This window comes from Raineyella fluvialis, assembly GCF_009646095.1.
GTDB classification, from domain to species: Bacteria; Actinomycetota; Actinomycetes; order Propionibacteriales; family Propionibacteriaceae; genus Raineyella; species Raineyella fluvialis.
In genome coordinates, this window is sequence record NZ_CP045725.1 from 1,252,148 (window position 1) to 1,308,232 (window position 56,085).

Sequence of the window (56,085 nt, forward strand, 5' to 3'; positions counted from 1 at the left end):
GTCCCAGCCCAGGAGCGGGGCGACGAGGGCCGCCACCTCGTCGACCGCCGAGGCGCCGCGGTCGCGGTGCTCGGAGTTGAGCCGGACTCGGGTCGTGAGGACGTCCTCCAGGTGCAGGGCGCCCTCATGGGTGCAGGCGAAGGCGACCTCGGCGCGTGTGTAGCGCGGCTCCGCGCTCAGCGGGCACCGCAGCGTCGGATCGGCATCCACCAGCGCCAGGACGGCGGGAAGGTCCGAGCCGTACCGGTCGAGCAGCGCCTGGACCCGGTCCTCGGTCCAGCCGTAGCGCTTCGCCAGGTGCGGCACCCGGGAGCGTACGGCGTCGAGGCCGGCGGCACCCAACAGCGGCGTACGGTCAGTGATCGAGGGACGTTCCTTCGCCTGCTGCCTCCCGAGGGCGAAGTCCACGGCATCCGCCGCCATCACGCGGTAGGTGGTCAGCTTGCCGCCGGCGATGACGACCATCCCGGGCGCGGCCTGCGTGACCGTGTGCTCCCGGGACACCTTCGCGGACGTGCTGTCGTCCAGGGTGCCCGGCTGGAGCAGGGGCCGTAGGCCCGCCCACGTGCCGATGATGTCGTCACGGGTGAGCTTGTCGGCCAGGACGTTGTTGGCCTGCTCGAGGACGTAATCGATGTCCGCGCTCGTCGGCACCGGGTGTCGCAGTTGCTCGTGCCAGGCCGTGTCGGTCGTGCCGATCATCCAGCCGTTGGGCCAGGGGATGATGAACAGGACCGACTTCTCCGTCCGCAGGAACATGCCTGCGTCGGCCTGGATGCGATCGCGCGGGACGACGATGTGGATGCCCTTCGAGGCGAGGACCTTCAGCCCGCCGTCGGCGCCGGCCAACTGCTGGGTCTTCTCCGTCCAGACGCCGGTGGCGTTGATGACGGTCGTCGCCCGTACGTCCCGCTCCACGCCGGTCTCGAGGTCGCGCAGCGTCGCCCCGACCACCCGGCCCGCGTCGTCCTTGGCGAAACCCACGACCGCGGTCCGGTTGGCGGCCAGGGCGCCGTAGCGTACGGCCGTCCGGACGAGGGTGACCACCAGGCGGGCGTCGTCGACCTTGGCGTCGTAGTACTCCATCGCACCGACCAGCGACCGCGGGTCGAGCGCGGGGGCGCGACGCAGGGTCTCCTTCTTCGACAGGTGCCTCTGGATCGGCACGGTCTGGTGGAAGCCGGCCCCCACGACGGCCATCGCGTCGTACATCCCGACGCCCAGCGTCGAGTAGGCGCGCTCGATGACCGGGATCTTGAACGGCCAGATGAGCGGTTGGGGCTTGACCAGGTGCGGCGCAAGCGTCGTCAGCAGGAGTCCCCGCTCGTGGAGGGCCTCGGCCACCAGCTTGACGTCCAGCTGGTAGAGGTAGCGCAGCCCTCCGTGGACGAGCCGGCTGCTGCGCGAGGAGGTGCCGGCGGCCCAGTCCTGGGCCTCGACGATCGCGGTGCGCAGACCGCGGGTGGCCGCGTCCAGCGCGATCCCCGCGCCGGTCACGCCGCCGCCGACGACGAGGACGTCGATCCCCTCGTCGTCCGCCATCTGCTCGAGGGCGGTCGCGCGCTGGGCGGCATTGAGTGCGGTGTCCATCTTCTTCCTTCCAGATCCCTGTGTGACTCCTTCAGGCTCGACCACGAGGGGCAATCGTGCAATCATGATGCACGAACGTGCAGGCAGGGAAGAGGTCGATGGACGATCGTGAGGTGCTCCAGTACCGGGTGGCGACCATGCACTACCGCGACGGCATCACGATGGAGGCCGTCGCGCGCCAGTTGGGCATGTCGCGGTCGACGGTCTCCCGGCTGCTGAAAGATGCCCGCGCGTCGGGTCTGGTGCGGGTGACGGTGGCCGAACCGGTCGCCCGTGACGAGGACGTCCAGGATCTGGAGGAACGGTTCGGCGTCCGCGTGCTCTCGGTGCCGGTGTGGCCCGACGTACCCGACGCCACCCGGCTGGAAGCGGTCGCGCGCACGTCCGCCCGCCTGCTCGAGGAGTGGCTGCGCGAGGCGGACCGACCCAGAGTGGGCCTCGCCTGGGGCGTGACGGTCGGCGCCGTCGTGGCCGCCCTCGAACCGCTGAACTGTCAGGCGCAGGTGATCCAGCTCAACGGCGCGGTGAACCCCTCGACGACCGGACAGCCGTACGCCGGGGCCATCCTCGCGTCCGCCGCGCGCGCCTGGCGTGGGACCGTCGTCCAGTTCCCGGTGCCCGCCTTCTTCGACCACGCCACGACGAAGGTCGCGATGTGGCGCGAGAGCACCGTCCGGGCCGTACTCGAGGCCCAGGACACCGCCGACACGGCGGTCTTCGGGGTCGGCAGCCTCGGGCCGGGCACGCGGTCCCACGTCTACCTGGGCGGCTACCTGGGCACGACGGAGCTGGCCACCTTGCTGGAGGCCGAGGTCGTCGGGGACGTCTGCACGGTGATGTTGCGGGCCGATGGGACGTACGACGGCATCCCGCTCAACGATCGCACGTCCGGCATCACGCCGGACCGGCTGCGGACGATCCCCCGTCGGCTCTGCGTCGCGTCAGGGTCGGAGAAGGCGCGGGCCGTCGTGGCCGCGCTGCGCGCGGGGCTGGTGACCGTTCTCGTGGCCGACGCCGCCCTCGTCCGGAGCATCGCCCGACTCGTCGCCGCGCAGGCACCGGCGGGCTGATCGCCCTCACACCAGGTGCAGCGCCGGATCCCCCAGTGCGTACGTCCGCACCGGTCCCGGGCCGGTCTCCGCGGTCTCGAAGCGTACGGTCACCCGGCCCAGCCCGGTCCCCCAGATCCACCCCGGGCCCATCTCGTCGTGGAGCACGTCCGCCCCGGGCAGCCAGCGAGGCACTCGCCGGTCCAGCGTCTCGGCCGACGTTCCCGCGGGAACGTCGACGCCACCGGGGACGACCTCCTCGTGGTCCTCCCGCGCCTCGAACAGCCGGTCCTGCGCCACGGTCGTCAGCCCGGACACGCCGACACCCAGCAGGCGTACGCCCTGGTCGAGCTGGAGGCCGGCGAGCAGGTCGGTCGCCTCGGCGGCGACCACCTCGGCACTGTCGGTGGCCCCTTCCAGGGTCCGCGACCGCGTCCAGGTGGTGAAGTCGTGCAGGCGCACCTTGAGCGTGACCGTTCGGGCGAAGACACCCATCGCCTTCATCCGCTGGGCCACCAGCCGGGCGTCCCGGTCGATCCGGGTGACCATCTCGGGCCGTCCCCTCAGGTCGGTCTCGAAGGTGTCCTCCACCGAGATGGACTTGCGGTCCCGGTCCGGGGAGACCTCCCGGTCGTCGCGGGCGAAAGCCAGCGCATGCAAAGCGGTGCCGTGCGCCCGGCCGATCTCGCGGATCAGCTCGTGTTCGGAGAGGGCCTGCAGGTCGGAGACGGTCGCCACGCCGAGCCGGGCCAGTCGGTCGAACGTCGCCGGCCCGACGCCGGGGATCACCCGTACCGACAGCGGCGCGATCGTCGCCACCTCGGTGCCCGGGACGACCAGGTGGATGCCGTCGGGCTTGTCCATCTCGGAGGCGAGCTTGGCGATGAACTTCGACGAGCCGAGCCCGATCGAGCAGGTCAGTCCGCCGGTCCGCTCGGCGACCTCAGCCTTCACCCGCTCGGCGACGGCCACCACACCCTGGTCGGTGAGCTCGAGCGGTTCCCGGGCGGTGGCGAGGTCGACGAACGCCTCGTCGAGCGACAGTGGCTCGACCAGCGGGGAGAGGTCCTCCAGGATGCCCATCACGATCCGGCTCGCCGCACGGTAGGCCCCTAAGCGGCCGGCGAGGAAGGCGGCATGGGGGCAGAGCCGCCGCGCCTCATGCATCGGCATCGCCGAGTGCACTCCATAGGTCCGAGCTTCGTACGATGCCGTGGCGACGACGCCGCGCTGGCCGACCCCGCCGACGACGACGGGCTTACCGCGCAAGGACGGCTTGTCCCGCTGCTCAACCGAGGCGAAGAAGGCGTCGAGATCGAGGTGCATGATCGAGGCCTGCCGCCGCACCACGCACCTCCCTCCGTCCGAGTACGCGGGATCGGCCGGGCCTCCCGCTCGTCCCTATCATGACCGTCACGGCCCCTGCACAGTGCGTGGGCGACTGTCAGTGACCGCGAATACCGTAGGGGTCATGGCCATCGAGGCCGTGGACACCGATGCGAGGGGATGCCATGTCACGACGTAGAGCCGGCAAGGGTACGGGCCGGCGCAAGCCCGGATCCGGTCACCATGGCACTCCCGAGGCCCGGTCTGGCGAGCGGGACGCAGTTGACGAGGCCATCGCCACTGAACAGACCACGGAACGGAGCAGCGCCGTGCTTGCTGGCCATCCGATCCTGTCGACGATGCCGCACTGCGGCGCCTGTGGCGGCTCGATCCGGTGGATGCTCCCCAAGGAGTTGAAGGACGTCGACCGGGAGGCCTACCGCAAGGTGACGGCCGGAATCGCCCCGGACGTGGTCGAGCGCTCCGACGTCTGGTGGTGCCCGAGCTGCGGGGCCGTCGGGATAGAGGACTACTGGGACGACCCGTTCATGGACGAGGAGGACCTCGACGCGGTCGATCTCGACGACCGCTGCACCGCTTGCGGCACCGAGGTCGAGTGGTACGACCCGGCCCACGTAGCGACGATTGACAAGGGCATGTACATGCAGGCCAAGCGCCTCTTCGGCGCGGCCGACCTGCTCGGCGGCGAAGCAGCGATCTGCCCCGAGTGCGGCCGGATCACCTTCTTCCCTCAGGAGGCCGCCACCTGAGCACCATCGCCTCCCCAGCGGCACCCGCGCGAGGAGATCAGCAGTCGGGGACGTTCACGGCCAAGCCGCCCAAAGCCGTCTCCTTGTACTTGCTGCTCATGTCCCTGCCGGTCTCGCGCATGGTCACGATCACCTCGTCGAGCGAGACGTGATGGGAACCGTCTCCCCAGGCCGCCAGCTTCGCGGCGTTGATCGCCTCGGCGGCAGCGATGGCGTTGCGCTCGATGCACGGGATCTGGACCAGGCCGCCGACCGGGTCGCAGGTCAGGCCGAGATGATGCTCCATCGCGATCTCGGCGGCGTTCTCGACCTGCGCGGGGGTCGCCCCCATCACCTCGGCCAGTCCGGCGGCGGCCATCGAGGACGCGGATCCCACCTCACCCTGGCAGCCCACCTCGGCCCCGGAGATCGACGCCTGCTCCTTGTAGAGGACGCCGATGGCGCCGGCGGTCAGCAGGAAGCGCACCACGACGTCGTCCGCGTCCGCCTCGCTCCCCGCCGGCATGCCCGGTCCGTAGTGCAAGGCGTAGTAGAGGACGGCGGGGATGATCCCCGCCGCTCCGTTGGTCGGGGCCGTGACGACCCTGCCCCCGGAGGCGTTCTCCTCGTTGACGGCCAGGGCGACGAGGTCCACCCATTCCTGCCAGTATTTCGCGTCGCGGTCCGGATCCTCGGCGAGGAGGCGCGCGTACCAGCCCGGGGCGCGGCGTCGGACCTTGAGCGGACCGGGCAGCGGACCGGTCCTTGACAGGCTCGACGCGACGCTGGCCTCCATGACGTGCCACCGGTGCAGGAGTCCCGCACGGATCTCCTCCTCGGTCCGGGAGGCCTCCTCGTTGCGGAGCATGACCTGCCCCATCGACAGGCCGTGCTCGGCACACTGGGCGAGGAGCTCCGCGGCCGTACGGAACGGGAACGGGACCTCCTGCTCCGGATGGTCGGGCTCCCCCGACGTCTCCTCACCGTCACGGACGACGAACCCGCCGCCTATCGAGTAGAACGTCGCCTCGTGCAGGATCCTGCCCGCCCCATCGGCGACGCTGAAGCGCATCCCGTTGGGGTGGCGCGGGAGCACCTCGCGAGGGTGCAGAACGATGTCCTCGACGCGATACGCCACCTCGCATTCCCCAGCGAGGCGTAGCAGGCCGCTCGCGTCGAGCGATCGGACCCGCTCCTCGACCTGCTCGGGCAGCACCTCCTCGGGGTCGTAACCCTCGAGCCCGAGCAGCACCGCGGTGAAGGTCCCGTGTCCACGCCCGGTCGCCGCCAGCGATCCGTACAGGTCGATGCGCAGGGAGCACACCGCGTCGAGCAGGCCCCGTTCTCGCAGCTCATCGGCGAAGGCGGCCCCGGCCCGCATCGGCCCCACGGTGTGGGAGCTCGACGGGCCGATACCGACGGAGAAGAGGTCGAAGACGCCGACGGCCATGTCGGTCACCTCGTCGCTGGAGGCGCGGACGCGGTCGGTTACGTGAGCTCGCCGCCGTTCTTCTCTGCGTATTCCTCCGCCGTGAGCAGGGAGCCCTCCGTGCTGACCTCGACCGAGAACAGCCACCCGGCACCGTACGGATCCTCGTTGACGACAGCCGGGTCGTCGAGGACGGCGTCGTTGATCTCGACCACCGTCCCGCTCACCGGGGCGTAGATGTCGGCGACGCTCTTGGTCGACTCGACCTCGCCGCACGGTTCGCCGGCGGTCACTTCGGCGCCGACCTCGGGCAGCTCGAGGTGGACGACGTCACCCAGTTCCTCGGCGGCGACGGCGGAGATGCCCACCCTGGCGGGTGAGGCGCTGGTGTCGAGCCACTCGTGGTCCTCGGAGTAGCGGTAGCCGGACCGGATGGTGCTCATGGTGGTGCTCCTGTCGGGGATCGGTGGTTACTTCTGGCGCTGGTAGAACGGTAGGGCGACGACCTCGAACGGTTCGGGGCGGCCGCGCAGATCGACGTCGAGTCGGGTGCCGGGCTCGGCCAGTCCGACCGGGACGTACGCCAGGGCGATCGGGTGACCGAGGGTCGGGCTCGGCTGGCCGGAGGTCACCTCGCCCACCGGCTCACCGTCGTGGAGCACCGGGTAGCCCGCCCGGGCCGACCGGCGGCCGAGGCCGCGCAGACCGACGAGCCGCCTGCCGCTGGTGGTGCCCATCCCGGCGTCCCTCGCCCGCTGCAGCGCCTCGCGCCCGACGAAGTCGCCCGGCTTCGCCAGCGCGACGACCCCGCCGAGACCGGCTTCGTACGGCGTGAGGTCGCGGGACAGTTCGTGGCCATAGAGCGGCATCCCCGCCTCGAGGCGCAGCGAGTCACGCGCGGCAAGGCCGCAAGGAATCAGGCCGGACTCCTGCCCGGCCGTCTCGAGGGCGGACCAGAGCGGCGCCGCGTCCAGGTTGGCAACGAACAGCTCGAAGCCGTCCTCGCCGGTGTAGCCCGTCCGCGCCACCAAGGCCTGGCGGCCCGCCACCACAGCGGCCGTCGCGGAGTAGTACTTCAGACTCGCGACGCGGGCGCGGTCCACGCCCACCAGCAGCTGCTCCAGGATGGCGGCGGCCCGGGGCCCCTGGATCGCAAGCAGCGAAGTCTCGGCCGAGGCGTCGCGCACGGTCACCTCGAAGCCGACGGCCCGCTCGCGGAGGGCGTCGACCACGGTCGGCGTGTTGCCGGCGTTGGGCACCACGAGGTAGTCGTCCTCGGCGAGCCGGTAGACGATCAGGTCGTCGAGGATCCCGCCGTCCTCGGCGCAGATCATCGAGTACTTGGCCTTGCCGAGCGCGATGGCCGACAGCTTCCCGACCAGGGCGAAGTCGAGGAAGGCGCCGGCGCCCGGGCCACTGACCCGGACCTCACCCATGTGGGAGAGGTCGAAGAGACCGGCGGCCTCGCGGACGGCGCGATGCTCGGCCAGCTCGGAGCCGTACCGCAGCGGCATCTGCCAGCCGCCGAAGTCGGTGAAGTGGGCCCCGGCGCTTTCGTGCACGGCGTGCAGGGCGGTGAACCGCGGTGTCATGGTGGTCCTCTCCTCGAACGGTGGGCCGTCAGTCCTGGAAGGCTTCGACGGGCGGGCAGGTGCAGACCAGGTGCCGGTCCCCCGCGGCCTGGTCGATGCGGCCCACCGGCGGGAAGTACTTGTCCTGGCGTGACGTACGGCCGGGGAAGGCGCCCTGCTCGCGGCTGTAGGGGCGGTCCCAGTCCGAGCTGACCACGGCGTCGGCGGTGTGCGGGGCGCGGCGCAGCGGCGAGTCGGCGACGGTGACGTCGCCGGCGGCGACCTGGTCGATCTCGGCGCGGATCGCGATCATCGCGTCGACGAACCGGTCCAGTTCGCCGAGGTCCTCCGACTCGGTCGGCTCGACCATCAGCGTCCCCGCGACAGGGAACGCCAGCGTCGGCGCGTGGAAGCCGAAGTCGACCAGCCGCTTGGCGACGTCCTCGGCGGTCACCTTGGTCCGGGCGGTCAGCTCGCGCAGGTCGAGGATGCACTCGTGCGCGACCAGCCCGGCCTCGCCGGTGTAAAGGACCGGGAAGTACGGGTCGAGGCGCTTGGCGAGGTAGTTCGCGGTGAGCAGGGCCGATGTCGTCGCCTGCGTCAGTCCCTCCCCGCCCATCAGCTTCACGTACGCCCAGGAGATCGGCAGCACCCCCGCGGACCCGAAGCGTGACGCGGACACCGGCAGGCCCTGCTCGACGTCGCCGGACCAGTGCGCGGCGTCGGCGGGCAGGAACGGGGCGAGGTGGGAGCGGACGGCGATCGGGCCCACGCCCGGGCCACCGCCGCCGTGCGGGATGCAGAAGGTCTTGTGCAGGTTCAGGTGGGAGACGTCGCCGCCGAACCGGCCGGGCTGGGCCAGGCCGACGAGCGCGTTGAGGTTCGCCCCGTCGAGGTAGACCTGTCCGCCGGCGGCGTGCACCGCCGCGCACACCTCCCGCACGTTCGCGTCGTAGACGCCGTACGTCGAGGGGTAGGTGATCATGATCGCCGCGAGCCGGTCGCGGTGCTGCTCGATCCTCGCCGCGAGGTCGTTCTCGTCGATCGTGCCGTCGGCGGCGTTGGCGACCACGACGACCTTCATCCCGGCGAGGACCGCCGAGGCGGCGTTGGTGCCGTGCGCGGAGGCGGGGATGAGGCAGACGTTCCGCTCCCCCTCCCCGCGGGACGCGTGGTAGCCGCGGATCGCGAGCAGCCCGGCCAGCTCCCCCTGGGAGCCTGCGTTCGGTTGCAGGGAGACCTCGTCATAGCCGGTGATCCTGGCGAGGTCCCGCTCGAGGTCGGCGATCAGCGCGCGCCACCCCTCGGTCTGGTCGTCCGGAGCGTACGGGTGGATCCCGGCGAACTCGGGCCAGCTGATGGCCTCCATCTCGACGGCCGCGTTGAGCTTCATCGTGCACGAGCCCAGCGGGATCATCGTCCGGTCCAGCGCCAGGTCCCGGTCCTTGAGGCGGCGCAGGTAACGCATCAGCTGGGTCTCGGACCGGTGCTGGTGGAAGACCGGGTGCTCGAGGTAGGTGCTGGTCCGGCGCATCGCCGCGTCCAACCCGAAGCCCACGCCGGCCGGGTCGTCCTCCTCGCCCGCCCCTTCCATCGCCTCGCCTTCCATCGCCTCGCCTTCCATAGACTCGGCCTCGTCCGGCACCGGGACCCCGAAGGCCTCGGCGACGGTGGCGATGATGGCCGGCGTCGTCGTCTCGTCGCAGGAGATACCGACGGTGTCCGCGTCGACGAGCCGCAGGTTGATGCCCTGCGCCTCGGCCGCGGCGACGATCGTGGCGGCGCGACCCGGCACCCGTACGGTCAGGGTGTCGAAGAAGCTGCGGTGCACGACCTGCAGACCGCCACCGTCCAGCGCCCCGGCCAGGGCCCGCGCCTGAGCGTGCACCCGCTCGGCGATCGCCCGCAGGCCCTCCGGCCCGTGGTGCACCGCGTACATCGCGGCGACGATGGCCAGCAGGGCCTGAGCGGTGCAGATGTTGGAGGTCGCCTTCTCCCGGCGGATGTGCTGCTCGCGCGTCTGCAGCGCCAGGCGATAGGCGGGACGTCCCGCATCGTCGGTGGACACGCCCACGATCCGGCCCGGCAACTGCCGTTCCAGCCCCTTGCGGACTGCGATGAACGCGGCATGCGGGCCGCCGTAGAAGAGCGGCACGCCGAAGCGCTGGGCACTGCCGACGGCGACGTCGGCGCCCTGCTCGCCGGGAGACTTCAGCAGCGTGAGGGCCAGCAGGTCGGCGGCGACCGTCACCATGGCCCCGCGCTCCTTCGCGGCGGCGATCAGGTCCGTGGCGTCGGCGACCCGCCCGGACGCCCCGGGCTGCTGGATGACCAGGCCGTTGAGGGGCCCGTCGGGGAGCCCCTGGGTCAGGTCCGCGACCTCCACCTCGATCCCCAACGCGTGGGCGCGACCCAGGACGATCGCGATCGACTGGGGGAACAGGTCGGCATCGAGCAGCGTCTTGCCGCCGACCGCCCGCTTGTCCTTGTTGGCGCGGCGCATCAGCAGCACCGCCTCCATCACAGCGGTCGCCTCGTCCAGCAGTGACGCGTTGGCGATCTCGAGTCCGGTGAGGTCCTCGACGGCAGTCTGGAAGTTGAGCAGCGCCTCGAGCCGGCCTTGGGAGATCTCGGGCTGGTAGGGGGTGTACGCGGTGTACCAGCCCGGATCCTCGAGGACGTTGCGCCGGATCACCGCCGGGGTCACCGTGTCGTAGTAGCCCTGGCCGATCATCTGCACCCGGGGAGTGTTCCGGGCGGCGAGGCCACGCAGCGCGGTGAGGACCTCGGCCTCGCTCAGGGCCGGGTCGAGGATCAGCGGCGCGTCCTGCTTGATGTCGTCGGGGACGGCGGCCGCGGCGAGCGCCTCCGCACTGTCGTAACCGACCACGTCCAGCATCCGCCGGACCTCGTCGGCACGGCGGGTGCCGACGTGGCGTTCGAGGAAGGCTGCTGACTGGGCATGCATCATGAGGAACTCCGGAGACACGCCGGCGATGCCGGCAACGGCTGGGTTCCTCCCCGCTCTGTCTGGGACCTGAGAGTTTCCGCCGGCCGGAGCCGGCTTGCACCGTCGGTGAGCCTGGTGGGGCTGCTTTCCAGAGTTGCCTCGTCGGGGCGGTACGGGTGCCTGAGAGATTCCCGGGGAGGTGTTGCTCCTACGGCGCCTGTTCGCTCACGCTTGCAGGACTCTCCCGCCACGACTCGAGCGGCGTCGCCACCTGCGGCAGCGACTGCGACACAAGCTACTCCCCGCCCCGGGCACCGGCAAGACCACCCCCGGCAAGACCACCCCCGGCAAGGCCACCCCGGCAATCCCGCTGACCCGGCTGGGCACCGACCCTTGCTCGGTCCCGGCCTCGGGCGGCGTCCCTATCATGGCGGCATGATCCGGCTCGAACACGTCTGCGTCGTCCACCAGGTCATCCCCGACGCCGGCCGGGTCGGACGCACCGCGATCGACAAGCGTCCCGTCGATGGTCCGGTCGAGGTCGGCCCCTTGCATCTGGCCGGCGACGCCATCTGCGACACGAAGAACCACGGTGGCCGGTTCCGTGCGGTCTACGTCGTGTCGGACGAGGACGCCGCGGTGGTGGAGCGGATGCTCGGGCGTACGCCACCGGTCGGCTGGCTGGGCGAGAACTTCCGCGTCTCCGGGGTCTCGATGAGCGATGTCCTGCTCGGTGAGCGCTGGCGGATCGGGGACTGCGTGATCGCCTTCACCGAGCCGCGGGTACCGTGTTCGACCTTCGCCCGGTGGGTTCGGGAGGAATCGTGGGTGCGCCGGTTCGCCGATCTCGGGCACCCGGGCGGTCTGGCCGAGGTGATCACGCCCGGCGTCGTCCGTGGCGGCCTGCCGATCGAGGTGGTCCACCGTCCTGACCACGGACTGACGATCGGCGAAGCCTTCCGCCCCTCCATGCCGCCCGACAAGGCGGCGGCGCTCCTGGCGACGTACGCTCCCGAGGACATCCAGCCCGACATGCTGAGGAAGGCCCGGGCGGCCGCTGGCCGGGTGGCCGACCCCGGCTGATTCGACAACGGGAACAGAGGGACTCTGTCTACGAAATTCTTGCCATAGGGCTGCCCTATGACGTTGTTCTCGATCACTGACTCCCGCCCGACTACCGCGTCGGCATGGGCTCAGCTCGACCACTGGCCGGTGGCGAACATCCACGCCCACCAGGCCATCACGACGACCGACGCGCCCATCGCACCGCCGACCAGGACGCGCCCCGCGATGACCCGGCCGGCAGGTCGTGGCACGCCGCCGGGAGCGCGGCACACCGCGCGAGCCGCGACCTCGCCCACGATGGTCCAGGTCGGGAACCACAGCAGTACCGCCCGGTTCACCGACATCAACCAGGGCGAGAACGAGAACGCGAGGAGTTGGATGCCGACCCAGGCCGCTTCGGCCCAGCGGCGCCGGCGCAGCATCCAGCCGACGGTGATCAGGCCCACGGAGGTCGAGACGAGTTCGAAGCGGAACATCCAGCCCCAGCCGTTGGCGTCGGCGTAACCTCCCGGTCGCACCGCCACCAGGGTTGCGCGGACGGCGTCCCACGGCAGTGTGAACGTCCGCAGCCACCCCGCCTGCTGGGCGGCGAACCACGCCGTCCACGAACCGGTGAGCGTCCAGAGATAGACGACGTACGCCACGAGCACCGCAAGTGGGAGCAGGAGCCAGACCGCGCGCCTGGCGGCGGCGCGAAGCCGCTCGGCCAGCGGAAGCCCGCGGGCGGGCGGCCAGGTCAGCGCCAGGACAGCGAGGGTGCCGATGAGGAAGAGGCCCGAGACCCGCAAGGTGGTGGCGGCCGCGGCGAGCACGGCGGCCAGCGCCCAGCGGTCGGCCCGGGCCCGTTCCCAGGCCCAGAACGCGGCGGCGCAGAAGAGCGCTTCGGTGTAGCCGACAACGGTGAACACCGCCGTGGGGGCGACCAGCCAAGCCACCGTCGCCCAGGTGCCCCGTGCCCGGTGTTCCGCCGACGAACCCGAGTCGCCCGGATCATCCGAAGCCACCGACGCGCCGGACGCGATCCGGTGCAACGCCAGCGCAGCCAGCGCCGAGCCCGGAAGGGACAGCAACACCCCGGTGATCTGTGGCGGCAGCCCGACGGCCAGGCCGAGCCGCATCAGCAGCGGCAGGCCCGGGAAGAAGGCCATCTCCAGGTGGTTCGGCGCGTAGCCCTGCCGGGCGATCCGCGCGAAGTGCTCGACGTCCCAATGACCGAGGAGGCCGACGAACCCCCACCCGTTGATGACAGCGGTCAGCGCCACCGTCGCGAGCAGGAGCGTACGGCTCCCCAGCCAGGCGGCCGTGACCGTACGCAGCGCGCGGTCACGGCCGAGGAGGGACCGGTCAGCCACCGGTGGTCGTCTGGCCCTTGCCGTTCCCGGTGCCTGACGTGCCCGTGCCGGTGGAGCCGCCGGTGCCGGTCGAGGTGCTCGCTGAGGGCTGCGGCTGCTTCGAGGACTGGTTCGAAGGAGCCGACGACGGAGGCTGGGTGCTGGCTGCCTGGCTCGGGGCCCGGCTGGGAGCCTGCGTGGTCGGAGCCTGGGTCGCGGGGGCCTGGGACTGGGTGACCTGCGGCGCAGGGGTGGCCGTCCGCTTGGGGGCGGTGTTGGTCGGCGTGTCGAAGTTCTGCACGTCCTGACCCTGGGTGGCGACCTGCATGTACTGCAGCCAGGTCAGGGCCGGGAAGCCGGCGCCGAAGAAGGTCTGGGTGCCGGGCTGCCGGTAGGGGTCCAGGTCGCCACTGCCGTCATCACCGGCGACGTACATCACGGCGGTGGAGATCTGCTTGGTGTAGGCGACGAACCATGCGGCGGCGATCTGGTTGCCGACACCGGCGGTACCGGTCTTGCCGGCGACGGGGCGGCCGAGGTTCGCGGCGGTCGCGCCGGTGCCCTCGTTCACCACGGACTGCAGCGCACTGGTCGTCAGGGCGGCGACGTTCTGGTCGATGGTCTGCTTGTTGGCGGAGGCCGCCTTGTAGAGGACGTTGCCGTCCTTGTCCTTGACCTCACGGATGACGTGCACCTGGTTCTGCTTGCCGCTGTTGGCGAAGGTGGCGTACGAGTTGGCCATGTTCACCGGGTTGACCTCGGCGAAGCCCAGGACGATGCGGTTGTACGCGTCCCAGGCGCCGGCCTTGGGTGCACCGGCGTCATTGGCCGCCTGGATGACCTTCTGCGGACCGTGGTCCATCTGGGAGACCATGTCCACGAAGGCCGTGTTGATCGACTGCGCGGTGGCCGTCCGCAGGCTGACCGGGCCGTACTGCTGGTTGAACTCGTTGCGGACGGTCTCGTTCTCGCCCTTCGGGGTGAAGGTGTTGCCCTGGAAGGTCGAGTCGAGGGTGAAGCCGTCACGCAGACCGGCGACCAGGCCGAAGGCCTTGAAGGTCGACCCGGTCATCCGGGCGGTCGAGGCCCAGTTGCGCGAGTTCTTGACGAAGTCGTCACCGCCGTACAGGGCGATCAGTTCACCGTTGCTCGTGTCGACCGATGCGATGGCGGCGTGCGCCGCGCCGGCGCTGGTCCCTCGGGACTTGGCGGCCGCATTGGCCTGCCCCTCATTCGCCTGGGCCGCCTTCTCGGCAGCGGCCTGGGCCTTCTGGTCGAAGGTGGTCGTCACCCGCAGGCCGCCACCGTTGATCTGGGCGTCGGTGAAGCCGAGGGAGGCGAGCTCCTGCTCGGCCGTGTTCACCAGGAAGCCCTTCGGGCCCTGGTAGCGCGGGTTGGCCTTGACCGTGGGCAGGTCCGGCATCTTCGCGCTGAACTGGTCGTACTGGGCCTGGGTGATCGACTGGGCGTCGAGCATGCCCGAGAGCACGTACTTGTAGCGGGCCTGGAGACGGCCCATGTTGTCCGGGTCGACCTTCGGGTCCAGGATGCTCGGGTTCTGCACGACCGACGCGAGGATGGCGGCCTGGCCGACGCTCAGGTCCTTCGCATCGATGCCGAACCATGCCTGCGAAGCGGCCTGGACACCGTACGCACCGCGACCGAAGTAGACGGTGTTCAGGTAGTTCCGGAGGATGTCCTCCTTGCTCAGCCGATTGCTCAGCTTGAGCGCGAGGATGACCTCCTTGAGCTTGCGGGAGATCGTCTTCTGGGGCGTCAGGTACATCAGCTTGATGTACTGCTGGGTGATCGTCGAGCCACCCTGCACGTCCTTGCCCGAGGCGATGGCGACCATGGCGCGCACCATGCCCAGCGGCGAGATGCCCGGGTTGGTCCAGAACGACCTGTCCTCGGCCGCCACCTGGGCATCCTTCATCGCCTTCGGGATCTGGTCGTACGGCAGGCTCGTGCGGTTCTGCACGGCGAGGTCGGACATCTGGGTCGAGCCGTCGTCGTAGTAGAGGTAGGTGGTGTTGGTCTGGAAGTCCGCGTTCGGGTCGGGGACCTTCGTCGTCGTGTAGAGACCGGCGAACGCGACGCCGCCGACGAGCACGACGGCGAGGACGCCGGCGACCAGGATCGTGAGGATCTTCTGCCAGAGGGCCATCCTCCGCCACCTCGACGTCTTCGCCGGTCCCTGTCCCCTCCGGGGCCACGGGCCGGGGGCCGCGAGTGCGGGGTCATGTGCGCCATGGATGTCCTCGACGATCAGCTGCCGGCATGGTGGCGATGCGCACCTCCAGACCAGGCAGGACGGATTACTTCTCGTGGACACAGTGCCACTTGGGGTACAGAATAGGTCGGCACCGTACCCGGAACCGAACCGGATGACGTGAGATGTCACCGGATCGGCACGTCGATGCCGCAGTTCTCTGCGCAGGTTCAGGGACCGTTCGGGGATTCCCCGGGGCCGTAAGGTCCTGCTGGTGGGACCGTTGGCGGGTGCTGTGGGGCCGCGGTTTGAGCAACCGGGCGCGGGTCCCGTATCGTGGGGTGACGTGCGTACGTCGCACACGGGGCATTGGCGCAGCTGGTAGCGCACCTGCTTTGCAAGCAGGGGGTCAGGGGTTCGAATCCCCTATGCTCCACCATCTCTTCGGGCCTCGGTGCGGCCCACACGGCCTTCGCCGCGCCAGGCTTCCGGGCCTTCCGCCCTGCCAGAAAGTCCTCCTTGGCACCACGTGGAGCCTCTGACATCTGCTCCGGCGGCAAATGATGCGATCTCGCCAGTGGACCCCGCGTGGAGAACGCCTGGTCAAGCGTCTAGATTGTCCTCATGAGACCGTTAACATCGGGCCCGGGCAACGTCGCCCGCAACGTGTGGTACACCCCGTCTCCGCTCTGCCCGCCGGGACGCTGCGGCTACTGCGACGGGCTCAGACGCCTTGAAGCCGTGGCCGCCTGACGTCCCGGTCGTGACGGCCCGCCGGCTGCTGGATGCGTCAGCCGAAAGTCAGGGTGGCGACGCCGTCGGGCGTCCCGAGCAGACACAGCGAAGCGCGTTGACGGGCGAAGATGCCGACGGTCACCACGCCGGGCCAGTCGTTGACGGCGGATTCCATCGCGAGCGGGTCATCGATCCGCAGGCCGCGGACGTCCAGGATGTGTTGGCCGTTGTCGGTGACGTACGGCGTCCCGTCGTCGTTGCGCCGCAGCACCGCGGTCCCGGAGGTGCCGAGCACCCCGGCGGCGAACCGGCGGACCACGGAGGCCTCCGCCATCGGGACCACCTCCACGGGCAACGGGAAGGTGCCGAGGACGTCGACGCGCTTGGAGGCGTCCGCGATGCAGACGAAGCGCTCGGCGAGTGAGGAGACGATCTTCTCCCGCGTCAGCGCGCCGCCGCCGCCCTTGATCATGCAGCCGTTCGGGTCGATCTCGTCCGCGCCGTCCACGTAGAGGTCCAGGTGGTCGACCTCGTTGGCGTCCAGCACGGGGATCCCGAGCGCGCGCAGCGCAGCGGTCGACCGTTCCGAGCTCGACACGGCGCCGGCGACGGGCGACGGCATCTCGCCGAGCGCCTCGATGAAGTAGGCCACGGTGGACCCGGTGCCGACACCGATGATCGTTCCCGGGGTCACGTAGCGGATGGCTGCGCGCCCGACCTCTGCCTTCAACTGGTCCTGGGACAGCTGAGCCATGCGAGATCCTTCGTTCGTCGTGACACCTGCGGCGGCCGTGCCCCTCGCCGACGAGGGGCAACCCGACACACACTAGCGGAGCCCGTCGGTGACGTACGCCTCGATGGACCGGCCGCCGCCGAGACCCGGACGGCCCTTTCCCGCACCTCAGGCCGCCTCGATCGGTGGGATCCGTTCCCTCCCGGTGGTCCGCTCCCAACAACTCAGCCACGCCTCCCAGCGCACTGCCACCAGGTCGGCGCGATCGGCGCGCGGGCCGGTCTGGGTCGAGGTGGGCGTCGGCAGCCGGACGCCTGCCGTCGCCTCCGCGCAGATCCCCGCGGCACCCAGGCTCGGCAGATCCGTCTCCATGACCAGGTCGAAGCGCCGCCCCGTGCCGTCGGCCAGCAGCTGGGGGAACACCGGGTCGACCCCGAACGCACCCGTGAGGTAGATCGACTCGTCCCCGGCGGGGACGACGGCCTCCATCACCAGCCGGTCGGCGGAGACGACTCCTTCCACCAGCCCATAGGCGATCTGCGCGCGCGACGTCTCCCGGTTGAGCCCATGGAGCTGGCACACCGGCTCGTTGAACCAGAACGGCCCCCGCTCCGCCATGATGTGCGGAATGAAGTACGGCGCGTCCGCGGCCTCGGCGGGGGAGATCCTGGCCGCCAGGTCGACCACGTCGCGCACCGCGTCCTCGGCGCCGCCGAAACCGAAGAAGACCGCTGCGGCGCCGAGCGCGTCGCCCCCGTTCGTCACGCCGTTGATCAGCCATTCACCGTCCCGCAGGCCCCGGCGCTGGAGCGCGAGCGACCTCCCGTCCGGACCGGACAGACAGCTGTTGACGACATGGGTGGTGCCCAGGATGAGGAACGGCTTGGCCCCTGGCGCCGTGCCGAGAACGTACGACGCCGCGGGGGTGTCGGCCGAGCCGACCGCGACGGGAAGCCCCTCGGGGATCCCGAACCGGGCGGAGGCGGCGGACGTGACGGTCCCCAGGATGCTGATCGGATCGAGCACGGGAGGGAGGACGGCCGGGTCGATCCCCAACTCCTGGCAGGTGTCGACCAACCAGTGCGAGCCCGGCCCGCAGGTGTCGAACACCCCGGTGTAGGAGGCCTGGGTCGGGTCCAGCGCACAGACGCCGGTGAGGACCTGCCCCAACCAGGTGCCGGCCAGGCCCATGGTGTCCATCGCCCGGAAGGTGTCCGGTTCGAGTTCCCTGAGCAGGTGGTACGCGACCGCCGTGAGGGTCGCCGGTGACGCATGGTTCCCGGTCGCCGCGACCTCGCGGGCCGACCGTTTGCCGGAGTACTCCTCGAAGTACTTGCGCATCGCCGGACTGTCCCAGGTCACTCCCAGTCCCACCGCCCCGCCGTCGGTCCCGAGGGGGACGACGGTGGGGCAGTGCGTGTCGAGACCGACACCGGAGACGTGAGCCACAGCAGGTCCCAACTTCTGGATCACGTGCTGCAGCGACTGGGCCCAGGCCCGGGTGTCCGCCCGTCCCGCAAGCCCGCGCCGGGACTCGGGGTGGGTGGCCCGCGCACGGGCCAGCACCTCCCCGGAGTCGGTGATGATGACCCCCTTCGTGGCGGAGGTGCCCAGATCGATGCCCAGATACGTGCTCATCGTGGTGTCACGCCAGGAACTTCGCCGCGTCGGACACGCCGGCGCCGTCGTGGATGATCGCCTTGAGAGCACGCACCATCTTCGCCGGATCCTCCGCGCCCCAGATGTTGCGGCCGGTGGTCATCCCGGCGGCTCCGGCCTCCATCACGTTGGCGGCCTGCTCGAGAACGTCCATCGGCGTCTTGGTGGGGGCGCCGCCGGCGGCCACCACGAGCGTGGGGGTCGCCTCCACCACCTTGCGGAACTCCTCGGCGGAGCCGGTGTACCAGGTCTTGACGATGTCGGTGCCGCACTCCGCAGCCGCTCGCGCCGCGTACACGACGGAATCGGTCGAGCCCTTGCGGTCACCCCACAGCTCTCCGCTCGGGTACGCGTGGCACACCACCGGCAGGCCCCACTTGTGCGCCTCTTCGGTGACGGCGCTGAGCATCTCCAGCATCGCCACCTGGTGCTCCGAGCCCGCGGAGATGCCGACGGCGATCGCATCGGCGCCGAGCCGCAGGCAGTCGGCGACCTGGCCGACCGTCGCGTCGTACGTGGCGTGGAAGTCGATGCAGAACGTCGAGCCCTTCACGATCAGCGGGATCTGCTTGGTGCGGCCCGACAGCAGGTGGCCGGCGACTCCCTTGAAGACGGTGAACGCGTCGGGCTCGGCCTCCATGATCTTGTCGAACGTCGACTTGAGGTCGGCCAGGCGCGGGGCGACACCCCGCGGGACCGCCTGGTCCAGGGCGACGGTCATCATCCGGCCGTCCTCGCCCAGGATGCGGCGCAGCCGCAGCTCGCGGCCGAGGGCCGAGGTGGTGCCGATGGGGTTGAGAGTGAACATGTCCATGGGAATCTCCTTGAGTGTCAGGGTTTCGTGGGGTGATGTGTCAAGCCCAGGGATCCACGCCGACGCGCAGGTCCTTGCCGGAGGCGACACGATCCAGGGCGGCGTGTACGTCGTCCAGGGGGAACTGGGTGCCGATCAGGTCGGCCACGTCGAGACGCCCCGACGACACCAGCGGCGCGATGGCCTGGAAGTTCTCCAGGCGGCAGGACGAGGCGCCGACCACCTCGTACTCGTTGTAGTGGATGTCGTTGGCGAGGATCTTGAGCACATCGGCGGAGTTGAAGCCGGCGAAGGCGGAGATCCGGGCACCCGGAGCCAGAACGCCGAGGTACGGAGTCAGGGCGTCATTACGGCCGACCGCCATGATCGCCACGTCCAGGCCCCCGTCGGTGAGGTCCGCGATGTCGGCGGCCACGCTCTGGGAGGGAGCGAAGACGTGGTCGGCGCCCGAGTCCCGCGCGATCTGGTGGCGTCCGGTGTTCGGATCGACGGCGATGACGGTCTGCACGCCCTGCGCCTTCGCCAACCGGATGTGCATCAGGCCCAGGGGCCGCAGCCGGAGACGAGGACTGCTTCGGCCCGGCCCACCTTCGCCAGGTTCTGGCCGTTCAGGGCACAGGCCAAGGGCTCGACCACCGCGGCATGCGTCGCGGGGACCCCGCCGAGGGGGATGAGGCATTGGCGCGCACTGCGCGGGACGCGGATGTACTGCGAGAGCCCCCCGGTCAACTGGTAGCCGAAGGCCACCCGGTGGCGGCAGATGTTGGGGTGTCCCTTGCGGCAGGCCACGCACTCGCCGCAGGGGACCAGCGGGTAGAGCGCCACCTGGTCGCCCAACTCCACCCCTTCGGGCAACGGTCCGTTGGAGTCCACGACGACGCCTGCCGTCTCGTGGCCCAGGACGCAGGGAAGCGTCACGTTCTTGGTCTTGGCGCCGGTGTAGATGCGCACGTCGGTGCCGCAGAGCAGCGCGGAGGTCACCTTGACCAAGGCATCCCCCGGCTCCAGGGCGGGGATGTCGTGCTCCTCGAGGCGTAGGTCGTTCGGGCTGTGGAGGACCGCTTGCTTCATGCCGGTCACTTGTTCTCCTGAGATCTCTCGGATGGGACGACTTCGTACCCTCGAAATGTTCGTTCCAATCACGTAGCCCTGTCAAGTCGGCCATAAATGCGCGGTGTGCGAACACAATGGCCGTCTTGACAGCTTGAGCTGCGCACATCGATCATTGAGCCGTCGCGTCAGGCTGACGCGACGTCACAGGAGGAGGAGACGTGTCGCGTCGAGAGCCCTTGCCCCCGGGCGAGATCCAAGCGATGGCAGAAACACTGCGTGCCTCGGTCATGCACATGCTGGCGGAGGCACGCAGCGGGCACAGTGCCGGTCCGCTCGGGATGGCGGAGATCCTGGCCAGCTTGTACTTCGGGTGCATGAAGCACGATCCGGACGACCCGGCCTGGGAGGGCCGCGACGTCTTCATGCTGAGCAACGGCCACACCGCGCCGATCCTGTATGCGGCATTGGCCCACGCCGGGTACTTCCCGGTGGAGGAGCTCACCAGCCTGCGGCAGTTCGGCAGTCGCCTCCAGGGGCACCCGGAACGGGTCTCGCTCCCCGGGCTGGAGAGCACGTCCGGCCCGTTGGGCGAAGGCCTGTCACAGGCCGCCGGCTACGCGTACGTGCTGAAGAAGCTGCACCGCAACCCCCATCGGTTCGTGTACGTCGTCATGGGCGACGGGGAGCTCAATGAGGGCAACGTGTGGGAAGCGGCGATGTTCGCCGCCAAGAACGGGCTCGGGCAGCTCATCGGGATCGTCGATCGCAACTACATCCAGATCGACGGGGCGACCGAATCGGTCATGCCGCTCGGCGACCTGCGAGCCAAGTGGGAGGCGTTCGGCTGGCACGTGCTCGAGGTCAACGGCCACAGCGTGACCGCCCTGCTCGACGCGGTCCAGACGGCGCAGGCGGTCGTGGACCGCCCGACGATGATCCTCGCGCACACGATCCCGGGCAAGGGCGTGGATTTCATGGAGTACGACTTCCGGTGGCACGGGAAGCCGCCGTCGCCGGCGGAGCGGGACGCTTGGCGCTCGGCCCAGGGCCTGGAACCGGCCGGATTCGATCACGTGGCAGCGGAGAAGGAGCAGTGATGGCGGGATATCCCTTGGCGGAGGGCGTGCTGACCGACCAGGTCGCGGCGGAGCCCATCAGGGTCGGCTTCGGCCGGGGCCTGCTCGAGGCCGGCCGGCGCGACGAACGGGTGGTGGCGCTGTGTGCGGACCTCACCGACTCCACGCAGATGTCCCGGTTCCTCGACGCGTTCCCCGACCGGTTCGTCGAGGTCGGGATCGCCGAGCAGAACCTGGTGACGGTGGCCGCCGGGATGGCCCGGGCCGGCATGATCCCCTTCACCAGCTCGTACGCGGCGTTCTCGCCCGGCCGCAACTGGGAGCAGATCAAGACCTCGGCCTGCCTGAACGAGCTCCCGGTCAAGGTGGTCGGTTCACACGCCGGCCTGATCACGGGCAAAGACGGCGCGACGCACCAGATGCTCGAGGACATCGCCCTGATGCGCGTCCTGCCCGGCATGGTCGTCGTCTGCCCCGGTGACAGCATCGAAGCGGAGAAGGCCACCGTGGCCATCGCCGCGAACGATGCGCCCAGCTACCTGCGACTGGCACGCGACGCCACTCCGGTCTTCACCACCCCGGACTCACCCTTCGAGCTCGGCCGGGCCTACGTCCTCCGCGAGGGAAGCGACGTCACCCTGGCCGGCACCGGAGCGCTGAGCTACGAACTCCTGGTCTGCGCCGACTTGCTCGCCAGGGAGGGGATCGAGGCCGAAGTGATCCACATGCCGACTGTCAAGCCCCTCGATGAGGAGACGCTGTTGGCGAGCGCCACCAGGACCGGGGCGGTCGTCACCGCCGAGGAGGCCCAGGTCGCCGGCGGTTTCGGCGGGGCGGTGGCTGAGCTCCTGAGCGCCTGCCAGCCCTCCCGACTGCTGCGCCTGGGCGTGGAGGACCGGTACGGGGAGTCGGGCGACCCGCGCGAACTCCTGGAGGCGTTCGGACTGACGGGGGCCGGGATGGCGCAGAGGGTCCGTCAGTTCCTGTCACGATGAGCAGGCCCTCGACACCACCCGGGAGACGCATGAGCACGCCCCACGCGGCTGACGACCAGCCTGCACGCACCGCCCGACGCGACGTCAGGGGCGACAAGCGGCGTGCCCGGATCGTGGAGCTCGTCTCCACCGGGGCCAACGTCGCCGTCGCCGACCTGGCCGAGCAGTTCGGTGTGTCACTGGCGACCATCCGGCGTGACCTCAGCGACCTCGAGGAGCGCAAGATCCTGACCCGTACGTACGGGGGCGCGGCGCTCGCCCGCCCCCGCGCCGAGCTGGACATGCTGCAACGAGGTCAGGCGCACGCCGGCACCAAGCGCGCGATCGGTGCGCGGGCGGCGGGGATGGTCGAGGACGACGACCTGATCATCCTCGACGCCGGGTCGACGACGGAGCAGGTGGCCCTGGCCCTCGATAACCGCCCCGTCACCGTCGTCACCAACGGGCTGCGCATCATCGTGCGCCTGGTGGCTTCGGACAACGTCAAGGTGCTGGTGCTGGGCGGGAGCCTGCGAGGATTCAACGAGACCATCCACGGCGCCGACGCCGAGGCCATGCTGCGGCGTGTCTACGCCAGGTACGCCTTCGTCGGTGCCGACGCCATCCACCCCCGGCGGGGGGTGGCCTCGCGCACGTACGAACAGGCTCGCCTCAAGTCCCTGATGATGGAGAGCGCCGCTGAGGTCGTGGTCGTCTCGGACTCCTCCAAGCTCGGCGACAGCAGCTTCAACCACTGGTCCCCCATGCCGCCCCGGTGGACGCTGATCACGGATCAGGAGGCGGATCCGGCGGTGCTGGAGTCCCTGCGGGGCACCGGTGCCGACGTCGTGCTGTGCGGGCCGGAAGGCGCCTGACACAGTCCGCCCCCCGCACCGGACGAAGCCCCCGGCGGCCACCGAGCCGCCGGGGGCCACACACATCACGCGACCTGCGCCACCGCCCCCGCGGCGATGTCGAGCAGACCCAGGTAGCCGTCGATTGTCCACGCGGCGCGGCCGACGAACAGGCCGTCCACTCCAGGGACCCGCAGCGTGTCCACCGCGTTGCCCGGGTTCACCGAGCCGCCGTAGAGGATCGCGGTCACCCGATCGCCCCACTCGTCGGCCAGCGCCGCGAACACCGGCGCGATGTCGGCCGGACGCGCCTCGCGACCGTGCTCCCCGATCGCCCAGATCGGTTCGTACGCGATCACCACCCGGCTAGGGTCCGCCACGTCGGCCAGGGCGGCAGCCACCTGGCCGAGCACGTGCTCGACACTGTCACCGGCCTCGAACACGGCCGCCGACTCGCCCACGCACAGGATCGGTCGCAGCCCGTGGCGCAGCGTGCTGCGCACCTTGAGGTTGACCGTCGCGTCGGTTTCCCCGAAGAACTCACGTCGCTCCGAGTGGCCGATCTCCACCAGAGCGGCCCCCGCCTCGGCCGCCTGCGGCACCGAGATCTCCCCGGTCCAGGCGCCGGCGTCCTCCCAGTGCGCGTTCTGCACTCCGAGCAGCACCGGGCTGTCGGGCCCGAGGCAGTCGCGGACGACCGTCAGCGCCGTGGCGGGAGGAATGATGAACGGCTGCACGCCGGACGGAGCACCGTCGGCCAACGCCTTGGCGAGCCGCGTGGCGTAGTCGCGCGCGAAGCCCAGCGTCCCGTTCATCTTCCAACTCGTCCCCACCCACAGCATCAGCCGACCCCCTCGTACGCACAGATCGCGTCGACCTTCGGAGCAGACGCCGACGTCGCGTCGAAGGTGTACTCGAGGAACTCCGCGGCGAGCCGGCGGGCCAGCTCCACCCCGATCACCCGCGCACCGAGGCACAGCACCTGGCCGTTGTTCGACAGCACCAGCCGCTCCACGGAGAAGCTGTCGTGCGCGGTGCTGGCGCGCACGCCCGGCACCTTGTTGGCCGAGATCGCCATCCCCATCCCGGTGCCGCAGACGAGGATGGCGCGTTGCGCCTCGCCGTCGGCGACCTTCCGGGCCCCGGCCACCCCGACGTGCGGGTAGAAGGTCTGGTCGTCGGCAGAGCCGACACCCACGTCGATCACCCGATCGACGCGCGGGTCGGCCGCGAGATCGGCCTTGATCCGGTCCTTGTAGTCCACGCCGGCGTTGTCGGCACCGACCACCACCACGTATCCCATGTCTTCTCCTCGCTGTGTCCGGACGCGACGAACGTCCGGAGGGTGTGTTCAGGGTCGGGGCGAGCGGATCCGCTCCCCCGCAGGGGCGGCCACGGGCCGCCCGGGGCAGGCCTGACGGCCTACCGGAAAGGGCCGGCCGGATCCCGGCCGGCCCCCGGCCCCGTCACGTCCGGACAGGGCCTACGTCGTGCTCCTCAGGAGACGGCGAGCGCCTCCCGGTGCGACAGCAGCCGACCGGCGTACTCGGCGGCCACCCGGGTCGACTCGATCATGCTTCCGCCGTTGGCGACGCCCTTGCCGGCGATGTCGAAGGCGGTGCCATGGTCCACGGAGGAGCGCATGAACGGCAGCCCGAGGGTGACCGTCACCGCCTTCTCGAAGTCCAGGGTCTTGCAGGCGATGTGTCCCTGGTCGTGGTAGAGCGACAGGATGCAGTCGTGGTGCCCGTCCAGGCCGAAGGCGAAGACCGAGTCGCCGGGCAACGGCCCGCGGGCGTTGATGCCGAGCTTCTTGGCGTCCTCGACGGCCGGGATCAGGTGCTCGACCTCTTCGGTGCCGAACATGCCGCCCTCGCCGCCGTGCGGGTTGAGGGCCGCCACCGCGATCGACGGGTCCTCGAAGCCCAGGGCGCGCAGCTCGCGGTCGATGTCCTTGAGGTACGTCAGGGTGCGCTCCCGGGTGATCAGGTCGCAGGCCTGGCGTACGGACACGTGCCGGGTGAGGAAGAACACCCGCAACTTGTGCACGTTGAACATCGTCAGGGCGTACGGGGAGTGGGTGAGCTCGTTGAAGATCTCGGTGTGGCCGATGAAGGGGATGTGCGCCGCCTTCAGGGCCGCCTTGTTGATCGGGGCGGTGGACACGGCGTCCAGGCGCCCGGCCAGGCCGAGTTCGATCGACTTCTCCAGGTAGGAGTACGCCTGCCGGGCGGCATCCGCCTGGACGACGCCGTACTCGATCGTCGCGTCCGGCACGGCGTGGGTGTCGAGCAGGTCGACGGTGCCGTACTCGTACGCCGCCTCCTCCGGTGCGGAGATCTCGTGGATCCGCAGGGTGGTTCCCTGGATCGCGGCGGCCCGCTCCAGGTGCTGCCGGCTACCGATCACGAACGGGCGGCAGGCCTCGTAGATCATCGGGCTCTGCACCGTCTGGAGGACGATCTCCGGGCCGATCCCCGCGGGGTCTCCGAGGGTGATCGCCGTGACCGGCCTAAGCGCTGACTGCTGCATTTTCCTTGACCTCTTCTTGACATGAGCTCCGATTGTTCTCATCGAAGATCCGATTGACGCATTGCACTGCGGTCTGCGGGGTGCCGGTGAGGCCGCCCTTGCAGACCACGGGGATGCCGTCCCACGGCCCACCCACGACGACGCCCTGGTCGGCCTGGGGGATGACGTAGTCGACGAGTCCGAGACCACGGGTCCCGAGGGCCTTGCAGGTGTTGACCATGACGTCGCCACCCGTCAGGTACAGGCCGGCCAGCGAGCAGCCGATCGCCACGGCGGCGCGGCGACCGATCTCGCCCAGGCGCAGCGGGATCCGGGAGGGGCCGGTGCCGGGTTCCAGACCGGCCCCCCGTTCCAGAGCGGCGAGGTCCACGACCCGCCCCGAGAGGGTCGATTCCAGACCCAGCATGACCACCCGCGGCGGCGTCGGCAGGTTCATCAGCCGGGTCACCTCGTCGAAGGCCCGCTCCGCCTCGGCGGTGAACGCCGCCTCCTCGCCGATCAACGGACCGATCGCGATCTCGACGACCTCGGTGCCGGGGACCTGGCGCAGCTCGTTCATCTGGCCGTTCGTGGTGCCGGTCGCGCTGCCGGCCACCACCAGGACGGTGCCCCGGTCGCTCTCGGCACAGTGGAGCCGGGTGGTGCGCTCCTGCGGCACCCGGGTGGGCACCACGCCGCTGCGGATGGCCATCCGCTCGGTGAACGGGCCCGGATCCACGCACACCGTCTTCCAGCCGAGTTCGACCAGCGCGAGGGCGATCGTGTCGACGTCCTCGAGCGACGTGGCGTCCACCAGGATCGCCCGGGCACCGGCGGCACGCTCCTCGACCAGAGCCGCCTTCAGACAGTCCGTCCCGGCGAGCACGGCGTCGATGCCGACCTGGCCGACCGCGACGCTGCACTGCCCGGCCAGCAGCCGGCGCAGGTTGGACTCGGTGACCGGGGTCCGTACGTCCACCGCCACCGGGGTGCGGGCGAGCAGCACCGAGTCGATCAGCGAGTAGCCGCCCACGACGATGCGCCGGGACTGCGGCATGGCGGGCACGACGACGGCCACGTAGTCGTCGCCGAGCACGCTGAGCATGCCCTCGACCTCGGGGCCTATCCCGCCGCGGCAGGTGGTGTCGATCCGCTTGGAGAACAGCCGGGCGCCGGCGTCCACCAGGTCCTGGGTGGCGTGATGCACCCTGGCGTACGCCTCGGGTCCGGGCAGGGCCCGGGAGTCCGAGTTGATGATCACGGCCTCGTGGTCCCCGTCCAGCTCCCCGACGCCGCCGGCGTCGAACAGGACGACGGTGTCCACCCCGACGCGCGCCAGCAGGGCGCCCACGGTGGTCGCTCCGGTCAGGTCGTCGGCGATGATGCCTAGGCTCGGCATGTCCTCATCTCCTCTCGTGGTTGCGTACGGTCGCTGGTCAGTCGGCGAGGGCGAGGGCCGCGTTCTTCGGCCTGGCCTCGACCAGCGTGAGGATCACGCCGAGGGCGAGCACCAGGACCACGACGAAGTAGCCGAAGGCGACGCCGTAGTTGCCGCCAGTGACGTCCAGCAGGGCGCCGACGATCATCGGGGCGAAGAAGCCGCCGAGGTTGCCGCCGGAGTTGATCAGGCTGATCGCGAAGGGGTACGTCTTCACGTTGGTGACGTCCATCGGGTACGCGGTGAACATCGGCCAGCCGATGTTCAGGAAGAAGCCGGTCAGCATCAGGCTGACGACGATCAGCGTGGTGTTCTGCGGCGCGTTGATGACGGCGACCAGCATGATGGCGGCGAACAGCGCGGTGAGCAGCATCGTCGGCTTGCGGCGGCCGTTGAACACCTTGTCGGAGATGTAGCCACCGATCAGCGCGCCGATCAGGCCACCGACGGCCGGTGCGGCGGCGATGAAGCCGGTCTTGGCGAGGGTGAAGTGCCGGGCCTGGACCAGGTAGAGCGGGACCCAGGTGAGGAGGCCGTAGTTCACGTTGTTCATGAAGAAGTAGGCCAGGGTGTCGCCCCACACGTTCCACGACTTCAGGACCTGGCCGTTGCTGTCCATCGTCCGGACGTCCTTGAGCCGGATGAGGCGGTCGAGCCAACCCATCGAGCGGAACTCGACCTTCTTGCCCGCGGTGGAGGTGTCGTTGATGTGGGCGAGCTCCAGCTCGTTGACCTGCTTGCTCTGCGAGGGACGGTTACGGACCACCAGGTACCAGATGATGGACACGAGCACGCCCGGAGCGGCGAACCAGAGGAACACCGCGCGCCAGCCGGCGGCCATCGCGATGGCGATCGCGATCGTCGGGACGATGATCGGGGCGAACTGCGTCGAGGCGATGTAGAGACCCGTCGCGGTGCCCTTCTCCTTGGCCGGGAACCAGGCGTTGACCGTGGAGGTCATGCCGACAGGCACCGGGCCCTCGGCGAGACCGAGCAGCAGGCGAAGCGCCAGCAGACCGACCGCCGCGGTGGTGAAGCCCATCATGAACGTCACGACGGAGAAGGCCAGGATCGCGATCGAGACGATCGTACGCGTCCCCTTCTTGCCGATCAGCAGCCCGGCGGGGATCTGCGAGACCGCGTAGCCGAGGAAGAAGAAGCTGGAGATCGCACCCATCGTGAAGTTCGAGATCACGAACTCTTTCTTCACGAAGGGCAGCAGGGCGCCGATGTTGGACCGGTCGGCCATGCAGACCACGTAGCCCACGAAGATCGTCCCCATCACGACCCAGCGATAGGCGGTCGGCTTGGTGACCGGGGCGCGGCGCGCGGAAGTAGGTTGGATTGATGTTGCCATGGTTGGTGCTCCCAATGTCGTCCTTGACAGTGAGCAATCGGTGATCTGCCCCGCGAACGGTGACCCGAACGCGAGGTGGCTCCGACCGACCTGACGACGACGAGCGGTGACCACGACCGCCGGCGAGCTGGGGTGCCGGGTCCGCGCATGTTCCGCGGCTCCACCAGGTCGCGCCGGATGTGCCGGTCGCGGCGCCGATCCGTCAGGTGCCACCTCCGCGGTCTGCGAACCTCGGAGCGTGGCGGATGACCAACGCTGGGCCACATCCTGCTCCACACCCCGCCCCCGGACACCACCCCGATGCCCGAGTCCGGGAGGATGTGTCATTATTGGCACGGGCTTTGACAGGCCCTTGTTGTGTTGCCCCTGATGATCGCGTCCCATGGGAGGTCTGCTCACATGGTGTCGCGTCACCCCGAAGCGGAACACACGGCGACCCCGCTCGGCCCCCGCAGCCGGGCTCGACTGGCCCAGCTGGCGGAGCTCTATTGGGTGGACGGGCACACCGTGGAGGACATCGGCCGGCAGCTCGGCATGTCGCGCTCGACCGTGTCCCGACAACTGGCGCGTGCCCGGGCGGAGGGCGTGATCGAATTCGTGGTGCATCGCGACGCCAGCGCCGACCTCGCCCATGAGTTGGCGGGCCGGTATCGGGTCCGTGCCGACGTCGTCGACGTGATGCCAGAGGCAGCCGCCCCGGCGCGACTGGAGGCCGTGGCCGCTGCGGCGGCCCGCCGCCTCGCGTCGCTGATCGCCCCGGAGATGATCGCGACGATCGCGTGGGGGGCCACCATCGAGGCGGTGGCGCGCCATCTGGAGCCCTACCCCGTCCACGGTGTCCGGATCGTCCAGGCCAACGGTGCGGGCAACTCCTTCACCCCCGGGATCGCGTACGCCGGCGGACTGATGGAACGCTTCGCCCAGGCCTTCTCGGGCAGCGTCCAGTTGCTCCCGATGCCGGCCTTCTTCGACTCCGCGGCCACCCGCGAGGCGATGTGGCGCGAGGGGAGCCTCCAACGCGTTCTGCGGCTGCGCCGTTCCGCCGACCTCCTGGTGACCTCGATCGGCACGGTCCGCAGTGAGTTGCCGGGCCACCTCTACCGAGGCGGCTACCTCGGGGACCATGTCGTCCAGGAGTTGCTCGCCCACGGGGTGGTGGGCGACCTGGCCGGCATGTTCTTCCGGGCCGACGGCAGCTTCGACGCCATCGGCGCCAACGACCGCTCCACCGGCCTACCGCTGGGGGACCTGCGGCGCATCCGCACTCGTCTGGTCGTCGCGGCCGGCGGGGCAAGGCCGCCGCGCTCCGGGCGGCCCTGGCGGCTGGTTTCGTCACCGATCTGGTGGTCGACGCGCGCTGCGCGGAGGATGTCCTGGCAGGCGCGGAATGATTGCATCGCGCATTCACGTCTCGACAAGGGCCCCAAACCTCGGCAGATCGGCTCATCTTGACGGGTACTTGACAGGAGTCTTGATCTAAACGATCATTTTCGAAGCAAGCTGTGATCGACCGCGCCCAGAGTTCCCGGTTTCCGACCCCGGGGACCGACCACAGTGAGCACACGGTGATCAGCGTCGCCCTCGGGTGGACCCGTCGCTCCGACACCGAGTAACCACCGGGTCCACCCCACCGCGGGGGAGAATCACGTCATGGCTGACGCACACCCCGCCCGTACGTCCGAAGAATCCGCCGTCCAGCGTCCGGTGAAGTCCAGCAAGGGGCAACGCCGTCGCGAGCAGATCCTGCACCTGCTGACCACTGATCCGGAGACGAACGTGACGGTGAGCGACCTGTCCGAGACTTTCGGGGTCTCGGTGGCGACGATCCGCCGCGACCTGTCCGATCTCCAGGAGCAACGCCTCATCACCCGTACGTACGGTGGAGCCGCCCTCCAGCGACTACCTGCCGAACTCACCATGGTCGAGAGGGAGTCGACCCACGCCGACGCCAAAAGGGCCATCGGACGGGCCGGGGCAGCGCTCATCGAGGACGGCGACCTGGTCATCCTGGACTCCGGCTCGACCACGGAACAACTCGCCATCGCCCTCGGTGACCGGCCGGTCACCGTGGTCTCCAACGGCCTGCGCGTCGTGCGTCAACTGGTGCCGTACGCGCAGGTCCGGGTGACCGTGCTCGGTGGGTCGCTACGTGGTTTCAACGAGACGACGTACGGCCCCGACGCCGAGGCGATGCTCCAGCACGTGTACGCGACCCTGGCCTTCGTGGGCACCGACGCCGTCGATCCGCAGCGCGGCATCACGTCGCGTACGTACGAGCAGGCCCGACTGAAGTCGCTCATGCTCCAGAACTCCCAACAGGTGTTCGTCGTCGCCGACTCGTCCAAGCTCGGCCAGCACCAGGCTTTCAATTACTGGTCCCCCCTGCCCGCCGGCTGGGGACTGATCACCGACGACGGCGCCGATCCCGAGGCGCTGGAAGAGCTTCGAGCGGTCGGGGCGACCGAGATCATCATCGCCCCGACCGCTCGGGAGACGTCCGAGGGGGCAGCACTCGCCTGACCACGTCCGAGTCCTCACCACCGCCGACCGCCGAGCAGGCCCGGGGCGAGGTTTGACTTCAAGTACTTGAAGTTTGCAGACTCAATGGAGTGAGCGCACGAACCACTCCCCGCACCTACTCGATCAAGGAAGCTGCCGCCCTGACCGGCCTGCCGGCCAGCACCCTGCGCTACTACGAGTCGATCGGTGTCATCGCCCCCGTGGGGCGTGGGGAGAGCAGCAAGCACCGCGTCTACAGCGAGGCCGACCTCGACCAGATCATGTCGGTGGCGTGTCTCTCCGCGGCCGGGTTGTCGGTCAAGGAGATGCAGCAGTACATCGCCAACGGGCAGCTGGGCGCTTCAGCCGCCAGCCGGCAGATCGAGCTGCTCACCACCCAGCAGGAGCGTCTGGCCCTCGAGGCCGAGCTGCTGGCCGTCCGCCAGCAGTACGTACGCCTCAAGATCGCGTATTGGCAGGCGGTCGAGGCTGGCGACGAAACACAGGTCGAGCTGCTGGGTGCCGAAGCGCGCAGGCTGGCTGACCAGCTCAAGCGAGTCAAGCGCTGACCATCAGCGCCTCGCGGGCCGACCCACTGGTTCCGGACGACTCACATCACCCTCCACGCACAACGAGAAGGACCTGGCTATGAGCCCCTCCCTGACAAACGTCAAGGCGTACGCCGCACCGGCCGCCGGCGAGCCGCTGGTGCCCACCACCATCGAGCGCCGCGAGGTCGGCGCCAACGACGTGCTGATCGAGATCAAGTACGCCGGCATCTGCCACTCCGACATCCACACCGCCAACGGCGACTGGGGACCGCAGCCCTACCCCCTCGTCGTCGGCCACGAGATCGCCGGTGTCGTCACCGAGGTCGGCCCGCAGGTCACCACCCACAAGGTCGGCGACCACGTCGGCGTCGGCTGCATGGTCAACTCCTGTGGCGAGTGCAAGAACTGTCTGGCCGGTGACGAGCAGTACTGCCTCGATGGCACGGTCTTCACGTACGGCTCCACCGATCGCGACGGCACCGTCACCCACGGCGGCTACTCGACCCACGTCGTCGTCGACGCAGACTTCGTGCTGTCCATCCCGGACACCATCGAGCTCTCGCAGGCGGCTCCGCTGCTGTGTGCCGGCATCACCACGTACTCGCCGCTGGCCCACTGGAACGCCGGTCCGGGCACGAAGGTCGCGGTGGTCGGCCTCGGCGGGCTGGGCCACATGGCCGTCAAGATCGCCGACGCCATGGGAGCCGAGGTCACTGTCCTGTCGCAGTCGCTGAAGAAGAAGGACGACGGTCTGCGCCTCGGGGCCGACCACTACTACGCCACCAGCGACCCGGCCACCTTCACGACGCTGGCCAATGAGTTCGACCTCATCATCAATACCGTCAGCGCGAACATCGACCTCAATGCCCTCTTCGGGCTGTTGGACGTCAACGGCACGCTCGTCGGTGTCGGTGCACCGCCCGAGCCGTACTCGGTCGCCGGCATGGCGCTCGCCTCCGGTCGTCGTTCGTACGCCGGCTCGATGATCGGCGGCATCGCCCAGACCCAGGAGATGCTCGACTTCTGCGGTGAACACGGTCTCGGCGCCGACGTGGAGATCATCTCCGCCGACCAGATCAACGAGGCGTACGAGCGGGTGCTCGCCTCTGACGTGCGCTACCGGTTCGTGATCGACACCGCAACGCTGTAACAGCTCGCGGCGGCCCGGGAGGATGCCTTCGGTGCATCTCCCGGGCCGTCAGGTACCAGACTGGTATCATTCGGGCATGGCGATGACACTGCGGCTGGAACCCGAGGACGAGAGGACGCTCGCCCTGCTCGCCGAGGCGCAGGGGGTGAGCAAGCAGGAAGCCACGGTGAGAGCGATCCGAGAGGCGGCAGCCAGAAGGCTCCGTGAGGACAAGGTGCGTCAGTTGTCCGGGGCGGCCCGCGCACGCTACGCCGACCTGCTCGACCGGTTGGGTCAGTGACCGAGTACCTCACCCTGGACGACGTCTTGTCGCTGGTGGAGGATCTCGCCGTCGGCCCGGTGCGCGACGTCGGCCTGCTCGACTCGGCGGTCCACCGCCCCCAGGTAAGCGTCTTCGGACGTGACGCCTATCCCGGCATCGACGACAAGGCGGCCGCCCTGCTGGAGTCACTGGTCCGCCATCACGCGTTGGCCGATGGGAACAAGCGCCTGGGCTGGCTCTGCGTCGTTGTCTTCTACGGCCTCAACGACATCACTCTGGAAGCGCCAGACGATGATGCCTACGACGTGGTGATCGCCGTCGCCAGTGGGACCATCAGCTACCAGGAGGTGGCAGGCCACCTGGCTTCCTGGCATTGACCAAGCGCGCGGGGACACCCCATCCTTCGTCGCCCGGCGACTGCGCAGCATCACTTCTCGCAGGCGACCCCGTCTCCGTCACGGTCGAGCCCGCTGCGGTATCCCGGGTCGCCGCGGTGGAGCGGCGCGGCCCCGGCCGCCTTGGCAGCGGTGCAGTTCGCGTAGTACACCGAACTCGACGTAGTGCCGGATCCCCCGACGTCGAGCCCGACGTGGTGCCCGAGCCGCCGGACGTGGTCCCCGAGGTCTGGTCGGCGGAACCGGAGAGGGCGACCGGCGCTGAGGGAGCCGTACTCACCGCAGGAGTCGGCGTCGGTGTCGGTGTAGGAGTCGGGGTCGGCGTGAAGGAGGCGACCGGCGCCCCTGACGGAGTCGGGGTGACCGTGACGGTCACCGTGGGGGCAGGTCTGGGCGTCGTCGGTGCCGCGGCGCCCCGCGGAGTCGCCGCCGCCTGTCCGATCCCCGCGATGGCCAGGGCGATCCCGGCCACGACCAGGGGCCAGGCGGCGCCTCGGGCTCGCGCCCGCACGATGCCGACCACGGCAAGCGCGAGACCGGCGATGATCAGCGGCACGTACGCCAGACCCCCGAAGGCGAACAGCATGGTCACCACGGCGACACCGGCGACGATCAGCTGCCACCGCGGTGGCTTCTCCTTCGCACCGGGTCCGGGATCCGCGGGCCCGCCGGTCGGCGGAAGCCCAGCTTCCGGGGAGGCCGCAGCACCGAACGTCGGTCCGGCCGCCCCGGCCGGCGGGAGGGTTTCGCGGTAGTAGAGGCCGCTGCCGGGGATACCGGCCGACACCGTCGTACGGCCCGTGGTCGACTTCGTCACGCCGAAGCCGCGCCCGCCCACCCGTACCGACGCACTCTTCTTGCCGAGATTCAGCCTGACTCCTGGCGCGCTCTTCACGCTCTTCCGAAAACCCCACCCCATGCCAGTCCCCCTCAGATCACGGGCCACGCCCCCCGGCACGCCCTCTGGCGGTCTCCAGTCTGGCCCACGGACCTGCGCGGGGCAGCTGCTGTGTCAGATGTCGCAGCCGGCCACCTCCAGCACCAGCCCCCACGTAACGCTGTGCGTCGCCCCGGGGTCCAGCACCGCCAGGGAGTCGCCGGTGACGAAGGCGTTGGCCGGGCAGGACATCGGCTCGGCGGCCACGCCGCTGCGTCGGTAACTCCCCGCCCAGGGGAGGTCACCGGTGCAGACCTGCCAGTGCCCCAGTGGCCGGTCCATCCAGACGGCAGCCGTACGACCATCGGGGGCCGCGAGTCGCACCCACGAGCGCCCGCCGTCGACGTCAGCACCCGCGGACGGATTGTCACGGACGGCTGCCACGAAGCCGTCGTCGACCGCCACCGTCCCGATCCGCCGGGAGGTCGAGAAGTCGTACGACTCGGGGACCGGCTCCACGGCCGCTGGCAGGAGCCGCTCGTCAGGGCGCACCCAGGCCGACGCGTCGACCTGCAGCAGACAGTCATCAACGCTGGCCGCGCCCGGCGACAGCCACGGATGGAAGCCGACCCCGTACGGAGCCCGCGCGGCGCCGGTGTTCGTCGTGGTCAGCCGGATCGTCAGCCCGTCAGCCGTCAGGCGGTAGGAGACCTGCACCGCGAGCCGGAAGGGATAGCCGGGGACAGGAGTGAGGTCCAGCGCGAGGTCGACACCGCTGTCGGAGTGCTCGAGGCAGGTCCAGGCCCTCTCGTTGACCAGGCCGTGGATGGCGGTGTCCCGCTCCGGCTCGTTGACCGGCAACTGGTGGGTGACGCCGTCGAAGCGGTAGCGGCCGTCGGCGAGCCGGTTCGGCCAGGGCAACAGGATCGCCCCGTGCACGATCGGCGGCAGCTCGTCCTCGCCGAAGGGCACCACGACGTCGCGGTCGCCGACGCGATAGGCCCGCAGCGTGGCTCCGCGCTCGGTGATCACCGCCTCCTGGTCGCCGTACGCGATGGTGAACTGCCGGCCGGTCGGGACGGTGGTCATCATGTCTTCCTCCTCGGACGAGGTCGGTCCCCGCGCAGACCAGGAGTCCGCGCGGGGACGTGGGTCAGCTGAGCGATCCGCTGCGGCGCTTGTTGAGCAGGTCGAAGGCGACCGCCGCGACCAGGACGAAGCCCTTGATGGCCTGCTGCCACGCCGGGTCGACGGCGAGGATCGACAGGCCCATGTTGAGGACGCCCATGATCAGGGCGCCGATCATCGCGCCGCCGACCTTGCCCGAGCCGCCGGTGACCGCCGCGCCGCCGATGAAGCAGGCGGCGATGGCGTCCAGCTCGTAGCCCATGCCGGCGCTCGAGACGGCCGCACCGGCGCGGGAGGTGACCACGATGCCCGCGAGAGCGGCCATCACCCCGGCGATGACGAAGACCCCGAAGGTGATCCGCCGGGCATTGACGCCGGACAGCTCGGCGGCGCGGTAGTTGCCGCCGATGGCGTAGATGCTGCGGCCGAACCGGGTGTTCTTCAGCAGGAACGAGAAGACCAGCATCAGCACCCCGATGAGGGCCAGAACGATCGGGAAGCCTCCGGTCGAGAGGGCCAGCAGGTAGGTGAAGGCCAGGATGACGACGGCGATGGCGACGAGCTTGCCCCAGAAGACCCCCGGGCGGTCCACCGGCAGGCCATGGGTCGCCATGGACCGACGATTGCGTAGGCCGGTGAGGACGAGGACGGCGACCGATGCCACACCGATGAGGACGGTGACGCCGTCCAGGTAGCCGAGCGCGGCGGTGTCGGTGAAGCCGAGGAGGTTCGGGATCGCCCCGTTACCGATCTGCTTGAACGCCTCCGGAAAGCCCGAGATGGTCCGGCCGACAAGCAGCTGGGCGAACCCGCGGAAGATCAGCATGCCGCCCAGGGTGACGATGAACGACGGCACCCCCACGTACGCCACCCAGTAGCCCTGCCAGACGCCGACCACGAGCCCGACGAGGAGCCCGAGGGCGACCGCGACGAGCCACGGCAGGTGCCAGGAAGCCATCCCGATACCGATGACACCGCCGATCATGGCGACGCTCGAGCCCACCGACAGGTCGATGTGCCCGGCGATGATCACCAGCAGCATCCCGATGGCGAGCACCATCACGTACGCGTTCTGCTGGATCAGCGAGGCGATGTTGTCCGGGACGAGGAGCCTGCCTCCGGTGAGGAGTTGGAAGAGGGCGACGATGCCGATCAGGGCGATCAGCAGAGCGGACTGGCGAAGCTTCGCCCGCCGGGCCACCCGCGCCTCGGCACGCAGGGCCTCGGGGTCGAGGGCGGGGCGCCCGGATCGCCCGGGCTGGCCGCGACGTTCCGCCTGATCGGTCACAGTGATGGTGCTCATGCCACGCTCTCCTTCGTCTCCGTGGTCATCAGGCGCATCAGCGCCTCCTGGCTGAAGTCGGGGCGGTCGAGCTCACCTGTCAGCCGGCCCTCGTTGATGGTGTAGATGCGGTCGCAGAGCCCGATCAGTTCGGGCATCTCCGACGAGATGACGATGACGGCCCGGCCGGAATCGGCGAGCTGGTCGATGACCTGGTAGATCTCGTACTTCGCGCCCACGTCGATGCCGCGGGTCGGTTCGTCGAGGATGAGGACGTCGGGATCGGTGTAGATCCACTTCGCCAGCGACACCTTCTGCTGGTTGCCGCCGGAGAGGTTGCCCACGGCGGACTCGATGCTGGCGGTCTTGATCCGGATCTCGTCCTGGTAGCGCTGGGCGACCAGCACCTCCTCGCGCAGGTCGAGGACGCCGCGGCGGGTGATCTTGCCCATGGCGGCCGCCGAGATGTTCTCCCGGATCGTCTGCAGCAGGTTGAGTCCCATCTCCTTGCGGTCCTCGGTGACGTACGCGATGCCATGGCGGATCGCCTTGCCGACGGTGGACACGTCGATCCGCTGCCCGCGCTTGTAGACGGCTCCGTCGACGACGCGCCCGTACTGCTGACCGAACAGGCTCATCGCCAGCTCGGTGCGGCCGGCGCCCATCAGCCCGGCGATGCCGACGATCTCGCCGGCGCGGACCCTCAGGTCGGTGTGGTCGGCGACCAGCCGCCCGGGGATGTAGGGATGCTCCACCGTCCAGTTCTCCACCCGGAGCAGTTCCTCCCCGAGGGTCGGAGAGTGCTCCGGGAACCGGTGGTCGAGGCTTCGCCCGACCATGCCCCGGATGATCCGGTCCTCGTCCGCGGCGTCCGGGCCCCGCATCGGCAGGGTCTCGATGGTCCGCCCGTCGCGGAGGATGGTGGTCTCGTCGGCGATCTCGGCGATCTCGTTCAGCTTGTGGCTGATGATGATCGCCGTGACGCCCTCGGTCCCGAGCTGACGGACGAGGTCGAGCAGCTGCTCGGAGTCGTCGTCGTTGAGCGAGGCGGTCGGTTCGTCGAGGATCAGCAGCTTCACCCGCTTGGACAGGGCCTTGGCGATCTCCACCAGCTGCTGCTTGCCGACCCCGAGGACCCCCACGAGCGTGTCGGGGTCCTCGTCCAGGCCGACCTTCGCGAGCAGGGCCTGCGCCTCGGCGCGCATCGCCCGCCACTGGATCACACCGCCCTTCGTGGCCTGGCGGCCGAGGTAGATGTTCTCCAGGATCGACAGGTTCGCGCACAGGGCGAGTTCCTGGTGGATGATGACGATCCCCGCGGCCTCCGAGTCGCGGATGCTGCCGAACGTCGCCCGCTCGCCCTCGTAGACGATCTCGCCGCTGAACGTACCGGCCGGGTACACGCCGGAGAGCACCTTCATCAGCGTCGACTTGCCGGCACCGTTCTCGCCGCAGATGGCGTGGACCGAGCCGCGGCGCACCCGGAAGGTGACGTCCTGCAGGGCCGCGACCGGGCCGAAGGTCTTCGAGATGTCGCGCATCTGGAGGATCAGGTCGTCCTCCCCCTCGCTCGCCGCGAGGGTGCGCCCACCGCCGAGGCTGGTCATGCCCCGAGCTCCGAGGCCGAGTAGAAGCCACTGGTGACCAGCGTGGAGGTGACCGTGTCCGGAGTGACGACCTGGGGGTCGAGCAGGAAGGTCGGGATCTTGCCGGTGCCGTTGTTGTACTCCTTGCCCGCGCTGATCTCCACCGCGGTGCCGGTCACGACCTGCTGCACCATCGTGGCCGCCCGGTCCCCCAAGGCCCGGGTGTCCTTCCACACCGTCATCGCCTGCTTGTGGGCCAGCATGTTCATCACGTTCGCCTTGTCAGCGTCCTGGCCGGTGACGAGCGGCCAGTTCCCGTCGGGGCGGAAGCCGCGGGCGTCGAGGGCCTGTTCGATGCCGAGAGCGAGCGAGTCGTTCGGCGAGAGCACGGCGTCGAGCCGCTGCCCGCCGGTGTAGAAGGAGTTCAGCCGGGTCTGCATCTCGGCCTGGGCCTTGGCGCTGTCCCAGCCGAGGATGCCGATCTGCTGCCAGCCCGACGCGTCCTTCGGGACCTTGCCCGACGGGGACGCCAGCTTCCCACTGGCGAAGTAGGGCCCCAGCACCGACCAGGCACCGGCGAAGAACTGTGCCGCGTTGGGGTCGTCCGGGGAGCCGCCGAAGAGCTCGACGTTGAAGGGACCGCGTCCGGCGGTCAGCCCGAGGCGCTGCGCGAGGAACTCGCCCTGCATGACGCCCACGCGGAAGTTGTCGAACGAGACGTAGTAGCTGACGCCCGTTGACCCCTCGATCAGCCGGTCGTACGAGATGACGGGGATCCGCTTGCTCCGGGCCTGTTCGACGACGGGGCCGAGCACGGTGCCGTCGATCGGGGCGACGACCAGCACGGAGACGTTCTGCGTGATCATGTTCTGGATCTGGCTGATCTGCTGGTCGGTCTTGTTGTCGGCGTACTGAAGGGTGGTGCGGTAGCCCATCGCCTGGAGCTTCTCCTCCAGGTGACCGCCGTCGCGGCTCCACCGTTCGAGGTACTTGGTAGGCATGGACAGCCCGATCACGGCGTTGCGGGCATCGAGGGCCGCGGCGGCAGCACCGGGGCGTTCGGCGACGCATCCGGCGGTCGTGGCGGCGACTCCCGCGGCAAGGGCGAAGGACAGCAGGGTCCGACGTTTCACCACTGCGTTCAGGTTCACAACGATCTCCTCATTGAGACGGGTGGGGATGGGGTGGCGGATGGGGGTGAGGACGATGCGGTCAGCTGACCGGGCCGCGGAGCTCCCGGTAGCGGTCGAGCACCTCGGGGGTGGGGTCTGCCTCGTGGATCCGGGTGCCGGCCGGCCGCCAGGCCGGGGGCTCCCGGTCGCCACTGAGGGCCCAGGCGGCCTGCCGAGCAGCCCCGAGGGCGACGTACTCCGCCGGCGGCGGCACCTCGACCGGGCGGCCGAGCACCGCCGGGGCGATCAGCCGGACGGCCTCGGAGCGGGCACCCCCGCCGATCAGCACGATCCGCTGCGCGGTGACACCGGTCGCCGCCTCCAGGAAGGCCACCGCGTCGGCGAGGGAACAGAGCAGGGCCTCCACCGCGGCCCGGGCCAGGTCCTCGCGGCTGGTCCGGCTGGTCAGTCCGGCGAGCGTTCCGGTGGCGTACGGTCGCGACGGCGTCCGCTCGCCGTCCAGGTAGGGCAGCATCGTCAGGCCATGGGCGCCGGCGACGGACGCCAGGGCGAGGGCGTCGAGGCCGGCGTGGTCGACGCCCAGCAGGAGCCGGGTGGTGTCGAGGATCCGGGCGGCGTTGATCGTGCACGCCAACGGCAGGAAGTGGCCGGAGGCGTCCGCGAAGCCGGTGACCAGGCCGGTCGGGTCAGCCGTCGGCACCGGCGAGACCATCGCCGCCACGCCACTGGTGCCGATCGACAACGACACCTCGCCGGGACCCAGCCCGAGCCCGAGGGCCGCCGCCATGTTGTCCCCGGTGCCCGCGGCGATCGCCGCTCCGCCGCGGGTCCGGCCGACCACCGCATTCGGGGCGGAGGCCAGGGTCGGCAGTTCGATCGGGTGCCCGATGGCACTCGCGGCGAGCTCCGGAGCCCAGGCGTCGGCCTGTGGGTCGAAATAGCCGGTGCCGGAGGCGTCGCCGCGGTCGGTGGCGAAGAGTGCCTCGTCGGCGCTCAGGGCGCGGGTGACGTAGTCGTGCGGCAGCAGGACGCTGTGCGTACGGGCGGCGTTGTCCGGCTCGTGCTCGGCCATCCAGCGCAGCTTGGTGGCGGTGAACGACGCGACCGGGACGCTGCCGATCCGCCGGGCCGCCGCGGCGGGACCGCCGAGCTCGGCGGTGAGTTGTTCGGCCTGCGGAGCCGAGCGGGTGTCGTTCCACAGCAAGGCGTCGCGGACCACGTCGCCGCGCTCGTCGAGGGCGACCATGCCGTGCTGCTGGCCACCTACGGCGACGGCCTCCGCCCGCGGCAGGAGGTCGGCCGCGGTGGCGTCGAGCGCCTCGAGCCAGTGGCGGGGGTCGACCTCGCTGCCGTCGGGGTGGGGGGCGCGCCGTTCGTCGACGACGGCTCCCGTGTCGGTGTCGACCAGCAGTGCCTTGGTCGACTGGGTGGATGAGTCAATGCCCAGGACGAACATCGTCGGTCTCCTGTCGGCTGTGATCGGGGTGGGGGTCAGCCGCGGGCGCCGGTCAGGTGCTCGACCGCGAGCTGGTGGAGGCGTACGTAGCCGTAGTTGCGCTCCGAGGGACCGGTGAGGTCGAGGCCTTCGTAGACGGAGGGATCGGCGAGGAACGACTCGAGGGACTCGTCGGCGCCCAGTGTGGGCTCGGCGAGCTCGTGCACTCCGGCGTACGCGAGGGCCTCCTGGACCTCCGGGTCGGCCCGGAAGGCCAGGGCACGCTCCTTGAGGATCAGGTACATCCGCATGTTCGCCAGCGCCGAGTCCCACACGCCGGTGACGTGGTCGGTGCGCGAGGTCTTGTAGTCGAAGTGACGAGCACCCTCGTACGCCCCCGGCTTGGACGGGAAGCCGTTCTCCAGCAGGTCGACGGTGAAGAAGGCACTGATCAGGTTGCCGTGGCCGAAGACCAGGTCCTGGTCGTACATCGGGCCGTTCTGGCCGTTGAGGTCGATATGGAAGAGCTTCTCCGACCAGAGCGCCTGGGCGAGGCCGTGGGTGTAGTTGAGGGTGGCCATCTGCTCGTGGCCGGTCTCGGGGTTGAGGCCGACGACGTCGCCGTTGTCGAGGCGCTGGATGAAGGCCAGGGCGTGGCCGATGGTCGGCAGGAAGATGTCACCACGGGGCTCGTTCGGCTTGGGCTCCAGGCCGATCCGCAGGTCGTAGCCCTGCGACTTGATGTAGCCGGCGACGGTGTCGATGCCCTCGGCGTAGCGCTCCAGCGCGGCGTGCAGGTCCTTCGAGGAGTCGTACTCGGCGCCCTCACGCCCGCCCCACATGACGAAGGTGGTGGCACCCAGCTCGGCGGCGAGGTCGACGTTGCGCAGCACCTTGCGCAGGCCGTAGCGGCGGACCCGGCGGTCGTTCGAGGTGAACGCCCCGTCCTTGAACACCGGCTCGGCGAACGTGTCCGTGGTGACCATCTCGCAGACCATCCCGGTCTCGTCGATGGTCTTCTTCAGCGTGCAGATCAGGTCGTCGCGCTCGGCGGGGGTCGCATCGAAGGGGATCACGTCGTTGTCGTGGAACGTGAAGCCCCAGGCGCCGAGCTCCTTGAGCTTGCGGATCGAGTCGAACGGGTCGAGGTCGGGCCGGGAGGCTTTGCCGAACTGGTCGCGTGCCGGCCAGCCGACGGTCCACAGGCCGAACGAGAACTTGTCCGCAGGGGTGGGGTTGAGCATGGGATGGTCCCTTCAACGTCTTTGTTAGTAAGCGAAACTAACGTAACCTTGAGGAAGGGATCTGTGCAAGCCCCCGGCGGCAGTTCGTGATGTCATGTGGCTCACTTCCCGTCGGGAGGACAGGCAGCCGCCGGAGGCCGCCCCCGGCATAGGGTGGTGGAGCCGTGCACGGCACGACGCAGGCAACGGCGCGGGAGGAGAAGCGATGAAGCCCACAGTCAGGGGCAGCACGCTGTCGGCGGTCCTGCGCAGTGCTGTCCTCGGTCCGCAGCTCCGCTCCCGCGCCGACATCGCCCAGGACACCGGACTGACGAAACCCACCGTCTCCAAGCTCGTCGAGCAGCTGATGGCCGCGGGGGTGCTCGCGGACGGCGAGGCGGTCTCGCGCGGGACGGGGCGTCCCTCAACACCCCTGGTGCTCCCGCCCCAGGGCGTCGTGGGGATCGGGGTCGAGATCGCGTCCGATCACCTGGGGGTCCGCGCCGTCGACCTGCGTGGCGCCACCGTCGACGAGCGACGCTCCCTGGTCCCCACGCTGGAGGAGGAACCCGGCGCGACTGTCGATCGCACCGTCGCCCTGCTGCTCGACGTGCTCTCCGGCGTGTCCGGTCGAGCGGTCTCGGGCGTGTGTGTGTCCGTTCCCGGGCGGCTGTCCGTCGATCGGACCACCGTCCTCTCGGCCCCCAACCTGTCCTGGACGGACGTCCCGCTGCTGTCCCTGCTGGCCGGGCATCCGTCCCTCGCGCGTCATCCCGCGCTGCACGCCGCGCCGGTGACACCCCTCAGCGTGCACAACGACTCCCAGCTGGCGGCCGAGTTCGAGCTCAGCCATCGTGGCGACGCCTCGTTCATGTACGTCTTCGGCGAGACCGGCATCGGCGGCGCGATCGTCATCGACGGCGAGCTGTACGTCGGCACCAACGGCTGGGCCGGGGAGATCGGTCACGTGGCCGTCGAGGTCGGCGGGGCCCGCTGCCGGTGCGGACGCCGCGGCTGCCTGGAAGCCCATGCGTCGTACGACGCCCTGCGCTCCCGCGCCGACCTCGGGCCGGACGTGCCGATCCACGAGGTGGTCGACACCCTCGCCCGCAGGCTGGGCGACAGGCGGGCCGTCATCGAGATGATCGGCGTGCCGTTGGGTTACGCCCTTGCGAACACCCTGAACGTGCTCGACCTGTCCACCGTCGTGCTCGGCGGATACTTCGCCCCCATCGCCGGCGAATTGGAGCCGGTCCTGCACCAGGTGTTCCGAGAGCGCGCGCTGGCGGAGGAACACGGTCAGGTGCGCGTGGGGCGCGCCGTCGATGACGCCCACCCGGCCCTGTCGGGCGCCACCCGCACCGCCCTCGACCCCGTGCTCAACCACACCCCGGAGTGGATCGCGGCGATGGCGCATGACGCGGGGGCGACGCTGCGGCCCTGAGAGGAGCCTTGGCGCCAGGTGTCGGCCTGGCCGGCGAAACCGTCGACAGACCCGGCACTGCGGGCCACTGTGGAACTGGAACGCTTGCCCTCGATGTCCATCGGAGGTTCCCGATGACGACCGACCACAGACCGCCTCGACGCGTGACGACGGTCCTCGGATGGATCGCCACCGCCGCGATGACGATCGCGGGCATCATCGGGGTCTACGAGTCGATCAGCGGCGCGGGAGGCTGACCTTCTCGACGGCCCGTGCCGGGGAGACGAAGGGCCAGAACGCGAACCCGTCGGTCATCACGGACAGCAGCGGGAAGGTGACGCCCAGCAGCGCGGAGGCGAGCCAGACCTCACCCTGGAAGCCCGGGGCGCCGAACGGGACGGTCCCCGACACGAGGGGCATCACCAGCACGTACAGCCGGCCGAGCAGTACGCCCACCACCGCCGCGAGCACGGCGGACACGAGACCACGAGCCGGCTGCGCACCGGGCAGCGGCAGACGCCCCTGCAGGACGTTCAGCACCACGATGGATCCGAACAGGAACGCCACCGTGACGCCGGTGAGGAAGGACGGCCAAGGCATCGCGAACACGCCGATCCCGATGACCAGCGCGATGCCCGTCAGCATCGCGATGACGACGGTGGAGGCGAACGCCCGGAGGGCGGGGACTCGCATCACCCGCTCCCCCAGCGGCCAGAACCCGAGGTGCAGCACCAGCAGTCCCGCCGCCATCGTCGTCACCACGGTGGTCAGCACGGCCCAGATGTCGAACGGTCCGTGCGGGTCCAGGGCGGCGACGTACGCGGGCCCTCCGACGAAGGACCCGTAGTTGGCCAGCAGCAGGTAGGTCAGGACCGACAGCACGTACGCCACCACCATCAGCACCACCCCACCGAGCACCGGTGAGGGGATCGACCGGAACGGCCAGCCGCCCCAGACCACGGCCAGGAGGAAGGTGAACGGCACCGCCATGATGGCGATGTGCGCCACGTTCGGGGTCGGCGGCGTGAGGCCACCCCCGAGCAGCACCACGAGCAGGACGGCGATCACCGCAGCGGTCGCCAGCGCGAGGCCGAGGAAGGCGAGACCACGCCAGGGCTGACCCAGGCGTGCGATCGAGCGCGGGTGCTCGGTCTGCCAGAACGCACCGATGACGAAGAGTGCCGGCACGCCGCAGACCAGCAGGTACGACACCCAGTCCCGGAAGGTCGGCCAGGAGAAGAGCGAGATGAACCCCAGGGAGAGGAGGACGGCAACGGCCAGGACCAGGGCGCCGAGCACCGGCTGGGCCACGGGCTGGCGGAGAGGGGTCGGCTCGGTGTCGCTCATCTGGGTCCACTCCTGGGCACCTGGGTCCATCCTGGCGAAGGACGGACGGTTGAATCTTGAAGGATTCCCTCAGCCTACAGTTCCGATCGTCATCCGGGCCCCCTTCGTTCGTGACCGCGGTACGCGGCCTACGCTGGTCCGTACCTCCCCGGAACAAAGGATGACCAGGTGGACACCGACCCGACTGCCGCCGATCGCCGCGACCATGGCCCCGACGTGCTGGTCTGCGACCTCGACGGGACGATCGTCTTCGACGGGGTCGTTCCTCCGGCCGAGGCCGACGCGCTGTGGGCCTGGACTGAGGCGGGGAACATCCTGGTCCTCGACACCGGCAAATCCGTCGACGCGACGCGCCGGGTCTGGGGTCGTGACCTCCCGCGCCCGGACTACGTCATCGCCTTCACCGGAGCGGTGATCACCGACGGCGACCTGGTGCCGCTGTCGGTGTCGGCGCACGACCCGTCGCTGTTCCCCGACGTCTTCCGGGTGGTCCGCGACGAGCGGGTCGCCCTCTACGCCTCGACCATCGAGCGGGACTACGAGGTCTTCAACGCCGCCGGCACCCACTCGATGATCCTGCCGGCCTTCGAACCGGCCGAAGCGGACTGGGTGTCCACGCAGGAGCTCTTCGGCATCCCGCTGCTCGTCCCCGATGACGACGACCGCGACCGGCTGGAGGCGAGGTTGACCAGCGTGGCCGGGCCCCGCGGGGTCGTGCATCGCAACCAGATCTTCCTGGATGTCGTCCCCCGGGAGCGACGAAGGGTCTGGGCCTGCGCCGGTTGCTGCAGGATCTGATCCCCGATCACGGGCCGGTGCACACCGTGGGTGACTCCTGGAACGACCTGTCCATGCATGCGGAGGCGGACCATCCGATCGCCTTGCGGCATTCCCCGCCGGAGGTCGTCGCCGTGTGCGAGCAGGCCGTCCCCAGCGCGAGCGCGTACATCGACCTACTCCTGGGGCGGGGCCGAGACTGACTCCGAGCCCGGGTGCCGCCGGCCGAACGGACCGTGCCTTCGGCCGCGGGAGGCGACCACCTAGAATCGTGTCGTGCGGATCGCCCGGCGACCGCGCGGCATCGCAGCCCGGTCGGGCCTTCGTGCGCCCGAGCACCGGCCACCTCCACCGGTGCGGCACCGCAGGAGAACTCGCGTGACACACCCCGCCCCGACGGACCTCTCGGCCCTGCCGGACCTCGACGACGTACGCCTCGTCATCGCCGACATGGACGGCACCCTGCTCGACGACGAGGGCCGGGTCCCCGAGGGGCTGTGGGCACTGCTGGGTCGGCTGGCGGAGCGCGGCATCGCGTTCGCCCCGGCCAGCGGACGCCAGTACGCCACCCTGCGGCGGACGTTCGAGCGCTCGAGCGAGGGGATGGTCTTCATCGCCGAGAACGGGTCGTACGTGGTCCGTGATGACCGCGAGGTCAGCTCGGTCACCCTGGATCGGCCCTTCGTCGAGGACACCATCCGCCGGGTCCGTGACCTCGCCGATCAGGGCCGCGACGTCGGCACCGTGCTCTGCGGCAAGCGGTCGGCCTACATCGAGCGCACCGACCCCCGCTTCGTCGCGCAGGCCGAGCCGTACTACGCGGCCCTGGCGACGGTCGATGACCTGCTGGAGCCCGAGGACGAGATCCTGAAGATCGCCGTCTTCGACTTCACCGACTCCGCCGCGACGGCCGCCGCCCTGGCACCGCTGCGTGCCACTCACCAGGTCATCCCCTCCAGCCACCACTGGGTCGACCTGATGGCTCCGGCGGTCAACAAGGGCGCAGCCATCGGTCGGCTGCAGCAGGCGATGGGGATCGGCCCGTCCAACACCCTCGCCTTCGGCGACTACCTCAACGACCTGGAGATGATGGGCGCGGTCGAGCACTCGTTCGCCATGGCGAACGCGCACCCGGACGTCCTGTCCGCGGCCCGCTACGTCGCCCCGTCGAACGCCGAGCACGGCGTGATCCGCGTCCTGTCCGCCCTGCTGGCGCGGGACGCGTTCGTCCGCGTCTGAGTCTGCCGCGGCCCGTGCGGTCCGGATCCTACCTCGCCAGCCGCACCGGGATCCGGCGGGAGCCGAAGTGCCCCGGCTTGGCCGCGAACCGTCCCGGGATCGCCGTCCCGCAGTCGGGGCACCGACCGTCGGCGGTGAGCCGGTAGCTGCGCAGGTCGTACCAGTCGCGGACGATGAGCTCGCCGTGGCAGGTCGGGCAGTAGGTGGTGTCCCCCTCGCGGTGGTGGACGTTGCCGGTGTAGACGAAGTGCAGCCCGGTCTCCAGGGCGATGTCACGGGCCCGGATCAGCGTCTCGCGCGGCGTCGACGGGACGTCCTGCATCCGCCAATCAGGGTGGAACGCCGAGAAGTGCAGCGGCACGTCCGGCCCGAGCTCGTCCAGGATCCACCGCGTCATCGCGCGCAACTCGTCGTCACCGTCGTTCTGGCCGGGGATCAGCAGCGTGGTGATTTCGAACCATACCGATGTCTCGTGTTTGAGGTAGACAAGCGTATCGAGCACTGTCTGCAGGTGACCGCCGGTGAGCTGCTGGTAGAACTCCTCGGTGAAACCCTTGAGATCCACGTTGGCCGCGTCCATCACCGCATAGAGGTCCTTGCGCGCCTGGCCCTGGATATATCCCGCGGTGACCGCCACGGTGTGCACTCCCCGTTCCCGGCAGGCGACAGCCGTGTCGATCGCATACTCGGCGAAGATCGTCGGGTCGTTGTAGGTGAAGGCGACGGACTCACAGCCGTACGTCTGGGCCGCCAGGGCCAGTTGCTCGGGCGAGGCCTGGTCCATCAGTCGGTCCATCTCGCGCGACTTGCTGATGTCCCAGTTCTGACAGAACTTGCAGCCCAGGTTGCAGCCCGCTGTCCCGAAGGAGAGCACCGAACTGCCCGGATAGAAGTGGTTGAGCGGCTTCTTCTCGATCGGGTCGATGCAGAAGCCGGACGATCGCCCGTACGTGGTGAGGACGATCTCGTCGCCCTCACGCATCCGGACGAAGCAGAAGCCGCGCTGCCCGTCACGCAGGTGACACTCGCGCGGGCAGACGTCGCACTGGATCCGCCCGTCGTCGAGGGCGTGCCAGTAGCGGGCGGGGTGGGAGGTCTCGGGGACGGACATGACGGTGTTCCTCCTCCCGAGCAGTGCCGTACGTCTCCGGCCGGCCCCGGAGGGGCCTGATCCTGCAGCCGGAACCTCCGTGCCATCCCGAACAGGGATCACGACCGGAGCGGCGGCGCTCGGTGATACGAGCAAATTGTAGCCAGGCCCAACAGCCCGGAATCCGTTCGCAAGGGCCCCGAGTATGGGACTCTGAGCGCAGCCTGTCCCTCGACAGGAACTCCCACAGAAGGGAAGCCCGATGAAGCGTGCCCTCGCGACGCTCCTCGCGTCCGCAGCCCTCGTCACCTCGGCCGCCATCGCGGCCCCGACCGCCCACGCCGCGGCAAAGGTCAATTACCTCGCGCTCGGCGATTCCTACCCGTACGGACAGGGCCTCTCTCCGGCCCAGGCGTACCCCGCCGTCCTGCAGAGCAGGTACTCATCCTCGGTATCGCTCACCAACAACGCCGCCTCCGGCGCCACCACCACGGCCGTTCTCGGCCAGATCATTCCCGACAAGGCCACGGTCATCACGCTCACCGCCGGCGCCGATGACCTGAACTGGACGGGCGTCCTGCAGAGCTGTCTGGGGAGCGCCACCTGCACCCCGCCCAGCGGCACCGCCCTGTCCACGATGTCGGTCAACCTCGCCAAGGACATCACCGTCGCCCAGCAGAAGAACCCGCGGGCGAAGATCCTGGTCACCGGCTATCCGGAACTTTTCGATGCGTCGGCGGCGGCTTACGACGAATTCGTCCTCAGGAGGCCGTGCACGATCGGCACATACTCCGGTCAGGCGGTCACCGTGTCAGGGAGCCAGGCGACCCAGGTCAATGCGATGGTCGACGCCGTGGACCTCGCGATCGCCAGCGGAGTCGCCCTCGCCCGGTACAACGGGGCCACGGCGAGCTACGTCAACGTTTCGCCCGCCTTCACCAACCATCGGCTCTGCGACACCTACCCATGGGTCTTCGACCTCGACACGCCTGCCGCGGCCTTCCATCCGAACGCAGCCGGACAGATGGCGTACGCCACGACTCTCAACAACGCCGGCTTCGGCACTGCGGTCACGTCCAGGTGACCCGGTCACGGCCACTACTCCTGAGGAGACACCCATGAAGCGACGCGCCATCCCGGCCCTCGCCCTCGCGGCGGCCCTGGCCGCCTCCGGGTTCGGGGCGGCCAGCGCCCAGGCAGCCGGGAAGAACTCGGCCGAGGTGACGTACATCGCCCTCGGCGACTCCTATCCGGCAGGCGCCGGGCTCACGACCGGTCAGGAGGCCTACCCTGCCCTGCTCGGCGACGTCCATTACGCCACGGTGGACGCGCACAGTGCCGCCGCCTCGGGCGACAGCACGTACGACGTCCTCTTCGACCACACGACCGGCGGAGCGAAGGTCGTCACCGTGACCGTGGGCGCCGACGACCTCGACTGGGGCAAGGCCCTGATGGGCGACCCCACCGCTCTGGCTGCGCTCCCTGACCGCATGCAAGCCCTGGCAGGGGTGCCCAACGGGGCCACCGCGCCCGACGGCGAGCCGGTGCTCAGCATCCCGGCGGTCATCGCCGGGATCCGTACCGCCAATCCTGACGCCACCATCCTGGTGACTAGTTACGTCCACCTGTTCGGGTCGGTCGCCACCAGCTGCACCATCGGTGGCCCGGCACCGGTATCGGCGGCTCAGGCGGCGTTCGCGAACAACGGGGTGGACCAGCTCAACGCCGTGATCAAGGGCGGCGTCATGGCGTACGACGCCGCCGCACACACGAACGCGGTGAAGTACGTCGACGCCACGGGTACCTTCGCCGGTCACGCCCTCTGCGACACCGACACACCGTGGCTGTTCGACATGACCAAGTCCGCTCCGTTCCACCTCACCGCCCGAGGTCAGAAGGCGTACGCCCAGGCCATCCAGCAGCAGGGCTTCCAGACCGCCGCGCTGGCCGCCTCCCGCAGCTGAGGCACCTTCGAGACACCCACGGGGCCCGGTCCGATCGGACCGGGCCCCGTGCCGTCCGGGACGCCGTACGGAACCTACTCTTGAGCCATCGGGCACTTCCGCACCGAAGGGTGGTGGCGACGTGGGCGGGGATATCCGCATCGGCCGGATCGCCGGTATCGACATCAAGCTCCACTGGAGCCTGCTGGTCGTCTTCGCGCTGATCGCCTGGAGCCTGGCGACCGGCGGGACCAGCGGCACGGCGACCGGGGGCACCGCGGCGGACTGGACGGCAGCGGTGATCGCGACCGCGCTGTTCTTCGGCGCTCTGCTCGCGCACGAGTTGGGCCACGCTCTGCTCGCGCAGCGCAAGGGACTGGAGGTCGAGGGCATCACCCTGTGGGTGTTCGGCGGCGTGTCCACCCTCAAGGGGGAGGCCCACACGGCCAAGGATGAGTTCCGGATCGCCGTGATCGGACCGCTGGTCAGCCTTGCTGCCGCCGCGGTGTTCGAAGCGGCCGCCGTCGCGATGAGCGCTCTCGGCACCCCGCAGGACGCCATTGCGGTGGCCCAGTGGCTGGCCGTGATGAACGTCATCCTGGCCGTCTTCAACCTGCTGCCGGCGTTCCCCCTGGACGGCGGCCGGGTCTTCCGGGCATGGCTGTGGCAGCGGCGCGGCGATCGCGCCGCTGCCACCCGCTCCGCCGCTGCCGTGGGCCGGACCTTCGGTTTCGTGCTGATCGGGCTCGGCGCCCTGTTGTTCCTCCTCGGCGCCCCGCTCAACGGCGTCTGGCTGGTGGTGCTCGGCTGGTTCCTCTTCGGCGCAGCCCGGGCCGAGGAGTCGCACGTCCTGCTCACGGCCGCCCTACGCAACATCCGCGTCCACCACGTCATGAGCGCCAACCCCGTCGTCCTGCCGGCCACGATGAGTGTGCAGGACTACGTCGCGCACGCCCTGGACTCCCGGTTCACCGCCTTCCCCGTGGTGGAGGCGACGGGCCGGGTCGACGGGCTGGTCACCCTGCGACGGGTGAAGGCGGCGATGGCGCGCGGCGAGGGAGACGTCACCTTGGCCCAGATCGCGATCCCCCTCGACCAGGTACCGACGCTCGCCCCGTACGACACCGCCACCAGCCTTCTCGAGCAGCTGCAGGGCGCCGCGGACGGACGGGCCCTGGTGTTCGACCACGGGGCACTGGTCGGGATCGTGACCCCCACGGACCTGCAACGGATGCTGGACCTGGCCCTGTTGCGCGGAGGAGACAGGGCCTCGGGCCGGTGATCAGCTGATCTTGCGCGGCAGGAACTTCTGCGCCGCGCTGGCATTGCCCTGGTAGACCCAGATGTTCGTCCCGTCCGAGGTGCCGGACGAGGCGACGTCGAGGTACAGGCCGTTCGCGCGGGACACGATGTAGTAGCTGCCATCCAGATCGCCGGTGGGTCGGACGATCCACCGCTGGGCCGAGCTCCCATTGGCCGTCCACTGCCAGACGTTCGTGCCACTGGTCATCCCCGAGTAGGCGACATCGACGACCTTGTTCGCACCGGTGCCGGTCCAGAGTTCGATCGCGCCGCCGCCGGCGTCCTTGACGGTGAAGCGTTGGGCCGCCGAGCCGTTCCACCCCCACAACCAGACGTCAGCGCCGTCGGCAGGGCTGGCCCACTGCACATCCACCACCTTGTCCGTGTCGAGTCTCGAGGCGAGGGCGTACGTACTTCCGGCCTGGGGCGGAGCGGCCAACTGGACCCCGTTGAACGCGAATCGCTGCGCCCCGGACCCGTTCGGCTGGTAGATCTGCACGTTGGTCCCCGCTGTGGTCCCCGAGCCCTGAACGTCCAGCACATAGCCCTCCTCCCCACCCGGACGGTCGGCGATCGCACGGATTCCGAGGGCGGAGGAGATGGTGTAGTTGTGGCCGTCGAACGTGGTGATCCGCCACTTCTGGCCGAGGAAGCGTTGGGCGAGTACTGCCACACGTTGGTCCCGTTGGCCGCGGCGCTGTACTGGACGTCGAGGGCCTTCAGGGAGTTCACGTTCGTGATGGTGTACAGACCGTCAGAGCCCCGGTGCACCCTGAAGGTCTGGGCCCCGGTGCTGTTCGGCGTCCACACCTGGACGTTGGCACCCGAGTCCAGCGACGACGAGGACACGTCGAGGGTCAGGGACTTGTTCGCGATGGTGTAATCGCCGTCCGGCAGGAGTGCACCCTTGTTGAAGTCCGCGTTGCCGAAGAGGGCCGCCAGCGCAGTGTTGCGTTGGGTGAGGTAGGTGCGCAGATGGCCGATGTCCTGAGCCGGGGTCGGGAAGACGAGACTCTCGTCGCTGTTGCCCCAGCGCAGCTTGTTCAGCACAGCGGAGCGGGCGACTTCGGCGGCGTACGCGTCGAGGTGCCCGGTGCCGGGCGTGAGGATCGCGGCGACCTCGGGGCCGACCACTGAGGCGTACGCCTCCTGCACCGCGCTCCGGAACGACTCATGCGCCATCAACTGGTTGATCCACTGGGGCTTCAGCCGGGTCGGCTTGGCGACGTAGATGTCCGTGGCAGGTGGACGGGAGTTCATCGATCCCAGGGCCCGGTCGAAGTCCCACATCGGGCCGGCCGCGAGCTTGCCTCCCTGGTCGAGGTGGAAGTACGTGCTGGACTTGAACCCGTCGTCGTTGGCCATCATCTCCTGCATGACGTAGTAACGGGCCCAGGAGGGGACGTCCATCAGCGCGGAGTAGTCCGTGCCATCGGCGTTCTTTCCCGTCGGTGAGTAGACGGCGTCCTCCAGCTTCTGCAGGCGGTTGCCGATGTAGGAGACCTCGGAAGCGTTCGCGTCCTCGGGCCCCTTCAGGACGAACGGCGTGCCGTGCCGGGTGATCACCGACGAGCGCTCGAGGCGGGCATCGGTCGCGAAGTCCATCTCCAGCAGGTAGCCGCTCTGGTCGTAGCCGGTCGGGGTGTTCGGGAACGGGACGTAGGTCGCCTCCTGCAGACCCGGTGCCCCGGACAGACTCGCCGTGGTCGTCGACGCGTAGGTGGTGATGCCGGGGTTCGCGGCCTCATTGGCCTTCTGCAGATCGGTGATCGCGACCCTCGTCGCCCCCACCTGGACCTTCTCGGTGAGGTAGTACGACCCGCGGAAGTCGCCGTCGATGAAGACGTCGACCATCCGGCCCTTGATCGACCAGTCCGGCGCTCCGGCCCGGGTCAGGGCCGCCCCCTCGAGGTTGTAGGCGAGTTCGTTGCGGACCAGGCTCGCATCGAGGTAGTTCGCGAGCAGGATCCAGGTCTTGTGCGCCCCGGCGTCGGGCACCAGTTCGGTGGAGGACGCGAGCTTGATCTGGTACGGCTTCTTGGGGTAGTTCCAGGTCGTGTTGCCTCGGCCCTTCATCTCGGCAAGGGCGTTGTTGTACGTCGTTGAGGCGTGGGCATCGACCATCGCCATCGTCGCGCCGGTGTCCTTGAAGTCCTTGTCGGCCTCGATCGGCGCGAGACCGGAGCCCGTCCTGACGTACATCGCGGGCAGTTGCGCGGACTGATGGACGGTGATGGGAGCAGTGGCCCCCGCACGGGTCAAGGTGACGGTGTAGTCACCCTTGGTGGTGCCGGCCTTGAGGGTGTAGTCCCCCGGCTGGAAGGCTTCGTGCGCTCCATTGTCGAGCACGACCCAGCCCGCCAGCTTGTCGACGGCGGCCGAGGCCGGGAGGTAGAGCACGCCCCCGACCGATACCGCGACGTCGTCCACTTGCGACCACGAACTCGGGTCCGTGTTGAGAGCGGCCGAGTTGCTGACGTTGTTGAAGACGATGCTGGTGACGCTCGCCGCCCGTGCCGGGCCAGCCAGGCCCACCACGGACGCGGCGACCAGTAGGACGGTGAGTGTGAGGCGGGACATCGTGGTGCGCGCGATGGACATCGGTCATCTCCCCCGGTGAGAAATTCCGGAGGGACGCCATCGGACGCGTCACCCGCAGCATCGGCGCTGGAGGAGCCTCGCCGCTCGCGTCCTCCCGGGCCGCTACGCGGATGCCACAGAATCTAAGGCAATTCTCAGGGTGATGCGCCGTGTCAGGGCGTGAAGTGGGCGACACCGGCGCCGCGCTACGTCAGGGAACGATGTGGTTGGCCGTGGCCCCCTGCGCATCGGTGTAGAGCGACTGGGTCTTGTTGGTGAACATCGGACCCTGCATGTACGACTGGCCCGCGTAGCCGTAGGAGTTCAGCGACATCAAGGTGCCCACACCGGCGGAGAAGGGCGCGAACCACGGGCCGCCAGAGCTGCCGCCGGTCATACTGCTCGCCACCCGGTAGGTGAGGTTGCCGTTGTTGGGGTCGGTGCCGAGCGGCCCTTCGCTGTAGATCAGTTGGCTGCCGTTGTACTTCTTGGCCGCCGGATACCCGAAGAGGTCGACCCTGGTGCCCGACGGCACCGGGCTGGAGAAGCTGATCGCCTGCGCCCCGACCTTGGTGTCGAGCTGCGAGGTACCGCCGAGGCCGCCCGGGCCGACCGTCGCGAAGGCGAAATCGTTCAGCGTGGCCGTGGTGTTGTAACTGGTCTGCTGGGTGAACGCCTGATCGACCGTCAGGGCCTGCGCCGTCCAGCAGCCGTAGGCCGTGCTGGCGCAGAAGCTCCCGTCGGCGGTGAGCGTGGCCGGCTTGTCGGCGTAGTCGGGGATGAACATCCAGTTCTTCGCCCAGTGCTGGGCCGGATCCGTCGCCGTCGAGTTGTCCCAGGCACAGTGTCCGGCGGTCAGGACAACAGAGGTCGAGGTATCGGCGTCCTTGACCACCGACCCGGAGCAGACGTAGTAGCTGGTCCCCATCGCGAAGAACACCTTGCCAGTGGTCGTCTGCACCAGACCACCGGAGGTCCAGACGGCACCCAGCACGCCCGTCGAGGTGGTCGTCGAGCCGGGGGCCCGGTTGGGCTGGAGGCTGAAGCGGCCCGTGGCCGGGTCCCGGACGAAGTCACGGGGGACCGCCTGCGCGATCCGGTCGGGAGTCCAGAAGTCGACGATCCGCTGATGCTCGGACCGCGCGTCCGGACTCGGCGGCGCCGCGGCTGCCCGTCCGGTCGATCCCAGCAGCGCTCCGGCGAGCGCGAGAGTCACGGCGAGCGTCGTGGCAAGGAGACGGGGCGGCTGCAGGCGCATGGGGGCTCCCGAACGGTGGAGGGGTGGGCACGACGCTGTGCCCAGCCACACCATAGGGCCGCTGTGTGAGGTCTGTCACCAGCCGGCTGCTGTGAGTGCCGCGCCCCGCCACCCGATGGGGTGGCGGGACCGCGTACGTTCCGGGATGGCCGTCCCGGGCCGTGTCCCTACTTGGCGCCCTCGCGCACCGGGATGTTCCGGGCGATCGGCTTGCTCACCGAGGCGAAGAAGTCGTTGCCCTTGTCGTCGACGATGATGAAGGCCGGGAAGTCCTCGACCTCGATGCGCCAGACGGCCTCCATGCCGAGCTCGGGGTACTCCAGCACCTCGACCTTCTTGATGCAGTCCTGGGCCAGCCGAGCGGCCGGGCCGCCGATCGAGCCGAGGTAGAAGCCACCGTGCTTCGCGCAGGCGTCCGTGACCGCCTTGGACCGGTTGCCCTTGGCCAGCATGATCATCGAACCGCCGGCGGCCTGGAACTGGTCGACGTACGAGTCCATCCGGCCCGCCGTGGTCGGGCCGAAGGAGCCGGAGGCCATCCCCTGCGGGGTCTTCGCCGGGCCCGCGTAGTAGACCGGGTGGTCCTTCAGGTACTGCGGCATCTCCTCGCCGGCGTCCAGCCGCTCCCGGATCTTCGCGTGGGCGATGTCGCGGGCGACGACCAGGGTGCCGGTCAGCGCCAGCCGGGTCTTCACCGGATAGTTGGTCAGCTCGGCGAGCACCTCGGCCATCGGGCGGTTGAGGTCGACCTGGACGGCCTCGTCCTCACTGCCGACGTGTTCGTGGGTGACGTCGGGCAGGTAGTGGCCCGGCTCGAACTCCAATTGCTCGAGGAAGACGCCCTCGGGGGTGATCTTGCCCTTGCACTGCCGGTCGGCGGAGCAGGAGACCGCGACGGCGACCGGCAGGGACGCGCCGTGGCGCGGCAGGCGGATCACCCGGACGTCGTGGCAGAAGTACTTGCCACCGAACTGGGCGCCGATGCCGAAGTCCTGGGTGAGCTTGAGGACCTTCTGCTCCATGTCGAGGTCACGGAAGCCGTGGCCGCTCGCGGAGCCCTCGGTGGGCAGCGTGTCGAGGTACTTGGCCGAGGCGTACTTGGCCGCCTTCAGCGCGGCCTCGGCGGAGG

Annotated in this window: 50 protein-coding genes, 1 tRNA gene, 2 pseudogenes and 1 riboswitch (2 of these 54 only partly in view); of the genes and pseudogenes, 21 read left to right on the plus strand and 32 right to left on the minus strand. The window is 69.7% G+C overall.

What is annotated here, in order from left to right; genetic code table 11:
* Nucleotides 1-1,590: the 5' portion of a glycerol-3-phosphate dehydrogenase/oxidase gene (locus Rai3103_RS05740; RefSeq protein WP_153571778.1), read on the minus strand. The gene continues 138 nt to the left of window position 1, outside the view; only the first 1,590 of its 1,728 coding nucleotides appear in the window; it begins with the start codon at nucleotides 1,588-1,590; its stop codon lies beyond the left edge, outside the window.
* A gap of 98 nt (nucleotides 1,591-1,688) precedes the next feature.
* Between Rai3103_RS05740 and Rai3103_RS05745 the strand changes: the two genes are divergently transcribed.
* Entirely contained in the window at nucleotides 1,689-2,660 is a 972-nt protein-coding gene (locus Rai3103_RS05745) for a sugar-binding transcriptional regulator (RefSeq protein WP_153571779.1), read from the plus strand.
* 6 nt (nucleotides 2,661-2,666) lie between these two features.
* On the opposite strand, the gene Rai3103_RS05750 is transcribed toward Rai3103_RS05745, so the two are convergent.
* Complete coding sequence (locus Rai3103_RS05750; RefSeq protein ID WP_338420077.1) at nucleotides 2,667-3,989, minus strand: DNA polymerase IV; 1,323 nt, start codon at nucleotides 3,987-3,989, stop codon at nucleotides 2,667-2,669.
* 161 nt (nucleotides 3,990-4,150) lie between these two features.
* On the opposite strand from Rai3103_RS05750, the gene Rai3103_RS05755 reads away from it, so the two are divergent.
* Nucleotides 4,151-4,735, plus strand: coding sequence for a hypothetical protein (locus tag Rai3103_RS05755; protein ID WP_153571780.1), 585 nt, complete (start codon nucleotides 4,151-4,153; stop codon nucleotides 4,733-4,735).
* A 37-nt stretch (nucleotides 4,736-4,772) separates the two neighbouring features.
* On the opposite strand, the gene Rai3103_RS05760 is transcribed toward Rai3103_RS05755, so the two are convergent.
* The 4 genes from Rai3103_RS05760 to gcvP are packed head-to-tail and all read right to left on the minus strand — an operon-like array spanning nucleotide 4,773 to nucleotide 10,685.
* Entirely contained in the window at nucleotides 4,773-6,164 is a 1,392-nt protein-coding gene (locus Rai3103_RS05760; RefSeq protein ID WP_153571781.1) for an L-serine ammonia-lyase, read from the minus strand.
* Between the two features lie 38 nt (nucleotides 6,165-6,202).
* Entirely contained in the window at nucleotides 6,203-6,586 is a 384-nt protein-coding gene (gene gcvH, locus Rai3103_RS05765) for a glycine cleavage system protein GcvH (protein ID WP_153571782.1), read from the minus strand.
* 27 nt (nucleotides 6,587-6,613) lie between these two features.
* Nucleotides 6,614-7,735: a glycine cleavage system aminomethyltransferase GcvT gene (gene gcvT, locus Rai3103_RS05770; RefSeq protein WP_153571783.1), complete on the minus strand. Its 1,122-nt coding sequence runs from the start codon at nucleotides 7,733-7,735 to the stop codon at nucleotides 6,614-6,616.
* Between the two features lie 28 nt (nucleotides 7,736-7,763).
* Nucleotides 7,764-10,685: an aminomethyl-transferring glycine dehydrogenase gene (gcvP, locus tag Rai3103_RS05775; protein WP_153571784.1), complete on the minus strand. Its 2,922-nt coding sequence runs from the start codon at nucleotides 10,683-10,685 to the stop codon at nucleotides 7,764-7,766.
* Nucleotides 10,686-10,822: 137 nt separating this feature from the next.
* A riboswitch (glycine riboswitch) is annotated at nucleotides 10,823-10,921 on the minus strand.
* A 178-nt stretch (nucleotides 10,922-11,099) separates the two neighbouring features.
* Here gcvP and Rai3103_RS05780 point away from each other — a divergent pair.
* A complete protein-coding gene (locus tag Rai3103_RS05780) occupies nucleotides 11,100-11,747 on the plus strand; it encodes an MOSC domain-containing protein (protein WP_153571785.1) in 648 nt (215 codons plus the stop codon).
* Nucleotides 11,748-11,857: 110 nt separating this feature from the next.
* Here the strand turns inward: Rai3103_RS05780 and Rai3103_RS05785 are convergent, their stop codons facing one another.
* A complete protein-coding gene (locus Rai3103_RS05785; RefSeq protein ID WP_153571786.1) occupies nucleotides 11,858-13,081 on the minus strand; it encodes a mannosyltransferase family protein in 1,224 nt (407 codons plus the stop codon).
* Nucleotides 13,074-15,227, minus strand: a complete 2,154-nt coding sequence (locus tag Rai3103_RS05790) for a transglycosylase domain-containing protein (protein WP_153571787.1) — start codon at nucleotides 15,225-15,227, stop codon at nucleotides 13,074-13,076. Before Rai3103_RS05790 ends, Rai3103_RS05785 begins: the two co-directional genes overlap by 8 nt.
* 408 nt (nucleotides 15,228-15,635) lie before the next feature.
* On the opposite strand from Rai3103_RS05790, the gene Rai3103_RS05795 reads away from it, so the two are divergent.
* Nucleotides 15,636-15,711, plus strand: a tRNA-Ala gene (locus Rai3103_RS05795).
* Nucleotides 15,712-16,062: 351 nt separating this feature from the next.
* On the opposite strand, the gene rpiA is transcribed toward Rai3103_RS05795, so the two are convergent.
* The 5 genes from rpiA to Rai3103_RS17615 all read right to left on the minus strand — a co-directional run bounded on the left by rpiA (nucleotide 16,063) and on the right by Rai3103_RS17615 (nucleotide 20,284).
* Nucleotides 16,063-16,761: a ribose-5-phosphate isomerase RpiA gene (rpiA, locus tag Rai3103_RS05800; RefSeq protein ID WP_153571788.1), complete on the minus strand. Its 699-nt coding sequence runs from the start codon at nucleotides 16,759-16,761 to the stop codon at nucleotides 16,063-16,065.
* Between the two features lie 147 nt (nucleotides 16,762-16,908).
* Entirely contained in the window at nucleotides 16,909-18,378 is a 1,470-nt protein-coding gene (locus Rai3103_RS05805) for a xylulokinase (protein WP_153571789.1), read from the minus strand.
* 7 nt (nucleotides 18,379-18,385) lie between these two features.
* Nucleotides 18,386-19,213 (minus strand): class I fructose-bisphosphate aldolase, encoded by an 828-nt coding sequence (locus Rai3103_RS05810; protein ID WP_153571790.1) that lies wholly within the window; start codon nucleotides 19,211-19,213, stop codon nucleotides 18,386-18,388.
* Between the two features lie 40 nt (nucleotides 19,214-19,253).
* Nucleotides 19,254-19,751, minus strand: a complete 498-nt coding sequence (locus Rai3103_RS17610; RefSeq protein WP_228489213.1) for a zinc-binding dehydrogenase — start codon at nucleotides 19,749-19,751, stop codon at nucleotides 19,254-19,256.
* Nucleotides 19,751-20,284 (minus strand): zinc-dependent alcohol dehydrogenase, encoded by a 534-nt coding sequence (locus Rai3103_RS17615; protein ID WP_228489214.1) that lies wholly within the window; start codon nucleotides 20,282-20,284, stop codon nucleotides 19,751-19,753. The genes Rai3103_RS17610 and Rai3103_RS17615 overlap by 1 nt, the downstream gene beginning before the upstream one ends.
* A gap of 200 nt (nucleotides 20,285-20,484) precedes the next feature.
* On the opposite strand from Rai3103_RS17615, the gene Rai3103_RS05820 reads away from it, so the two are divergent.
* Genes Rai3103_RS05820 through Rai3103_RS05830 form a run of 3 tightly spaced genes read left to right on the plus strand, consistent with a single transcriptional unit; the run spans nucleotide 20,485 to nucleotide 23,191 of the window.
* Complete coding sequence (locus tag Rai3103_RS05820; protein WP_228489215.1) at nucleotides 20,485-21,363, plus strand: transketolase; 879 nt, start codon at nucleotides 20,485-20,487, stop codon at nucleotides 21,361-21,363.
* The gene (locus Rai3103_RS05825) at nucleotides 21,363-22,337 is read left to right on the plus strand and encodes a transketolase family protein (RefSeq protein WP_153571791.1); all 975 of its coding nucleotides are present in this window, start codon (nucleotides 21,363-21,365) and stop codon (nucleotides 22,335-22,337) included. The genes Rai3103_RS05820 and Rai3103_RS05825 overlap by 1 nt, the downstream gene beginning before the upstream one ends.
* 29 nt (nucleotides 22,338-22,366) lie before the next feature.
* Entirely contained in the window at nucleotides 22,367-23,191 is an 825-nt protein-coding gene (locus Rai3103_RS05830; RefSeq protein ID WP_194793287.1) for a DeoR/GlpR family DNA-binding transcription regulator, read from the plus strand.
* Between the two features lie 65 nt (nucleotides 23,192-23,256).
* Here the strand turns inward: Rai3103_RS05830 and Rai3103_RS05835 are convergent, their stop codons facing one another.
* From Rai3103_RS05835 to Rai3103_RS05855, 5 genes are all read right to left on the minus strand, one after another.
* The gene (locus tag Rai3103_RS05835; RefSeq protein WP_153571793.1) at nucleotides 23,257-24,012 is read right to left on the minus strand and encodes a triose-phosphate isomerase; all 756 of its coding nucleotides are present in this window, start codon (nucleotides 24,010-24,012) and stop codon (nucleotides 23,257-23,259) included.
* A complete protein-coding gene (locus Rai3103_RS05840; protein ID WP_153571794.1) occupies nucleotides 24,012-24,473 on the minus strand; it encodes a ribose-5-phosphate isomerase in 462 nt (153 codons plus the stop codon). Before Rai3103_RS05840 ends, Rai3103_RS05835 begins: the two co-directional genes overlap by 1 nt.
* A gap of 194 nt (nucleotides 24,474-24,667) precedes the next feature.
* Nucleotides 24,668-25,702, minus strand: coding sequence for a 4-hydroxythreonine-4-phosphate dehydrogenase PdxA (gene pdxA, locus Rai3103_RS05845; RefSeq protein ID WP_153571795.1), 1,035 nt, complete (start codon nucleotides 25,700-25,702; stop codon nucleotides 24,668-24,670).
* The gene (locus Rai3103_RS05850; protein ID WP_153571796.1) at nucleotides 25,683-27,080 is read right to left on the minus strand and encodes a four-carbon acid sugar kinase family protein; all 1,398 of its coding nucleotides are present in this window, start codon (nucleotides 27,078-27,080) and stop codon (nucleotides 25,683-25,685) included. The genes pdxA and Rai3103_RS05850 overlap by 20 nt, the downstream gene beginning before the upstream one ends.
* 37 nt (nucleotides 27,081-27,117) lie before the next feature.
* On the minus strand, nucleotides 27,118-28,476 hold the full coding sequence (locus Rai3103_RS05855) for an MFS transporter (protein WP_153571797.1): 1,359 nt from the start codon (nucleotides 28,474-28,476) through the stop codon (nucleotides 27,118-27,120).
* Between the two features lie 399 nt (nucleotides 28,477-28,875).
* Here Rai3103_RS05855 and Rai3103_RS05860 point away from each other — a divergent pair, with 399 nt between their 5' ends.
* The 6 genes from Rai3103_RS05860 (at nucleotide 28,876) to Rai3103_RS05885 (ending at nucleotide 33,315) form a co-directional block, all read left to right on the plus strand.
* Nucleotides 28,876-29,928 carry a sugar-binding transcriptional regulator gene (locus Rai3103_RS05860; protein ID WP_194793288.1) on the plus strand — a complete coding sequence of 351 codons (1,053 nt, stop codon included), beginning with the start codon at nucleotides 28,876-28,878 and terminating at the stop codon, nucleotides 29,926-29,928.
* A gap of 198 nt (nucleotides 29,929-30,126) precedes the next feature.
* Nucleotides 30,127-30,996, plus strand: a complete 870-nt coding sequence (locus Rai3103_RS05865) for a DeoR/GlpR family DNA-binding transcription regulator (RefSeq protein WP_153571799.1) — start codon at nucleotides 30,127-30,129, stop codon at nucleotides 30,994-30,996.
* An 89-nt stretch (nucleotides 30,997-31,085) separates the two neighbouring features.
* A complete protein-coding gene (locus tag Rai3103_RS05870; protein WP_153571800.1) occupies nucleotides 31,086-31,544 on the plus strand; it encodes a MerR family transcriptional regulator in 459 nt (152 codons plus the stop codon).
* A gap of 79 nt (nucleotides 31,545-31,623) precedes the next feature.
* On the plus strand, nucleotides 31,624-32,676 hold the full coding sequence (locus Rai3103_RS05875) for an NAD(P)-dependent alcohol dehydrogenase (RefSeq protein WP_153571801.1): 1,053 nt from the start codon (nucleotides 31,624-31,626) through the stop codon (nucleotides 32,674-32,676).
* Between the two features lie 76 nt (nucleotides 32,677-32,752).
* Entirely contained in the window at nucleotides 32,753-32,956 is a 204-nt protein-coding gene (locus Rai3103_RS05880) for a CopG family transcriptional regulator (RefSeq protein WP_153571802.1), read from the plus strand.
* Nucleotides 32,953-33,315, plus strand: a complete 363-nt coding sequence (locus Rai3103_RS05885; protein WP_153571803.1) for a type II toxin-antitoxin system death-on-curing family toxin — start codon at nucleotides 32,953-32,955, stop codon at nucleotides 33,313-33,315. Before Rai3103_RS05880 ends, Rai3103_RS05885 begins: the two co-directional genes overlap by 4 nt.
* Nucleotides 33,316-33,365: 50 nt before the next feature.
* Here Rai3103_RS05885 and Rai3103_RS18700 read toward each other — a convergent pair whose 3' ends face one another.
* Nucleotides 33,366-33,485, minus strand: a complete 120-nt coding sequence (locus Rai3103_RS18700) for an excalibur calcium-binding domain-containing protein (protein WP_153571804.1) — start codon at nucleotides 33,483-33,485, stop codon at nucleotides 33,366-33,368.
* Between the two features lie 171 nt (nucleotides 33,486-33,656).
* On the opposite strand from Rai3103_RS18700, the gene Rai3103_RS05895 reads away from it, so the two are divergent.
* The gene (locus Rai3103_RS05895; RefSeq protein ID WP_153571805.1) at nucleotides 33,657-34,088 is read left to right on the plus strand and encodes a hypothetical protein; all 432 of its coding nucleotides are present in this window, start codon (nucleotides 33,657-33,659) and stop codon (nucleotides 34,086-34,088) included.
* Between the two features lie 53 nt (nucleotides 34,089-34,141).
* Here Rai3103_RS05895 and Rai3103_RS18990 read toward each other — a convergent pair.
* From Rai3103_RS18990 to xylA, 7 genes and pseudogenes are all read right to left on the minus strand, one after another.
* Nucleotides 34,142-34,252: pseudogene (locus Rai3103_RS18990) on the minus strand (DUF4236 domain-containing protein); the annotation flags it as partial.
* A 93-nt stretch (nucleotides 34,253-34,345) separates the two neighbouring features.
* Nucleotides 34,346-35,302, minus strand: a complete 957-nt coding sequence (locus tag Rai3103_RS05905; RefSeq protein ID WP_228489216.1) for an aldose 1-epimerase family protein — start codon at nucleotides 35,300-35,302, stop codon at nucleotides 34,346-34,348.
* A 61-nt stretch (nucleotides 35,303-35,363) separates the two neighbouring features.
* Complete coding sequence (mmsB, locus tag Rai3103_RS05910) at nucleotides 35,364-36,641, minus strand: multiple monosaccharide ABC transporter permease (protein ID WP_153571806.1); 1,278 nt, start codon at nucleotides 36,639-36,641, stop codon at nucleotides 35,364-35,366.
* The gene (locus tag Rai3103_RS05915) at nucleotides 36,638-38,227 is read right to left on the minus strand and encodes a sugar ABC transporter ATP-binding protein (RefSeq protein WP_153571807.1); all 1,590 of its coding nucleotides are present in this window, start codon (nucleotides 38,225-38,227) and stop codon (nucleotides 36,638-36,640) included. The genes mmsB and Rai3103_RS05915 overlap by 4 nt, the downstream gene beginning before the upstream one ends.
* Entirely contained in the window at nucleotides 38,224-39,357 is a 1,134-nt protein-coding gene (locus Rai3103_RS05920) for a substrate-binding domain-containing protein (protein ID WP_228489217.1), read from the minus strand. The genes Rai3103_RS05915 and Rai3103_RS05920 overlap by 4 nt, the downstream gene beginning before the upstream one ends.
* A 61-nt stretch (nucleotides 39,358-39,418) precedes the next feature.
* The gene (gene xylB / locus Rai3103_RS05925; RefSeq protein WP_153571808.1) at nucleotides 39,419-40,795 is read right to left on the minus strand and encodes a xylulokinase; all 1,377 of its coding nucleotides are present in this window, start codon (nucleotides 40,793-40,795) and stop codon (nucleotides 39,419-39,421) included.
* A 35-nt stretch (nucleotides 40,796-40,830) separates the two neighbouring features.
* The gene (gene xylA, locus Rai3103_RS05930; RefSeq protein ID WP_153571809.1) at nucleotides 40,831-42,018 is read right to left on the minus strand and encodes a xylose isomerase; all 1,188 of its coding nucleotides are present in this window, start codon (nucleotides 42,016-42,018) and stop codon (nucleotides 40,831-40,833) included.
* Nucleotides 42,019-42,223: 205 nt separating this feature from the next.
* Here xylA and Rai3103_RS05935 point away from each other — a divergent pair, with 205 nt between their 5' ends.
* Nucleotides 42,224-43,441, plus strand: a complete 1,218-nt coding sequence (locus Rai3103_RS05935) for an ROK family protein (protein ID WP_194793289.1) — start codon at nucleotides 42,224-42,226, stop codon at nucleotides 43,439-43,441.
* Between the two features lie 216 nt (nucleotides 43,442-43,657).
* Here the strand turns inward: Rai3103_RS05935 and Rai3103_RS05940 are convergent, their stop codons facing one another.
* Nucleotides 43,658-44,767, minus strand: a complete 1,110-nt coding sequence (locus Rai3103_RS05940) for a hypothetical protein (protein WP_153571811.1) — start codon at nucleotides 44,765-44,767, stop codon at nucleotides 43,658-43,660.
* 168 nt (nucleotides 44,768-44,935) lie between these two features.
* Here Rai3103_RS05940 and Rai3103_RS05945 point away from each other — a divergent pair, with 168 nt between their 5' ends.
* The 3 genes from Rai3103_RS05945 (at nucleotide 44,936) to Rai3103_RS05955 (ending at nucleotide 46,783) form a co-directional block, all read left to right on the plus strand.
* Nucleotides 44,936-45,565 (plus strand): HAD family hydrolase, encoded by a 630-nt coding sequence (locus tag Rai3103_RS05945; RefSeq protein WP_153571812.1) that lies wholly within the window; start codon nucleotides 44,936-44,938, stop codon nucleotides 45,563-45,565.
* Nucleotides 45,550-45,747, plus strand: coding sequence for a hypothetical protein (locus tag Rai3103_RS05950; protein WP_194793290.1), 198 nt, complete (start codon nucleotides 45,550-45,552; stop codon nucleotides 45,745-45,747). Before Rai3103_RS05945 ends, Rai3103_RS05950 begins: the two co-directional genes overlap by 16 nt.
* Before the next feature lie 175 nt (nucleotides 45,748-45,922).
* Complete coding sequence (locus tag Rai3103_RS05955) at nucleotides 45,923-46,783, plus strand: Cof-type HAD-IIB family hydrolase (RefSeq protein WP_228489218.1); 861 nt, start codon at nucleotides 45,923-45,925, stop codon at nucleotides 46,781-46,783.
* A 28-nt stretch (nucleotides 46,784-46,811) separates the two neighbouring features.
* Here Rai3103_RS05955 and amrS read toward each other — a convergent pair whose 3' ends face one another.
* A complete protein-coding gene (gene amrS, locus Rai3103_RS05960) occupies nucleotides 46,812-47,894 on the minus strand; it encodes an AmmeMemoRadiSam system radical SAM enzyme (RefSeq protein WP_153571814.1) in 1,083 nt (360 codons plus the stop codon).
* Nucleotides 47,895-48,135: 241 nt separating this feature from the next.
* Here amrS and Rai3103_RS05965 point away from each other — a divergent pair, with 241 nt between their 5' ends.
* The 3 genes from Rai3103_RS05965 (at nucleotide 48,136) to Rai3103_RS05975 (ending at nucleotide 51,098) form a co-directional block, all read left to right on the plus strand.
* A complete protein-coding gene (locus Rai3103_RS05965; RefSeq protein ID WP_153571815.1) occupies nucleotides 48,136-48,957 on the plus strand; it encodes an SGNH/GDSL hydrolase family protein in 822 nt (273 codons plus the stop codon).
* A 34-nt stretch (nucleotides 48,958-48,991) separates the two neighbouring features.
* Entirely contained in the window at nucleotides 48,992-49,837 is an 846-nt protein-coding gene (locus Rai3103_RS05970; RefSeq protein WP_153571816.1) for a GDSL-type esterase/lipase family protein, read from the plus strand.
* A 121-nt stretch (nucleotides 49,838-49,958) separates the two neighbouring features.
* On the plus strand, nucleotides 49,959-51,098 hold the full coding sequence (locus Rai3103_RS05975; protein WP_153571817.1) for a site-2 protease family protein: 1,140 nt from the start codon (nucleotides 49,959-49,961) through the stop codon (nucleotides 51,096-51,098).
* Here the strand turns inward: Rai3103_RS05975 and Rai3103_RS17620 are convergent, their stop codons facing one another.
* The 4 genes and pseudogenes from Rai3103_RS17620 to Rai3103_RS05995 all read right to left on the minus strand — a co-directional run.
* Nucleotides 51,099-51,791: an RICIN domain-containing protein gene (locus tag Rai3103_RS17620; protein WP_153571818.1), complete on the minus strand. Its 693-nt coding sequence runs from the start codon at nucleotides 51,789-51,791 to the stop codon at nucleotides 51,099-51,101.
* A 2-nt stretch (nucleotides 51,792-51,793) separates the two neighbouring features.
* A pseudogene (locus Rai3103_RS17625) lies at nucleotides 51,794-53,719 on the minus strand (CotH kinase family protein); the annotation flags it as partial.
* A gap of 190 nt (nucleotides 53,720-53,909) precedes the next feature.
* Entirely contained in the window at nucleotides 53,910-54,956 is a 1,047-nt protein-coding gene (locus Rai3103_RS05990) for a trypsin-like serine peptidase (protein ID WP_153571820.1), read from the minus strand.
* A gap of 167 nt (nucleotides 54,957-55,123) precedes the next feature.
* A protein-coding gene (locus Rai3103_RS05995) for a fumarate hydratase (RefSeq protein ID WP_153571821.1) crosses the window boundary here: on the minus strand, nucleotides 55,124-56,085 show its 3' portion. It continues 718 nt past the right edge of the window; 962 of the gene's 1,680 nt are visible here — the last part of the coding sequence; its start codon lies beyond the right edge, outside the window; its stop codon occupies nucleotides 55,124-55,126.

What these genes read in the sequence shown, in the direction of transcription:
- Rai3103_RS05810 (WP_153571790.1), bottom strand. Translation starts at nt 19,213, where the DNA reads ATGGACATGTTCACTCTCAACCCCATCGGCACCACCTCGGCCCTCGGC.
- Rai3103_RS05835 (WP_153571793.1), bottom strand. Translation starts at nt 24,012, where the DNA reads ATGCTGTGGGTGGGGACGAGTTGGAAGATGAACGGGACGCTGGGCTTC.
- Rai3103_RS05860 (WP_194793288.1), top strand. Translation starts at nt 28,876, where the DNA reads ATGGTGTCGCGTCACCCCGAAGCGGAACACACGGCGACCCCGCTCGGC.
- Rai3103_RS05760 (WP_153571781.1), bottom strand. Translation starts at nt 6,164, where the DNA reads ATGGCCGTCGGCGTCTTCGACCTCTTCTCCGTCGGTATCGGCCCGTCG.
- Rai3103_RS05940 (WP_153571811.1), bottom strand. Translation starts at nt 44,767, where the DNA reads ATGAGCGACACCGAGCCGACCCCTCTCCGCCAGCCCGTGGCCCAGCCG.
- Rai3103_RS17615 (WP_228489214.1), bottom strand. Translation starts at nt 20,284, where the DNA reads ATGAAGCAAGCGGTCCTCCACAGCCCGAACGACCTACGCCTCGAGGAG.
- Rai3103_RS05780 (WP_153571785.1), top strand. Translation starts at nt 11,100, where the DNA reads ATGATCCGGCTCGAACACGTCTGCGTCGTCCACCAGGTCATCCCCGAC.
- rpiA (WP_153571788.1), bottom strand. Translation starts at nt 16,761, where the DNA reads ATGGCTCAGCTGTCCCAGGACCAGTTGAAGGCAGAGGTCGGGCGCGCA.
- Rai3103_RS05905 (WP_228489216.1), bottom strand. Translation starts at nt 35,302, where the DNA reads ATGATGACCACCGTCCCGACCGGCCGGCAGTTCACCATCGCGTACGGC.
- Rai3103_RS05755 (WP_153571780.1), top strand. Translation starts at nt 4,151, where the DNA reads ATGTCACGACGTAGAGCCGGCAAGGGTACGGGCCGGCGCAAGCCCGGA.
- Rai3103_RS05875 (WP_153571801.1), top strand. Translation starts at nt 31,624, where the DNA reads ATGAGCCCCTCCCTGACAAACGTCAAGGCGTACGCCGCACCGGCCGCC.
- gcvP (WP_153571784.1), bottom strand. Translation starts at nt 10,685, where the DNA reads ATGATGCATGCCCAGTCAGCAGCCTTCCTCGAACGCCACGTCGGCACC.
- Rai3103_RS05865 (WP_153571799.1), top strand. Translation starts at nt 30,127, where the DNA reads ATGGCTGACGCACACCCCGCCCGTACGTCCGAAGAATCCGCCGTCCAG.
- Rai3103_RS05825 (WP_153571791.1), top strand. Translation starts at nt 21,363, where the DNA reads ATGGCGGGATATCCCTTGGCGGAGGGCGTGCTGACCGACCAGGTCGCG.
- Rai3103_RS05745 (WP_153571779.1), top strand. Translation starts at nt 1,689, where the DNA reads ATGGACGATCGTGAGGTGCTCCAGTACCGGGTGGCGACCATGCACTAC.
- pdxA (WP_153571795.1), bottom strand. Translation starts at nt 25,702, where the DNA reads ATGCAGCAGTCAGCGCTTAGGCCGGTCACGGCGATCACCCTCGGAGAC.
- xylA (WP_153571809.1), bottom strand. Translation starts at nt 42,018, where the DNA reads ATGCTCAACCCCACCCCTGCGGACAAGTTCTCGTTCGGCCTGTGGACC.
- Rai3103_RS05805 (WP_153571789.1), bottom strand. Translation starts at nt 18,378, where the DNA reads ATGAGCACGTATCTGGGCATCGATCTGGGCACCTCCGCCACGAAGGGG.
- Rai3103_RS05970 (WP_153571816.1), top strand. Translation starts at nt 48,992, where the DNA reads ATGAAGCGACGCGCCATCCCGGCCCTCGCCCTCGCGGCGGCCCTGGCC.
- Rai3103_RS05840 (WP_153571794.1), bottom strand. Translation starts at nt 24,473, where the DNA reads ATGGGATACGTGGTGGTGGTCGGTGCCGACAACGCCGGCGTGGACTAC.
- Rai3103_RS17610 (WP_228489213.1), bottom strand. Translation starts at nt 19,751, where the DNA reads ATGCACATCCGGTTGGCGAAGGCGCAGGGCGTGCAGACCGTCATCGCC.
- Rai3103_RS05935 (WP_194793289.1), top strand. Translation starts at nt 42,224, where the DNA reads ATGAAGCCCACAGTCAGGGGCAGCACGCTGTCGGCGGTCCTGCGCAGT.
- Rai3103_RS05830 (WP_194793287.1), top strand. Translation starts at nt 22,367, where the DNA reads ATGAGCACGCCCCACGCGGCTGACGACCAGCCTGCACGCACCGCCCGA.
- Rai3103_RS05850 (WP_153571796.1), bottom strand. Translation starts at nt 27,080, where the DNA reads ATGCCGAGCCTAGGCATCATCGCCGACGACCTGACCGGAGCGACCACC.
- gcvH (WP_153571782.1), bottom strand. Translation starts at nt 6,586, where the DNA reads ATGAGCACCATCCGGTCCGGCTACCGCTACTCCGAGGACCACGAGTGG.
- xylB (WP_153571808.1), bottom strand. Translation starts at nt 40,795, where the DNA reads ATGTTCGTCCTGGGCATTGACTCATCCACCCAGTCGACCAAGGCACTG.
- Rai3103_RS05990 (WP_153571820.1), bottom strand. Translation starts at nt 54,956, where the DNA reads ATGCGCCTGCAGCCGCCCCGTCTCCTTGCCACGACGCTCGCCGTGACT.
- amrS (WP_153571814.1), bottom strand. Translation starts at nt 47,894, where the DNA reads ATGTCCGTCCCCGAGACCTCCCACCCCGCCCGCTACTGGCACGCCCTC.
- Rai3103_RS05855 (WP_153571797.1), bottom strand. Translation starts at nt 28,476, where the DNA reads ATGGCAACATCAATCCAACCTACTTCCGCGCGCCGCGCCCCGGTCACC.
- Rai3103_RS05790 (WP_153571787.1), bottom strand. Translation starts at nt 15,227, where the DNA reads ATGGCCCTCTGGCAGAAGATCCTCACGATCCTGGTCGCCGGCGTCCTC.
- gcvT (WP_153571783.1), bottom strand. Translation starts at nt 7,735, where the DNA reads ATGACACCGCGGTTCACCGCCCTGCACGCCGTGCACGAAAGCGCCGGG.
- Rai3103_RS05880 (WP_153571802.1), top strand. Translation starts at nt 32,753, where the DNA reads ATGGCGATGACACTGCGGCTGGAACCCGAGGACGAGAGGACGCTCGCC.
- mmsB (WP_153571806.1), bottom strand. Translation starts at nt 36,641, where the DNA reads ATGAGCACCATCACTGTGACCGATCAGGCGGAACGTCGCGGCCAGCCC.
- Rai3103_RS05965 (WP_153571815.1), top strand. Translation starts at nt 48,136, where the DNA reads ATGAAGCGTGCCCTCGCGACGCTCCTCGCGTCCGCAGCCCTCGTCACC.
- Rai3103_RS05915 (WP_153571807.1), bottom strand. Translation starts at nt 38,227, where the DNA reads ATGACCAGCCTCGGCGGTGGGCGCACCCTCGCGGCGAGCGAGGGGGAG.